The 57,671-nt window shown below is 34.3% G+C and carries 42 protein-coding genes (1 of these 42 running past the window's edge); 13 read left to right on the forward strand and 29 right to left on the reverse strand.

What is annotated here, in order from left to right; all coding sequences use genetic code 11:
* Positions 1–46 precede the first annotated feature (46 nt).
* From BUC11_RS10650 to BUC11_RS10710, 13 genes are all read right to left on the reverse strand, one after another.
* Positions 47–640, reverse strand: coding sequence for a toxin-antitoxin system YwqK family antitoxin (locus tag BUC11_RS10650; protein ID WP_139259464.1), 594 nt, complete (start codon positions 638–640; stop codon positions 47–49).
* Between the two features lie 413 nt (positions 641–1,053).
* On the reverse strand, positions 1,054–3,213 hold the full coding sequence (locus BUC11_RS10655; RefSeq protein WP_073353962.1) for a S9 family peptidase: 2,160 nt from the start codon (positions 3,211–3,213) through the stop codon (positions 1,054–1,056).
* A gap of 489 nt (positions 3,214–3,702) precedes the next feature.
* On the reverse strand, positions 3,703–4,464 hold the full coding sequence (trpA, locus tag BUC11_RS10660) for a tryptophan synthase subunit alpha (protein WP_073353964.1): 762 nt from the start codon (positions 4,462–4,464) through the stop codon (positions 3,703–3,705).
* A 237-nt stretch (positions 4,465–4,701) separates the two neighbouring features.
* On the reverse strand, positions 4,702–5,022 hold the full coding sequence (locus BUC11_RS10665) for a gamma-glutamylcyclotransferase family protein (RefSeq protein WP_073353965.1): 321 nt from the start codon (positions 5,020–5,022) through the stop codon (positions 4,702–4,704).
* 232 nt (positions 5,023–5,254) lie between these two features.
* Positions 5,255–6,436 (reverse strand): tryptophan synthase subunit beta, encoded by a 1,182-nt coding sequence (gene trpB / locus BUC11_RS10670; RefSeq protein ID WP_073353967.1) that lies wholly within the window; start codon positions 6,434–6,436, stop codon positions 5,255–5,257.
* A gap of 20 nt (positions 6,437–6,456) precedes the next feature.
* Positions 6,457–7,059: a phosphoribosylanthranilate isomerase gene (locus tag BUC11_RS10675; protein WP_073354022.1), complete on the reverse strand. Its 603-nt coding sequence runs from the start codon at positions 7,057–7,059 to the stop codon at positions 6,457–6,459.
* 148 nt (positions 7,060–7,207) lie between these two features.
* The gene (trpC, locus tag BUC11_RS10680; protein ID WP_073353969.1) at positions 7,208–7,993 is read right to left on the reverse strand and encodes an indole-3-glycerol phosphate synthase TrpC; all 786 of its coding nucleotides are present in this window, start codon (positions 7,991–7,993) and stop codon (positions 7,208–7,210) included.
* 86 nt (positions 7,994–8,079) lie between these two features.
* Positions 8,080–9,072 (reverse strand): anthranilate phosphoribosyltransferase, encoded by a 993-nt coding sequence (trpD, locus tag BUC11_RS10685; protein WP_073353971.1) that lies wholly within the window; start codon positions 9,070–9,072, stop codon positions 8,080–8,082.
* A 101-nt stretch (positions 9,073–9,173) separates the two neighbouring features.
* A complete protein-coding gene (locus tag BUC11_RS10690) occupies positions 9,174–9,740 on the reverse strand; it encodes an anthranilate synthase component II (RefSeq protein ID WP_073353973.1) in 567 nt (188 codons plus the stop codon).
* 92 nt (positions 9,741–9,832) lie between these two features.
* Positions 9,833–11,233 (reverse strand): anthranilate synthase component I family protein, encoded by a 1,401-nt coding sequence (locus tag BUC11_RS10695; RefSeq protein WP_073353974.1) that lies wholly within the window; start codon positions 11,231–11,233, stop codon positions 9,833–9,835.
* 346 nt (positions 11,234–11,579) lie between these two features.
* Positions 11,580–12,149, reverse strand: coding sequence for a YceI family protein (locus BUC11_RS10700; RefSeq protein ID WP_073353976.1), 570 nt, complete (start codon positions 12,147–12,149; stop codon positions 11,580–11,582).
* 46 nt (positions 12,150–12,195) lie between these two features.
* Positions 12,196–12,828 carry an NAD(P)H-dependent oxidoreductase gene (locus BUC11_RS10705; protein WP_073353977.1) on the reverse strand — a complete coding sequence of 211 codons (633 nt, stop codon included), beginning with the start codon at positions 12,826–12,828 and terminating at the stop codon, positions 12,196–12,198.
* A 26-nt stretch (positions 12,829–12,854) separates the two neighbouring features.
* Positions 12,855–13,310, reverse strand: coding sequence for a MarR family winged helix-turn-helix transcriptional regulator (locus BUC11_RS10710; RefSeq protein ID WP_073353979.1), 456 nt, complete (start codon positions 13,308–13,310; stop codon positions 12,855–12,857).
* A gap of 554 nt (positions 13,311–13,864) precedes the next feature.
* Here BUC11_RS10710 and BUC11_RS10715 point away from each other — a divergent pair.
* Positions 13,865–16,021 carry a catalase gene (locus BUC11_RS10715; protein ID WP_073353980.1) on the forward strand — a complete coding sequence of 719 codons (2,157 nt, stop codon included), beginning with the start codon at positions 13,865–13,867 and terminating at the stop codon, positions 16,019–16,021.
* A gap of 320 nt (positions 16,022–16,341) precedes the next feature.
* A complete protein-coding gene (locus tag BUC11_RS16615; protein WP_084129614.1) occupies positions 16,342–22,359 on the forward strand; it encodes a PAS domain S-box protein in 6,018 nt (2,005 codons plus the stop codon).
* Positions 22,360–22,743: 384 nt separating this feature from the next.
* On the opposite strand, the gene BUC11_RS10770 is transcribed toward BUC11_RS16615, so the two are convergent.
* A complete protein-coding gene (locus BUC11_RS10770) occupies positions 22,744–23,952 on the reverse strand; it encodes an aminotransferase class I/II-fold pyridoxal phosphate-dependent enzyme (RefSeq protein ID WP_073353982.1) in 1,209 nt (402 codons plus the stop codon).
* A gap of 273 nt (positions 23,953–24,225) precedes the next feature.
* Here BUC11_RS10770 and BUC11_RS10775 point away from each other — a divergent pair, with 273 nt between their 5' ends.
* Positions 24,226–24,684, forward strand: a complete 459-nt coding sequence (locus BUC11_RS10775; RefSeq protein WP_073353983.1) for an Lrp/AsnC family transcriptional regulator — start codon at positions 24,226–24,228, stop codon at positions 24,682–24,684.
* Positions 24,685–24,956: 272 nt separating this feature from the next.
* A complete protein-coding gene (gene lpdA / locus BUC11_RS10780) occupies positions 24,957–26,360 on the forward strand; it encodes a dihydrolipoyl dehydrogenase (protein ID WP_073018126.1) in 1,404 nt (467 codons plus the stop codon).
* A 98-nt stretch (positions 26,361–26,458) separates the two neighbouring features.
* Here lpdA and BUC11_RS10785 read toward each other — a convergent pair whose 3' ends face one another.
* The gene (locus BUC11_RS10785; protein WP_073353985.1) at positions 26,459–28,327 is read right to left on the reverse strand and encodes an RNA-binding domain-containing protein; all 1,869 of its coding nucleotides are present in this window, start codon (positions 28,325–28,327) and stop codon (positions 26,459–26,461) included.
* 194 nt (positions 28,328–28,521) lie between these two features.
* Positions 28,522–29,919: a class II fumarate hydratase gene (gene fumC, locus BUC11_RS10790; protein WP_073353987.1), complete on the reverse strand. Its 1,398-nt coding sequence runs from the start codon at positions 29,917–29,919 to the stop codon at positions 28,522–28,524.
* A gap of 246 nt (positions 29,920–30,165) precedes the next feature.
* Between fumC and BUC11_RS16770 the strand changes: the two genes are divergently transcribed.
* Positions 30,166–30,339, forward strand: coding sequence for a hypothetical protein (locus BUC11_RS16770; RefSeq protein ID WP_091256901.1), 174 nt, complete (start codon positions 30,166–30,168; stop codon positions 30,337–30,339).
* Positions 30,340–30,463: 124 nt separating this feature from the next.
* Here BUC11_RS16770 and BUC11_RS10795 read toward each other — a convergent pair whose 3' ends face one another.
* Both BUC11_RS10795 and BUC11_RS10800 read right to left on the reverse strand, forming a co-directional pair.
* Entirely contained in the window at positions 30,464–32,917 is a 2,454-nt protein-coding gene (locus tag BUC11_RS10795) for a TonB-dependent receptor (protein WP_073353988.1), read from the reverse strand.
* A 98-nt stretch (positions 32,918–33,015) separates the two neighbouring features.
* The gene (locus BUC11_RS10800) at positions 33,016–33,360 is read right to left on the reverse strand and encodes an ArsC/Spx/MgsR family protein (protein WP_073353990.1); all 345 of its coding nucleotides are present in this window, start codon (positions 33,358–33,360) and stop codon (positions 33,016–33,018) included.
* A 105-nt stretch (positions 33,361–33,465) separates the two neighbouring features.
* Between BUC11_RS10800 and BUC11_RS10805 the strand changes: the two genes are divergently transcribed.
* Together BUC11_RS10805 and BUC11_RS10810 are read left to right on the forward strand one after the other, a co-directional pair.
* On the forward strand, positions 33,466–34,377 hold the full coding sequence (locus tag BUC11_RS10805) for a CPBP family intramembrane glutamic endopeptidase (RefSeq protein WP_073353991.1): 912 nt from the start codon (positions 33,466–33,468) through the stop codon (positions 34,375–34,377).
* A gap of 39 nt (positions 34,378–34,416) precedes the next feature.
* On the forward strand, positions 34,417–35,466 hold the full coding sequence (locus BUC11_RS10810; RefSeq protein ID WP_073353993.1) for an AMP-binding protein: 1,050 nt from the start codon (positions 34,417–34,419) through the stop codon (positions 35,464–35,466).
* 90 nt (positions 35,467–35,556) lie between these two features.
* Here BUC11_RS10810 and BUC11_RS10815 read toward each other — a convergent pair whose 3' ends face one another.
* From BUC11_RS10815 to lpxD, 3 genes are all read right to left on the reverse strand, one after another.
* Positions 35,557–36,189: a hypothetical protein gene (locus BUC11_RS10815; protein WP_073353994.1), complete on the reverse strand. Its 633-nt coding sequence runs from the start codon at positions 36,187–36,189 to the stop codon at positions 35,557–35,559.
* A gap of 149 nt (positions 36,190–36,338) precedes the next feature.
* Positions 36,339–37,967, reverse strand: coding sequence for an acyl-CoA carboxylase subunit beta (locus tag BUC11_RS10820; protein ID WP_073353996.1), 1,629 nt, complete (start codon positions 37,965–37,967; stop codon positions 36,339–36,341).
* A gap of 160 nt (positions 37,968–38,127) precedes the next feature.
* Complete coding sequence (gene lpxD, locus BUC11_RS10825; RefSeq protein ID WP_073353997.1) at positions 38,128–39,129, reverse strand: UDP-3-O-(3-hydroxymyristoyl)glucosamine N-acyltransferase; 1,002 nt, start codon at positions 39,127–39,129, stop codon at positions 38,128–38,130.
* Positions 39,130–39,314: 185 nt separating this feature from the next.
* Between lpxD and BUC11_RS10835 the strand changes: the two genes are divergently transcribed.
* Positions 39,315–40,226 (forward strand): phospholipase A, encoded by a 912-nt coding sequence (locus BUC11_RS10835; RefSeq protein ID WP_073354000.1) that lies wholly within the window; start codon positions 39,315–39,317, stop codon positions 40,224–40,226.
* Positions 40,227–40,371: 145 nt separating this feature from the next.
* On the opposite strand, the gene prfB is transcribed toward BUC11_RS10835, so the two are convergent.
* A protein-coding gene (gene prfB, locus BUC11_RS10840) for a peptide chain release factor 2 (protein ID WP_139259466.1) occupies positions 40,372–41,467 on the reverse strand; the annotation gives its coding sequence in 2 pieces (ribosomal slippage) (positions 40,372–41,403 and positions 41,405–41,467; 1,095 coding nt in all).
* Between the two features lie 191 nt (positions 41,468–41,658).
* On the opposite strand from prfB, the gene BUC11_RS10845 reads away from it, so the two are divergent.
* Positions 41,659–42,681, forward strand: coding sequence for a threonine aldolase family protein (locus BUC11_RS10845; protein WP_073354002.1), 1,023 nt, complete (start codon positions 41,659–41,661; stop codon positions 42,679–42,681).
* 85 nt (positions 42,682–42,766) lie between these two features.
* On the opposite strand, the gene BUC11_RS10850 is transcribed toward BUC11_RS10845, so the two are convergent.
* Entirely contained in the window at positions 42,767–43,087 is a 321-nt protein-coding gene (locus BUC11_RS10850; protein ID WP_073354003.1) for a YbaB/EbfC family nucleoid-associated protein, read from the reverse strand.
* A gap of 71 nt (positions 43,088–43,158) precedes the next feature.
* On the opposite strand from BUC11_RS10850, the gene BUC11_RS10855 reads away from it, so the two are divergent.
* Positions 43,159–45,294: a S9 family peptidase gene (locus BUC11_RS10855; protein WP_073354005.1), complete on the forward strand. Its 2,136-nt coding sequence runs from the start codon at positions 43,159–43,161 to the stop codon at positions 45,292–45,294.
* Between the two features lie 69 nt (positions 45,295–45,363).
* Entirely contained in the window at positions 45,364–46,404 is a 1,041-nt protein-coding gene (locus tag BUC11_RS10860) for a cysteate synthase (RefSeq protein WP_073354007.1), read from the forward strand.
* A gap of 80 nt (positions 46,405–46,484) precedes the next feature.
* Here the strand turns inward: BUC11_RS10860 and BUC11_RS10865 are convergent, their stop codons facing one another.
* From BUC11_RS10865 to BUC11_RS10890, 6 genes are all read right to left on the reverse strand, one after another.
* On the reverse strand, positions 46,485–48,557 hold the full coding sequence (locus BUC11_RS10865) for a hypothetical protein (RefSeq protein WP_073354008.1): 2,073 nt from the start codon (positions 48,555–48,557) through the stop codon (positions 46,485–46,487).
* A gap of 547 nt (positions 48,558–49,104) precedes the next feature.
* The gene (locus tag BUC11_RS10870) at positions 49,105–49,818 is read right to left on the reverse strand and encodes a YebC/PmpR family DNA-binding transcriptional regulator (protein WP_073354010.1); all 714 of its coding nucleotides are present in this window, start codon (positions 49,816–49,818) and stop codon (positions 49,105–49,107) included.
* 62 nt (positions 49,819–49,880) lie between these two features.
* Positions 49,881–50,915: an LIC11966 family surface protein gene (locus BUC11_RS10875; protein ID WP_073354011.1), complete on the reverse strand. Its 1,035-nt coding sequence runs from the start codon at positions 50,913–50,915 to the stop codon at positions 49,881–49,883.
* A gap of 15 nt (positions 50,916–50,930) precedes the next feature.
* The gene (locus BUC11_RS10880; protein WP_073354013.1) at positions 50,931–52,973 is read right to left on the reverse strand and encodes a S41 family peptidase; all 2,043 of its coding nucleotides are present in this window, start codon (positions 52,971–52,973) and stop codon (positions 50,931–50,933) included.
* A gap of 6 nt (positions 52,974–52,979) precedes the next feature.
* Positions 52,980–54,062 (reverse strand): glycine cleavage system aminomethyltransferase GcvT, encoded by a 1,083-nt coding sequence (gcvT, locus tag BUC11_RS10885; protein WP_073354014.1) that lies wholly within the window; start codon positions 54,060–54,062, stop codon positions 52,980–52,982.
* Between the two features lie 322 nt (positions 54,063–54,384).
* Positions 54,385–55,923 carry a S10 family peptidase gene (locus BUC11_RS10890; RefSeq protein ID WP_073354016.1) on the reverse strand — a complete coding sequence of 513 codons (1,539 nt, stop codon included), beginning with the start codon at positions 55,921–55,923 and terminating at the stop codon, positions 54,385–54,387.
* A gap of 230 nt (positions 55,924–56,153) precedes the next feature.
* Here BUC11_RS10890 and BUC11_RS10895 point away from each other — a divergent pair, with 230 nt between their 5' ends.
* Together BUC11_RS10895 and BUC11_RS10900 are read left to right on the forward strand one after the other, a co-directional pair.
* Complete coding sequence (locus BUC11_RS10895) at positions 56,154–57,008, forward strand: NAD(P)H-hydrate dehydratase (RefSeq protein ID WP_073354025.1); 855 nt, start codon at positions 56,154–56,156, stop codon at positions 57,006–57,008.
* A gap of 75 nt (positions 57,009–57,083) precedes the next feature.
* A protein-coding gene (locus BUC11_RS10900) for a HipA family kinase (protein WP_073354017.1) crosses the window boundary here: on the forward strand, positions 57,084–57,671 show its 5' portion. It continues 207 nt past the right edge of the window; the window shows 588 of its 795 coding nt (coding positions 1–588); its start codon is at positions 57,084–57,086; its stop codon lies beyond the right edge, outside the window.

Consider the following 57,671-nt stretch of genomic DNA (forward strand, 5'->3'; position numbering starts at 1 on the left):
CTCTTCTTGTTCTTGACATAATTCTGCTAATTTAAGGTTTTTAATCCTATCTTAAATTCACACAAAAAGTTGTACGTTTTTTGGGGAGCAGCATATATTTGCCATCTTTAAAGTTTTGAACTTCTAATAAATTCCCTTCTAAATCATATACATTTAGTGTTCCATTTCCATCTTTTAGAGTTCCTTTATCTAATTTCTTTCCATTACCATCAAAACAATTAATTATATTCATTAGTTTTCCATCGGTGTATAATCTTTCAGTATAAATTCTTCCATTAGTGTGGTACCAATTCCATTGCCCAATCAATTTTCCATTATCTAATTTTCCAATTCCTTCTTTATTTCCGTTTTCGTAGAAAAATTTCCACTCTCCGTCTTGTTTTCCATTATTAAATTTACCGATCTGATGCAATTTGCCATTTTCGTGAAAAATTTCCCAAACACCTATTTCTGCTCCATTAAGATATTTCCCTTTTTGAAATATCGTTCCGTTTTTATGGTAAAATTTCCATTTCCCATTTTTTAAATCACTTGATGTTCTCCCTATTTTTTTTAATTCGCCACTGTCATAAGTTTCTTTTGTCATTTTACAAGAAACTAGTAATAAAGGCATAAGAATTACTATAATAATTTTTTTCACTAATTAATTTTTAATTTTTCCACGTTTAATTTTATAATATTTGCCAACTTGTATTTAGGTCTTACAAAACCAGACTTATCTATCTTAATTTGGGTGTATAAGTTTGACAAACGTCAGAGTTATTTGTTAAGCTAAAATATAAAAAAATCATTACAAAACACTATTCATTTTAAAACATAAAAAAAGCTTTTAATCTATTTTAAATAGAGATTAAACGCCGGTTTACTTTTATGATAAAAATAATTTTATCGAATAGCTTTTACTAACTCTGTAATATTTGTTATTGATTTGGCTATATTATTAGTTATCTTTATTCAACGAAAAATCCCTATCAAATTTATTTTGATAGGGACTTTTTTTAGGAATAAATGGTATGAATTTTAAACTGAGTTATAGGTAGTTGATTTTATAGTTTATTTCTTGTCGATTGTTCTTTCAAAAAACTCATACGTTCGTAGCATTTGATCCATACGTTGACGATTATCACCAGCACGAGTAATTTCATGAGTGGCGCCGGGATGCACAACAAATTCTACAGGACGACCCAATACTTTTAGACTTCGAAAAAGCATTTCAGCTTGAACAAACCCAGTTCTTCGATCGTTACCTCCATGAAAAATAATAAACGGTGTTGTAATATTTTGTACATAATTTATTGGTGATTCACCGGCTAGAATCTCCTTAACTTTTGGTTCCCACGGATAGCCACCAAAATAATTGGGCACCAATCGCCACGCGTTTCCTTCTCCAAAAAAGGTATTCAGATCATAAACACCTCGTTGCGCACATGCTGCTTTAAAGCGATTGTCATGACTTATAATCCATGCGGTCAAATAGCCCGCATAAGAACCACCCGTAATGAGTAACTTAGACTGGTCTGCCCATCCTTCTTGAACCGTTTTATCTAATGCTGTTAGTACGTCACTAGCCGGTCCGGTGCCCCAATCATTGATATTTCCTCTCAAAAAATCCAATCCATATCCACCAGAACCTCTCGGATTACTGTAGACTACTCCATATCCTTTGCTACAAAAATATTGGTATTCGTGCCACATACTTTCCTCACCAGGACCCCACATGGCGGATGGTCCTCCGTGAATTTCTAGCAATAATGGGTATTTTTCTCCTTGTTTATAGTTAGATGGTTTCATAATCCAATATTCCACGGTCATTCCTAATTCGTTTTGGAATGTTTTCTTTTCCGGGTAAGATAATTTTTTAGTAGCAACCCAATCATTAAAAGTGCTGATTTTTTTCTCGTTTTTGAAATTGGCATCAGCCAAATACAATTCAGATGGATTTGACACCTGAGTTTTTGAGTAAATAATCGTATTGTTTGCTATATCAAAACTAGATATTCCTGCATCAGTGCTAGAAAGTGTTTCTATTTTTTGCGTTAATGGGTTGACTCTGTGCAATACGTTGCCACCATTCATTTGAGCGGTAAAATACAAATATTTATCATTCTTGCTCCAGGTAAGATTTGACTTGTTACGATCAAAAGGAATAGTAACAATATCTTTTTCAGTTCCATTTAGTGGCATTATCGATAGTGAAGGTACTGATACAAATGAGGTGGTGCTGGAAAGAAAAGCCAACCATTTCCCAGAGGGCGATAGTGACGCGCTATTGTATCTTTTTCCGTCTTCTCCTAATAGCATTTTGAAATTTTCTCCATTGGCATCCATTATAAAAAGCTCACTTTCTAAGGATCGGTCTTGGTTTTCTGTAGAATCTACATCTCCTGATAGAATTATTTGTTTTCCGTTTGGCGTATAATCAGCGTTGTTAAAATTATAAAAACCATTTGTTAGTAGTCGGGGAGTTGCATCTTTAGATACATTTATTTCAAAAAAGTGATTGAAATTCATATCCGATGATACGTTTGATTCACTTTGAAAATTCAATTTATTAAGAACAATTGCTTTTTTATCGGTTGCATTTTTATCAAGATAGGCTCTAATTTGAGATAAACTTCCGTTTGGGTCTGGCTTTTCTTTATTGGTTACTAAATGCTCGTTTTTATCAAAACCAGGCTTTTCCATTTTCCATGTAGGAATCGATTTTGCTGGGTTTAAAATAGAATCTTGCAGTAAATCGCGCAACGGGACACTAGATGAATATAGTATCTTTTTGCCATCTGGTGACCATTTTGGATTGCTTGCGCCATATTTATCTTTTGTTAATTGCATGGGTTCACCGCCTTCCATAGAAATGATAAATATTTGATTTTTGTCTTCTACAGAACGAGTAAAAGCCATTTGCTTGCCGTCAGGGCTCCAGGTAGGTTTTGTAGCTCCATCTTTATGTGTGGTCAGTTGAACAGGCGTGGTTTTTCCTGAGATAGCCACTGTGAAAATCTGAGAGCGGTACTTATAATCCAGCTTGTTATTTTCATCATTTTCAATTGTATTTACCGTAAAAGCAGCTCGTTTTCCGTCCTTAGTTAAGCTGATGTTTCCAACAGTTTTAATTTTTAACATATCAGTAAGGATAACATCCTCAGTTTTATTTTGAGCGATTGCAGCATGCAACTGTAATAAAAACAATAATGTAATTGACAATTTTCTCATAGTATTGATGTTTTATTTTGTTGTTATTCGGTAAAGTCAAAAACAAAACATTTCAATGAATTGGTTTGTTTTTTAATGGAATTTAGTAATCGTTAAATATAAAGTAAATTCTGTTAGCTCTAAGATTTTAAAATAATCAATATGCATTGCTAAAAGGAAAGATTAAGTAGTGCTGATTCACTAGTAGTAATTATTTATTTTGACCAGATATTTATTTATGAAATAACTTACTTAGTTTTTTGATGCTTTTTTAAAATGTCGCACCATTTATATGTAAGCGAAATAAACCTTCGCCTACACCTAATTCTAGTTAGATTGTGGAAGGCTTGTTTCGCTTTATATTCCTTAAATATTTCACAACTTTCTTATAAATAAGCAGATAGCTTTTTTTGAAATAAGTAGGCAGATATAAAAAATATAAATTTAAAACAAAAAACCGGCGTTTAAAGGTACTTTAAACGCCGGTTTACTTTTATAATAAAAAAAATTTTATCGAATCGCTTTTACGAACTCTTCAATTTTCCCTGTTCCGTTTTTGGTTAAATCCTGAATAAAAGCACTGCCTATAATCGCTCCTTTGGCAAATTGCGTGGCTTGCTCGAAGGTTTCTTTGTTGTTGATTCCAAAACCAATTACTTGAGGATTTTTCAGATTCATATCGGCAATGCGCTTGAAATAGTCTTCCTGTGCGCTGCCAAAACCCGTTTGTGATCCTGTCACACTCGCTGAACTCACCATATAAATGAATCCATCAGAAACACTGTCAATAAAGTGGATGCGTTCTACAGAAGTTTGTGGCGTAATTAAGAATATATTTTTCAAGCCGTATTTTTCAAAAGTAGCTCTGTATTCGTCCGCATACACATTAACGGGAAGGTCGGGTATGATTAATCCGTCAATGCCAATAGCAGCGCATTCTTTGCAAAAATTATCAATTCCGTATTGTAACATTGGGTTGAAATAGCCCATAATAATTAGCGGAATAGCCACCGTTTTCCGAATGTCTTTTAGTTGGTCAAACAATACTTGAGTGGTCATTCCATTATGCAATGCTTGCGTAGAACTTTCCTGAATTGTTGGTCCATCGGCCAATGGATCGCTGAACGGCAATCCAATTTCTATCATGTCAACACCATTTTTTTCTAGGTCTTGAATGATTTGTACGGTGTCATTTAAGTTGGGATATCCTGCCGAAAAGTAGATGGAAAGTATTTTTTTGTCTTCTTGTAATTTCTGATTTATTCTGTTCATTTTATATTCTGTATAATTTTTTTATCTTTTTAGATCCGCAAAGCGTTTGGCTTTGAGGATGCTTTTTGCAGTTTTCAGACTTTTTTTATTAATGCGGTCGGAGACCGTTAAAAACTTCCTCAAAGTCAGAGACTTTGCGGAGCAGAGGTTTCAAACTTTTTTTATTAATGCGGTCGGAGACCGTTTAAAACCTTCTCAAAGTCGGAGACTTTGCGGAGCGGTATCGTAAATCTTAAATCAAATTGCCGCACTGTATGCCCAAGCTTTTTGGTTGGATTGCAATTGTACTTCAACACGCTTGTAATGCAATCCTTCATAAAGATCCGATTGATGCAGTTCCTTTGTGGTTATGGCATAAACCATTCCGTTGATTGTATCTTCAGGCTTGTGAGTTTCCGTAATAATGGGATAGTAGACTAACCCAAATTCTTCTTCAATTTGAATGTTTTTTACAATATAACCAATTAGTGTTTCAGGAGTTCCCTCAAGAATCCGTCCAAATAGATCTGTTTGTATGTCCTCATTTTGAAGGCTGCCATAAGCGAATAATTTTTCCATAGTTTCTATTTTCAAAATCTGAATTGAACTGCTTCGTATACTTTTTTTGCGTTAAGGAGTGTAGTGAAAATCCTTTTTTAGCTTGCTTTTTAGCAAGGTGAAAAAGATTGTAACGGAAAGCCTGACCTTGCAGTAACGCTAGTGAAAGCAAGGGAACGCCCTGAAATAAATTCAGGATAAACCCTGAAATAAATTCAGGATAAACCCCGAAATAAATTCAGGATAAATACAATTATAATTTAAAATAATCAATATAGGTATTTAAATCTTTGTCGCCACGACCGGAAAGGTTGATGACCACAATATCTTCTGGTTTGAACTTCATTTCATCCAGAACTGCAAAAGCATGGGCACTTTCGATGGCAGGAATCAATCCTTCCATTTGAGATAATTTGATACCCCAATCCATAGCTTGCGCATCGGTGATCGAGATAAATTTTGCTCTACCAGTAGCGAATAAATTAGCATGCATAGGTCCTACTCCTGGGTAATCGAGCCCTGCAGAAATGGAATATGGCTCTGTGATTTGGCCATCCGTAGTTTGCATCAATAAGGTTTTACTTCCATGAATAACTCCCACTTTTCCTAAAGCGGAGGTAGCGGCACTTTCTCCAGAATCAACTCCTAAACCAGCTGCTTCCACAGCAATAATGGTCACGTCTTCATTGTCTAGAAAATGATAATACGTTCCTGCGGCATTGCTTCCACCACCAACACAGGCGATTACGTAATCGGGATTTTCACGTCCTTCTTTTTCTAATAATTGTTCTTTAATTTCTTTCGAGATAACACTTTGAAAACGCGCTACCATATCTGGATAGGGATGTGGTCCTACGACAGATCCTATAATATAATAGGTGTCAACAGGATTATTGATCCAATCTCTGATGGCTTCATTTGTAGCATCTTTCAAGGTTTTTGAACCTGATTTGGCAGGACGAACTTCGGCACCTAACATTTTCATACGAGCCACATTTGGTGCCTGACGCTTAATGTCGACTTCGCCCATGTACACGATGCATTCCAAGCCCATCAAGGCACAAACGGTTGCGGTAGCCACTCCATGCTGGCCTGCACCAGTTTCGGCAATGATTCTGGTCTTGCCCAATCGTTTTGCAAGAATAATTTGTCCAATCGTGTTATTGATTTTATGTGCGCCCGTATGGCATAGATCTTCTCTTTTCAGATAGATTTTGGTGTTGTATTGTTCGGATAAACGCTTTGCAAAATACAGTGGCGTAGGGCGACCTACATACTCCTTAAGTAGGTCATCAAATTCAGCTTGAAATGCTGGTTCAGCTGTGATTTTTAAATAATTTTGGCGTAATTCTTCTACATTTGGATATAACATTTCAGGAATGAAAGCACCTCCAAATTCTCCATAATAGCCTTTTTCGTTGACGTTGTAACTCATTTTGTTTTAAGTTTAAAAGTTTAAAGTTTCAAATTATGCTGAAACTTGCTCAATAAATTTTTGTCTTTTAATCCAGGCTCTGTTTCAAATTTACTATTTAAATCTAAAGCATGAATGGGTAATTGTGTTGCTAAAATTGCTGTTGTCAAATCGATTTCTTCTAAACCGATGCCACCGCTTAGAAAAAAAGGTTTGGTCGATGGGTATTTTTTTAATACTGTCCAATCGAATGTCGAGCCGTTGCCACCAGGTAATTTTCCTTTAGTATCAAAAAGGAAATAATCACAAACCGCTTCAAAGGGTTGCAGTACTTCAAAATCAAAATCAGCAGCAACCGAAAATACTTTTATAATTTCAATATCATTTCCTATTGCGCTCCTTAATTCAGTACAAAATGCCACTGATTCATGGCCGTGCAACTGAATGGCTTGTAAATCGTGGGTTTGCGCTTTCGCCAAAATAACTGCGATACTTTCATTAACAAAAACACCTACTTTTTTAATCGATTTAGGTAAAGTTGGAATCACTCCGTCAAAATACCTAGCAGATTTATCCCAGAATATAAATCCCATATATTCCGGTAGGAGTGAGGCTACTTCGAGAATATTGTTAGGGTATTTCATTCCGCAGATTTTAGTCCCAAAGCCCCCTGACCCCTGGAGGGGGAACATTGGAGTGGAATTTGTTTGAAGATTACCACTATTTTTATTTTCTAAAAATGAATCCATTATTGACTAAAGTATTTATTTGTTGCTAATTCCCTTTTGGGGGTTAATGTGCTATTTGCTTAATAAATTCAGTTGCTGCTTGACCCGCATTATCCGTTTTCATGAAGTTTTCACCAATTAGAAATCCCTTAAATCCAAAAGGTTTCAATTCATTAATGGCTTCAATGGATGAAATTCCACTTTCTGAAATTTTCACAAAATCATCTGGAATTTGGTTGGCTAATTGCTTGCTGAAATCTAAACTTACTTCGAATGTTTTCAGGTTTCTATTGTTTACCCCAATCATATCTAATGAGGGCATAATCGATTTTTCTAATTCTTCCTGATTGTGTACTTCAAGCAACACTTCAAGTCCTAATTTTTTTGCAAATTCGGATAAGGCTTTAATTTCCTCTCTTGTTAAAACTGCTGCGATTAGCAGAATTAAATCAGCTCCATACGCTTTGGCTTCTAGGATTTGGTATTCATCTACAATAAATTCTTTTCGCAATAACGGAATATTTACTGTGGCTCGTGCCAAAAGTAAATCATCTAACGAACCTCCAAAATATTTTCCATCCGTCAATACCGATATGCCACACGCACCAGCATTTTCGTATCCTTTTGTTACTTCTTCAACCGTAAAACTATAATTGATTTCTGCTTTAGAAGGCGAACGACGTTTGTGTTCTGCAATAATTCCGGATGTGCTGTGTCGCAAATTAGTACTCAAAGAAATAGTCTTTTTTTCAAAGAAAACAGACGCTTCTAGTTGTGAAACTGGAATGATTGATTTCTTGAGAATTACTTCTCGTTTTTTGTCAACTATAATTTTATCTAGGATGTTCATTTAATTATTTGTTTAAAGTTTTCTTTGTTTAAGGTTTAAAGTTTTTCCAAATCAACAACTTTAAACCTTAAACTTTAAACTATTTTTTATTTGCTTAAATCTTTCAATTTGTTCAAAGATAAAAGTCCTTTTCCGGATAATAAACTTTCTTTCGCTATTTGAAATCCTTCTAAAGGAGAACATTTTGTCACCGTGGCAATGGCCATAGCTGCATTTGCACAGACTACGTTGTTTTGCGCTTCGGTTCCTTTTCCAGAAATAATATTCATAAATATTTGTGCTGAATCTTCGATGGTTGTTCCTCCTTCAATCTCGCTTTGCAACAAAAGGCGAACACCAAAATCTTCGGGATGCAGCATTCCTTCCATCGTGCTTGTGATTGTTTTTGTTGCTCCAGTTAAAGAAACTTCATCATAACCGTCAAGCGAATGTAAAATCGTAAAATTCACATCCGTATTCTGATACAAGTATGCATACATTCTGGCTAATTCTAAATTGAAAACACCAACCAATTGGTTTTTTGGAAATGACGGATTTACCATTGGTCCTAGCATATTAAAAAATGTTTTTACTGCTAATTCTTTTCGGATTGGACCTACATTTTTCATCGCGGGGTGAAATAATGGTGCATGTAAAATGGCAATTCCTGCTTTGTCGATACTTTTTTCTATATAACCAGCGTCATTGCTAAATTTGATTCCTAATTTTTCCATCACATTACTAGAACCTGAAATAGAGGAAACCCCGTAATTTCCATGTTTTGCGACTTTTACTCCTGCACCTGCTGCTACAAAGGAAGCCAAAGTGGAAATATTAAAAGTATCTTTTCCATCACCACCTGTTCCACACAAATCGATGGTGTTGTAGGCTGATAAATCCACTTTAATACATAAGTCCAACAACGCTTCTCGGAAACCTGAAAGCTCCTCAATACTAACGCTACGCATCATGTAAACGGTAAGAAATGCTGTAATTTGACTCGGATTATAACTTCCGTTAGAAATATTAACCAATACATCTTTTGCTTCTGCTGAAGAAAGTATTTCGTGATTAATCAGTCTATTTAATATATTTTTCATATTATTTTATTTTTTGCCGCTAAGGCTCAAAGACGCAAAGTTTAGTATTGAATATTGTTATTAAATTCAGTCAACTGATTACTGCGGCTGAACACTGAATACTATGATTTCACCCAATTTTCTAATATCTTTTTACCATTAGGCGTCAATACGCTTTCTGGATGAAACTGAACGCCGCGTACATCGTAGGTTTTATGTCTTAAGGACATTACTTGACCATTTTCGTCGAATGAAGTAGCTTCAAGAACATCGGGTAAAGTGGCATCTACAACCCAAGAATGGTAACGTCCTACTTCAAATTCATTTCCTAATCCTTCGAATAAAAGTTCATCATTTACTGCTGTTTTTACATTGGTGGCAACGCCATGATACACTTTGTCTAAGTTGGAGAGTGTTCCTCCAAAAACTTCTCCTATGGCCTGCTGTCCAAGACACACTCCAAAAATGCTTTTGGTAGGTGCATATTTCCTAATCACCTCTTTCAATAAACCGGCTTCATCCGGGATTCCAGGTCCTGGAGATAGCAAAATTTTATCGAAAACAGCAATTTCATCGATGTCAAATTCGTCGTTTCTGTAAACGGTTACTTCGCAATCTAAATCTTCCAGATAGTGTACTAAATTGTAGGTGAAACTATCGTAATTGTCTATGACTAGTATTTTTTTCATTTTGTTATTAAAAAATTGAAAGATTTAAAGATTGAAAAATTCTAACGTTTCATCAATCTTTAAATTCTTAAATTATTGAATCTTTAAATTATTTATATCGTTTCCGCTAAATCTAAAGCTTTATTCAGCGCTAATAATTTATTGTAAACCTCTTGCATTTCGCTTTCTTCATCAGATCCCGCTACAATTCCCGCTCCAGCTTGGGAGTGTAATTGATGGTTTTTACTCAAAAAAGTCCGAATCATAATCGCATGATTAAAATTACCTTCAAAATCCATAAATCCGATAGCGCCACCATAGAAATTTCTATTGGTTTTTTCATACTCTTCAATCAGCTGCATTGCCCGGTGTTTGGGAGCACCACTCAATGTTCCTGCCGGAAAAGTATCCGCTACAACCTGCATTGTCGTCGCATTTTCATGCAAGTGTCCCGTTACTTTTGAAACCAAGTGAATTACGTGCGAGAAGAATTGTACTTCTCTATATTTCTCAACGTTGACATTATGACCGTTTCGGCTTAAATCATTTCTGGCCAAATCCACTAACATTACATGCTCGCTATTTTCTTTTTTATCTATGGATAATTCTTTGGCTAGAACGGCATCTTTTTCATCATCTCCCGTTCGTTTGAAAGTACCTGCAATAGGGTGAATTTCAGCTTTGCGATCTTTTACAATGATTTGTGCTTCGGGTGAAGAACCAAATATTTTAAAGTCTCCGTAATCAAAAAAGAATAAATAAGGAGATGGATTGATGCTTCTCAACGCTCTGTACACATTGAATTCATCGCCTTTAAATCCTTGGGTAAACCTGCGAGATAAAACTAACTGGAACACATCTCCGCGGAAACAATGCTTTTTGGCCAAAGCCACATTATGCTTGAATTCTTCATCGGTTAAATTTGAAAAGCCTTCGCCTTCTTTATAAAATTTATAAGATGAAATGTTTCGGGATTGCAACAATTGTTCGATTTCGGATATATTATTTCTATCGTCTAAACTGTGACAGAAAATATAGGCTTCATTTTTAAAATGGTTGATAGCAATGATGTTTTGGTACACGGCATAATAAACATCGGGGATCGTGTTGCTATTTTCTTTTTTAGCAATAGATACTTTTTCGAAATACCGAACAGCATCGTATGAAATATATCCAAAAAGTCCATTATTGATGAATTTGAAATCATTCTTTTTTGATTTAAACTGACCTGAAAATTCTTGAATAAGTGCAGGAATGTCAGTTGTTTTGTCAATATTTATTTTCTCAGAACTGCCATCAGGGAAAGTCTTGTAAATAGTTTCGTTTTCTATTTTGATGGAAGCAATCGGATTACAACAGATGTAGGAGAAACTGTTGTCATTCCCATGATAATCACTACTTTCCAGTAACAGACTATTTGGGAATTTATCCCGAATTTTGAGATACACACTCACAGGAGTAATTGTATCAGCCAAGATTTGCTTGTAATTTGTATTTAAGTTAAATGATTTCAATTGTTATGTTTTTAATGTTGTGTTTAACTGGTAAAATTGGCACAAAAAAAAGGCCTGTCGTGATGACAAGCCTTTTTATATTTATAGTTTTAATAATACTATAGGAGCTTAGTTCACGACGACTGACGTAAATTGTTCCACCACCAAGTATTGCTTAAAATTGTTTTCATGTTTTGTTTATTGAGGCAAATGTAGAAATTAAATTCGATTATTCAAACATAAAATGCGTTAAAAATCAGTATAAATGAAGATTATTTGTTAAATAAAATTTCTAGCAGAAATTTATAAAAGAACAAAACCCCAACAATTGCTTGTTAGGGTTTAATGATATTGTTTTGAAATGAAATTAGAATTTCAAAGCTATAGCTAAATCGAAATCATCATTGATTGCTTTGTCTCCTAAGCTGTCAAAGAAACTTCCAGAACCGTATTTAATATCGTATTTTGTTCTGTCAATTTTTACATTTGCCGTAGCTGAAGTGGTAGTGGTAGCAAGATCAAAAGTTACAGGTTTAGTAATTCCTTTAATCGTTAAATCTCCAGTTACTGTGTATACATTTGGTGCTTTTGTAACTAATTTTTTGAAAACCAAAGTTGCTGTTGCAAATTTATCTGATCCAAAAAAGTCATCCGCTTTCAAGTGACCTTCTAATTTTTCTTTCCCTTGACCAGCTTTTAAGTCAGTAACAATCATAGACGTCATGTCTACTACAAATGTACCACCTACTAATTTTTTTCCTTTGAAAACTAATGTACCATCTTTAAGGTTGATTGTGCCTTCATGAGCTCCAGTTACTTTTTTTCCAACCCAGTTGATTGTACTTGCTGAAGTGTTCACTTTTTTAGTTTGTGCAGTTACTGATATAGTAGATAAAACTACTACTAATGCTAATGCGATTGATTTTAAATTTTTCATTTGTTAGAATTTGATTTGAATTAATATTTGATTTTGGATTAGTAATTTATAAAGTAATGAATAAGTCTTCGTTTGATTTTCTTACTTTTTTGTAATATTGGGTAGCATCATCTTCATGTCTGTATCCTAAAGTAGCCATTAATGAAGCATTAAGTCCAAGTTTTTCTAAACCTAAAATTTCATTTACATCGGCAGGAACAAAACCTTCCATTGGCGTTACGTCTATTTTAAGTTCAGCAGCAGCGTTAAGTAAATTTCCTAGTGCTAAATACGTTTGCTTTGCAGTCCAATGATTACGATCATCTTCTGGAAGTGATGTAAGATTGTTTTTCATTAAATCACCATAAGGTTTCAAGTTTTCTAAAGGAATTTCTCTAGTTTGACTCATGTTCTGAATTAAATTGTCTATCCCTTCTGCTCCAAAATTTAATTCATTTGCAAAAACAATTAAATGTGACGCTTCAACAATTTGTGATTGTCCCCAAGCCGAAGGTTGGATTTTAGCTCTTAATTCTGGATTTTCTACGATAATAACCTTGTAAGGTTGCAATCCATAAGACGAAGAAGTCAAACGAATGGCTTCTTTTAAAGTATTTAAATCTTCAGTAGTTATTTTTTTTGTAGCATCGAATTTTTTCGTTGCGTATCTCCAATTTTGATTTTCTAAGAAAGTATTCATATTGTTATTATTAATTATTTATTTATTTATTGGTTTCTGTATTTTTCTAATAAGTGATTTAATTGGTCTATTTCTTCTAAATTTAGATTTTTTGAAAAATACTGCTCGTGAGCAATCACTTTCGGATCTAATTCTTCTAAAACTCCTAATCCTTTTGGTGTTATTAGGACTTCTATTTTTCGTCTGTTTTCAGGACATACTTTACGAGTCACTAATTCTTTCAACAACAATTTATCTACTAAACGAGTAGTGTTACTGGTTTTAGCTAACATTCGCTCTTGAATGGTCCACATATTTGCCGGATTCCCTTTTTGTCCTCTTAGTATTCGAAGTACATTATATTGTTCTCCTGATATATCATGAGGTTTTAATATTTCATTAAAATTTTCTGTAATAATATTTTGTGTGTACAAAACATTCAGAATAATTTTTTTTGAATTATCCATGGGTACAGTAGATTTTAATATGTCTTCAATTTTCATAATTGTATATATGTAATTTGTTGGTACAAATATAACGTATTTTATAATTGTATATACAAATGTTGGTTATTTTTCTTAAAAATCATTTTTGCTTACCCAAAAGCGCTGTTTTGTAAGGTTTTTGCTTATCTATAGTCATTTGCATTGTACTCTTGTTGTATTATTTTTTGAATCCACATAAATGCATTTCGATTTCTATAATCCTACTGTATATAAAAAAATTATGATTACTACTCCAGTTTTAGATTCAAAACGCGTACCAGAATTATTCTAGGCTTAAAATGAAATATCTTGCAAGGAGATAAAAAGTAATTTTTGTTCCCATTTCAGTATAATTTTAACTCCTTCCATTTGCAATAAACTTTAATTTAACTAGTTTTATTTTGATGATGATTTATTTTATCAAAGTGTTTTTTTAATTATAAAAAATTGTAAGTCAATTATTTATAATTTTTGATAAAATAATATTGTAAAATTTTATTAGAATTATATAAACAGATAATTTTTTAAAAGTGTAAATTTATAAGAATTACAAACGCTAAAAAATTGGCAAAATGAAAAACACCAAAAAAGACCTAGACGATGCTGAAAACAGGAAGCAACAGGATTTAAATTTAAATAAATCCGATGGTACTGAACATTTTATGACTACGGATCAGGGTTTAAAAATCAATGATGACACGAATTCCTTAAAAGCTGGTGAACGGGGCCCTTCACTGTTGGAAGATTTTATTTTAAGAGAAAAAATCACCCATTTTGACCATGAAAGAATCCCTGAAAGAATTGTACACGCCCGAGGTTCAGCAGCACACGGTTATTTTCAGGTTTATGAATCTATGGAGAAATACACCAAGGCAGGATTTCTTCAAGATCCAAGCATTAAAACTCCTGTTTTTACTCGGTTTTCAACAGTAGCAGGATCTAGAGGTTCTACAGATTTAGCACGCGATATTAGAGGATTTTCGGTAAAATTTTACACGGAACAAGGCAACTATGATCTAGTTGGAAATAATGTCCCCGTGTTTTTTATTCAAGATGCTATAAAGTTTCCTGATTTAATTCATGCCGTCAAGCCGGAACCGAATAACGAAATGCCGCAAGCTGCCTCAGCACATGATACTTTTTGGGATTTTATTTCCTTAATGCCAGAGACGATGCATACCATTATGTGGGTGATGTCTGATAGAGCAATACCCAGAAGCTTAAGAATGATGGAGGGTTTTGGTGTTCACACCTTCCGCTTTGTAAATAAAGAAAACGAATCTCATTTTGTTAAGTTCCATTGGAAACCAAAATTGGGAACACATGCAGTCGCTTGGGATGAAGCCCAAAAAATATCAGGGAAAAATTCAGACTTTCATCGTCAGGATTTATGGGAGGCTATCGAGAACGGACAGTTTCCTGAATGGGAATTAGGAGTTCAAATTATACCAGATGCCGATGAACACAAATTTGATTTTGATTTATTAGATCCTACTAAGTTAGTACCCGAAGAGTTGGTTCCAGTTACCATAATTGGGAAAATGGTTCTCAACCGAAATCCAGATAATTTCTTTGCTGAGACAGAGCAAGTGGCTTTTCACCCTGGTCATATTGTTCCAGGAATCGATTTTACAAACGACCCTTTACTGCAAGGACGTTTATTTTCTTATACAGATACGCAATTATCGCGTTTAGGGAGTCCAAATTTTCATGAAATTCCAATTAATAGAACCATTGCCCCGATGCACAATAACCAGCGTGACGGACACATGCGTCAGGAAATCAATGTAGGCAGAGTGAGTTATCACCCGAATTCTTTAGGTGGTGGCTGTCCTTTTCAGGCAAAAATTGAAGAGGGAGGCTTTGCCAGTTTTAATGAAAGAATTGATGCCCAAAAAGTGCGTGACCGCAGCGAAAGTTTTTCGGATCATTTCAGTCAAGCAACATTATTCTATAACAGTCAGACTCAAATAGAAAAAAATCATATCATAAATGCATTGCGCTTTGAACTAGGTAAATTAGAGACTACGGCAATTCAAACCCGCATGCTTGGACTATTATCTCAAATAGATACCACTCTGACAGACAAAGTAGCCAAAGGTCTAGGGCTTAAGGTGCCAAAGAGTCCTGAAAAACCGATAAATCATGGTGTTGGCGCGAATGCAGACGAACAAAAATACGAACCTAAAAAAGTTCCTCAAAGCGTGAAATCCTCCGCTTCATTAAGTATGCTTAAAAGCAAAACCCTGTCCAAAACAATTGCGACCAGACAAGTTGCATTTTTATGCTCAGAGGGCGCTGATAGGGCTTCAATTAATGCTATGAAAACCGCATTAGAAAAAGAAGGAGCGAGTATTAAAATTATAGCACCACATTTAGGCAGCATAAAAACGGACGATGGAAGTGAAGTCAAAGTAGATCAAAGTTTTCTAATTGCTTCCTCAGTTTTATTTGATGCAGTATATATTCCAGGGGGGAAAAATGCTAAATTCATGAATTCCAATGACGCAGTAATCGAATTTATAAATGAGGCCTATAAACATTGTAAAGTTATTGGTGCTGACGAATCTGATATATTTAGCAACACAAAACGTACAGACAAATTGGATTCTACAGAGGGTGAAAATGGAATAATTATTAATTCAAAAAATCCAGATAAAACCTTTACAACTTCTTTTATAGATGCCATGGGCAAACATCGTTTTTGGGATCGTGAAGAAGAGCTATAGTGGAATTTTTTTAATTTACAACCGAAGCATACAGTCAAGAAAAAACCGAAATGAAAATTTCGGTTTTTGTATTTTATAAAGAATTAGAATACTCGTAACTAAATGGATTCTATAAAAAAGAAATTGTAAGTTATGCTTTATAACGTAATTAAGTAAGTAGAGAAGTCGTTGCATTTTTCATTGCTTATTGCTTGAGCAGAAGTGAAGCGTAAGTTTTAAATTTTTTTTATAAAAGCGAACCTAATTTTATATGTTGTTTTTATTTTATTACATTTAGCCTTTACAATAACTTTATTGCTAATTATTTCAATTTTGTGGGTATGAATGAGGCCAAACCAACGTACGATGAATTACTCAAAAAAATACAGGAACAAGAATTAGAGATAATTCGGTTAGTGAATGGAGAACATAAAAAATCAAATCTTGAATTCTTTACAAAAGAATCAGAAGATTTGCTCTTTTTATTAGGTTATGGTGGCTACTTTAAAGAAATAAATCCAGCTTTTGTACATAAATTTGGGTATTCAGAGCAGGAGTTTCTTAACAATCCATTTGCTACATTCGTTCATCCCGAAGATCAAAAAAATACAGCTGCGGAAGTCGAAAGATTATCCAAAGATTTAACTTCATTAAATTTCGAAAACAGGTGTATTAAAAAAAATGGAGAAACTGTTGTTATTCATTGGATTTTCAGCGTAAATCTGCCGATGCAAATTATTTATGGAATTGGAAGAGATATTACCGAAAAGAGAAAAGCTCAAGAAAATTTAATTTTCAGTGAAAATCTACTAAACATTGCCCAAAAAATTGCCAAGATAGGAACATGGGAATTAGATTTAATTGATAACAAAATGGTTTGGTCTAAGGAATTGTATTCTATTTACGAAATTGATGAAAAATTAGAGCAAAATTTATTCAAGGGATACTTAAGTCGTTTTGCGAAGGAGGATCTTGTTATTTTTCAGAATAAAATCGAACAATCTAGGCTTGATAAAAAATCGTTTGAATCAGAGCAGTGCGCGATTTTTTCGAAAAAAAGAATAAAATGGCTCACGATTATTGTAAAACCGGTACTAGATAACAAGGGAAATGTTGTTAAACTTAGAGGCAATACTCAGGACATCACAGAGGAAAAACTAATCGAGCAGTCAATTAAAGAGCGAGAAGTTGCAGTGATAGACTATAAACTTAAACTAATTGAGCAAGAAAGCGATGCTAAGTTTAAGTATTACATTGAAAATGCTCCTGATGGAATTTTTGTCATCGATCAAAATAGAAACTATATTGAAGTAAACCAAGCTGCATCTACATTAACGGGATATTCTGAGCAAGAACTTTTACTGATGAAATTTGGCGATCTATCTTCAGAGGACCAAGCTGATGCTACCTTGCAAAAATTTCAATTTTTACAAGAAACAGGAGCGATAAAAGGGGAGATTAAAATTATTTGTAAAAATGGAACTGAACTGTTTTGCTTCATTGATGCCGTAAAGCTTTCGGATGACCGATTTCTAGGTTTTGTTAAAGACGTTACTGAAAATAAAAAAGCCGAAGAAAAAATAAAAGAAAGCGAAAAACGCTTTCGAGCCTTGGTGGAAAATAATGACAGTATTATAACGGTGATTGATGAAAATTTCAATACTCTATTTCGCAGCCCGTCGTCATCTCGTGTTAACGGATACTCACACGAAGAATATGAAAATTTAACGGAACAAGAATATTTCCATCCTGATTATTTGGAATATGTTCATGAAATGGTGCAGAACACTTTTAACAATCCAGAAAAACCGCATCCCGTTTTATTTCAAGTAAAGCATAAGAATGGAAATTATATCTGGCTGCAGGGAGTTCTAAATAATATGATGGAGCACAATGGCGTGAAAGGTATTGTTGTCAATTTAAGAGATGTCACTGAAAGCATCATGGCCAATGAAACCTTATCAAAAGAAAAAGATAAATTTGCTAAAATTGCGGCTACCTCGCCTGGATTGATTTATTCCATGCGGCAAAACAAAGACGGTTCATTGAGTTATCCGTATGCCAGTCATGCCATTGAGGAAATATATGGGTTTACCTATGAAGAAATTGAGTTTGATGTAAATAAAATTTTCGGATTAATTCATCCGGATGATTTAGAGAGCTTGATGTGCAGCATACATGAAACTAAATCCAAGTTAGTTTCTCTCAAAGGAGAATACCGCTATTTTCATCCTACAAAAGGAATGGTTTGGCATAGTGTAAATTCTTTACCTGTAGTTGAGCCGGAAGGAACGGTGATTTGCCACGGAATTGTCACGGATGTTACTGAAAGAATTTTGGCGGAACAAAAAATTATTAAAGCCAATAGGCTGTATTTGTTTATCAGTCAAATTAACCAGATGATTGTAAGAACTACGGATCAAGAAACCTTATTCACGGAAGCATGTACTATTGCAGTTAATTTAGGAAAGTTTAAAATGGCTTGGATTGGCATTGTAGATGAAGTAACTAAAAAAGTGATACCGGCGAAAATTGTAGGGGATGACAATGGTTATTTCGCCAAAATTAAAACCATAACAATAGATGATGAACCATTAGAAAGAGGTCCAGCAGGTCGTGCCATTGGACAGGGCAAATCGATTGTTTGTAATGATATTGAAAACGATTTAATGATGCTGCCTTGGAAAGAAGAAGCATTGGAGAGAGGATATTTATCTGTAATGTCAGTTCCAATAAAAAAATTTGGAAAAGCAATTGGTGCTTTTTCTTTCTATGCAGAGGAGAAAAACTTTTTTGATAAAGAGGAAATCGCATTACTAGAGGAAGCGACAGGCGATGTGGCTTTTGCATTAGAAATTTTTGAAAAAGAAGCACTACGCAAAAAAGCGGAAGAAGATATATTTGAAAGTGAGCAAAGATATCACACCTTAACGGAAGTTTCTACAGTTGGAATTTTCCGCACAGATACAAAAGGAGATACTACTTATGTTAATCCCTACTGGTGTCAAATTTCTGGATTGTCTTTTGAAGAAGCTATGGGTAGCGGCTGGTTAACGGCTGTTCATCAGGAGGATAAAAAAATAGTAGCGCAAGGATGGGAGGAAGCAACAAATGATCTTGAAAAGTCATTGTCAGAGTATCGTTTTGTGCGTCCGGATGGATCAATAGCTTGGGTTATGGGCCAGGCGATTCCGGAAAAAAATGTCAGAAATGAGATCGTAGGATATATTGGTACTATTACTGATATTTCAGAGCGCAAGATTGCTGAGGATGCCATTTTGAAGGAAAAACAACTTTCGGAACTGATAATCAATAACCTTCCTGGCGTTTTTTATATGTATGATGAATCAGGAAAATTTGTCAGGTGGAATAAAAATTTTGAGACAGTTAGTGGTTATAGTGCAGCTGAAATTGGTCAAATGGAAGCGGTAGATTTTTATGATGAAGATTATAAGGAAATAATACGAACAAGATTAAAGACGGTCTTTGAAATTAAAGCACCTGGATTAGAAGTCAAATTATTTACAAAAAATAAAGATAAAATTCCATATTACATTAATTCTCATGCTTTTGAGTACAAAGGAAAGAGGTGTCTCTTAGGAATGGGATTGGATCTTTCTGATATTAAAAAAGCAGAGGAGAAAATAAAAATTGCTAACGAACGATTTGAAATGATTTCTGCAGCAACTAATGATGCAGTATTTGAATATAATGTACTAACAGGAGAAAGTTGGAACAATCAAACTTTCATTACTCTTTTCGGATTTGGCAGTAGTTTACCAAATGGCCAGAACAATAGTGTTATATGGCGTTCTAAGGTTCATCCAGAGGATCGAGAAAGAGTGATTAAAAAATTAGAAGATTCCTATGTAGGGTCAACCACTTTATGGTCAGACGAATTCCGTTTTCAAAAAGCAGATGGTAGTTATGGAATTTTTTATGATAGAGGAATTATTTCCAGAGATGAATCTGGAAAAGCCATTCGTTTAAATGGAGCCATGATCGAAATCACCGAATTAAAAAATATTAAGGAGCAGTTATTACGAAGTGAAGAGAAATATAGAAGTCTTATCGAACAAGCTTCAGACTCTATTTTTATTAATGATGCCGATGGACACCTACTAGAGGTAAATGAAAGTGCCTGTGTTATGTTAGGGTATAGTAAAGAGGAACTTTGTACAAAAAACATAGTAGATTTATACACTGATGCCGAACTTGTAAGAAGGCCAATTATGTTCAAAGAATTATTAAATGGGGAGCAAACCTTAATAGAACGAACTATGCTTCACAAAACAGGATCTTTTATTGCAGTAGAAATCACGGCAAAGATGATTCTTGATGGTCGAATTGTTGCCATTGTGAGGGATATAAGCGAGCGTAAAAAAAAGGACGACGAATTTAGGAAAATGCATAAAAAAATTGAAGCTATTCTTGGCGCCATTCCTGACCTGTTATTTGAAGTAGACATAAACGGTAAAATTTTTAATTATCATTCGCGCCGCGATGATTTATTAGCGCTGCCTCAAGAAGTTTTTTTAGGAAAAACATTTTCTGACGTTTTAAATAAAGATGTAGCTAATTTAATTTTGTCTGCTATAAAAGAAGCTTCGCTAGAAGGATATTCTACCGGAAAACAATATTCCTTAAAGCTAAATGAGGAATTGCATTGGTTTGAACTTTCAATTGCGCCTATGGTGGAAAGTGATGCACAAGAAATTCACTTTATTTGTCTGTCACGTGATATTACTGCGGCAAAAAATTCCGATTTTGCACTTTTAAAAAGCGAGGAGCGATACCGTGGTTTACTAAACAATCTTGATGCAGGGATTCTAGTTCATGCTGCTGATACTTCCATCATTGTCAATAATCAAAAAGCAGCTGAATTATTGGGATTGACTAATAATGAAATGAAAGGGATGAAAGCTTCTGATCTTCCTTGGAATTTTTTAGATGAGGAAAATGCACCGTTGTCTATTAACAACTATCCCGTAAACCAAATTATTGCTACAAAGAAATCTTTGAAAAATTTTGTGTTAGGTGTACACCGTTCTACAAAAAAAGATATTGTATGGTTGTTAGTAAACGGTTATCCAGATCGTAACGAGAAGGGTGAAATCTTTGAAATAGTAATCAGTTTTATTGATATTACGGAACAAAAAGTAATGGAAATGGAATTGCTAAAAGCTAAGGAATTAGCTGAATCTGCCAACAAAACAAAAACTGATTTTCTAGCTAATATGAGTCATGAAATTAGAACGCCATTAAACGGTATAATTGGATTTACTCATTTATTAATGAAGTCAAATTTGAAAAAAAATCAAGCAGAATACATGACGACTGTCAATGAATCTGCAACATCATTAATGGAAATTGTCAATGATGTGTTGGATTTCTCTAAAATTGAATCTGGAAAATTAGAACTTAATATTGAAGAGGTGAATCTTTTTAAATTGACAAATCAAGTCATAGATTTATTTAAATTCCAAGCAAATCAAAAGAAGATAGATTTAATACTTGACATTAATAATAACGTTCCGCAATACATTTTGGCTGATTCTGTGCGATTGAAACAAATACTTGTAAATCTCTTGAGTAACGCGATTAAATTTACCAATTTTGGTGAAATAAGATTGGATATAAATCAGATTGACTTCTCAAATGCAAAAGGATCAACGATTCAGTTTTCTGTAAAAGATACTGGAGTGGGAATTAAAACCCAAAACAATGAGAAAATATTCAATTCGTTTGTACAAGAGGATAATTCCACTAGTAGAAAATTTGGTGGAACAGGATTAGGGTTGGCCATTTCAAATCAATTACTGGCCTTGATGGATAGCAAGTTACAATTGATCAGTAAATATGGCGACGGAAGCGATTTCTTTTTTGTGATTACATTCAAGAAGGCGAAACATAAGAAAAATACAACGGCGTTATTTACCAAAAGCATAAAAGACGACCTTATTAAACCTTTGCATACGTTAAGTGACCTTACAGTTTTAATAGTGGAAGACAATAAAATTAATATGTTACTAGCTAAAACATTAGTCAAAAGAATCATCTCTAATTGCACTATTCTTGAAGCTAAGGATGGTAATGAGGCTGTTGATATTTATAAAAAAGAAAAACCTGACGTGATTTTAATGGACATTCAGATGCCAAATAAAAATGGATATGAAGCAACAGATGAAATTAGACAACTAAAGGAAGCTAAAGATATTCCTATAATTGCAATCACGGCGGGCATAATGGTAGGCGATAAAGAAAAATGCCTTCAAGCAGGCATGAACGATTACTTACCTAAACCTATTATTCAATTGGATTTAGAAAAAATGTTGCAAAAATGGTTGAATAAGAATTGATTCTCTATCAACAAAGTCTAAAAAGAGCTTTTAACTATTGATGCCAAGTAAAAAATTAGGTAAAAAACTGAAAAAGAATGAAAAAAAGGAATGAAAATAAAATTATTTTCGCTCCTTTTTTTTCATTCTTTTAGGCCAGGGAACTGCAATTTAAGCCGGTTGTAAGAAAAAAAATAATTAGGTACGATTTGATGAAGATAAGCGAAAGCTGCTCAACGATAAGCTCCACATCAAAATAAATGAGGTACTTCGATTTACTTTTACCTTCAATAAATGATTTAAAAGCAAGGTTAAAAAAACGTGTTCACTATTTTTTTGAGAGTGCAAAAGCCTGTATGATTGAGTATACAGGCTTTTAACTGGCTTACTACAAGCGGAATTGTTTTAAGATAGCAAAATATTCAAATCCATCATACACGCTTTCATCATTTGATAGGTTCTTTCAATGTCATTGTCTAAACCTATAGAAAATCGGATTAAACCATCAGTCAATCCCATTTCTATTTGCTCCTCTAGGGGAATTTCACTTGATGTCGAAGTTCCAGGGGCACTAAACAACGTTTTGTAAAATCCTAAACTCACGGCCAGATACCCTAGATTTTTTGATTGCATCAATTCCATTAATTCATTGGCTTTTGCCAAAGTTCCTACGTCCAAAGTTATCATTCCTCCAAAACCATATTCTGGATTAATCATCGTTTTATATATTTCGTGACTTGGATGACTTTCTAAACCGGGATATACTGTTTTTAGACCGTCTTTTTCGAAGCGTTGCGCCAGATACATCGCATTATGACTGTGCTGTTTCATTCGGATATGCAAAGTGCGCAAGTTTTTCATCACACTCGCTGAACGTAAACTATCCATTGTAGGTCCCAGTAACATGCTGGCTCCGCTATTGACGTTTTTTAAACTATCAATAAATTCTCTCGAGGCACACGTTACTCCGCCCACAGTATCACTGCTTCCGTTGATATATTTAGTCAAACTGTGAATCACAATATCAGCACCCAATCGTGCAGGAGAAACGGACAATGGTGAAAATGTATTATCAACCACAAGCGTTAAATTATGGCGTTTTGCAATTTTAGATAAACCTTCAATATCAGCTACTTCCAGCAATGGATTACTAACTGTTTCACAGTATAAAACTTTGGTTTCAGCCGTTATTGCAGCTTCTACAACAGCAAGTTTTGTAATATCTACAAAGGTAGTTTTGATGCCTAATCGCGGGGTAAAATTCTTTAAGAAAGCATACGTTCCTCCATAAATTGTTCTGCTCGAAACAATGTGATCGCCCGTGCCGCACAACTGCAAAAGAGTAGGGGTAATCGCGCCCATTCCGGAGGCCGAAACATTAGCGGTTTCTGTTCCTTCCATCGCTGCCAAAGCTTTGTCTAAATACAAATTACTTGGAGAAGAATGGCGAGAATACAAATAACAGCCTTCCATATTTCCTTCAAAAGTATCGAACATGGTTTTTGCCGATAAAAACGTATACGTGGAAGAATCAGAAATGGATGGATTTACACCACCAAATTCGCCAAAGCACTGTAAATCCTGAATGTTGTCTGCGGGATTGAAATTTTTCATAGTTGTATCTATTATTATTTGAAGCTAATCCTGCTATTCGTTTCAATCTTTTCTTTTAAAAAAAAGAAAAGGATTTACACTGCTATCAGGGCTAGGGTATTTCGTTAGTAACAAAATCTATTCAAAATAACGTAGTTCTAGATTAATAATCAATCATGTTGTTTAATATTAGATTTTAAAACTATAAAATAAAAATAATGTAATTTAATTTTCTAAATTAGCTCCTTAAACAAGATTTATATAGATTTTATTTCAATTTAAATTTCAATAAAAATGACATTAGACGCCATCGATAAAAAATTACTTTTCTTATTGCAATCCGACAGTAAAAAAACAACGAAAGAACTTTCCTTAAAACTTAATCTCTCCGTTACTGCGGTATATGAGCGCATTAAAAAGCTCGAAAGAGAAGGAATCATCGATAAATACGTAGTGCTAGTCAATCGTTCTAAAGTCGAAAAGGGATTTGTCGTTTTTTGTCACCTTAAATTGATACAGCATACCAAAGAGTTTCTTACCAAATTTGAAAGTGAAGTCGTGAAGCTAAAAGAGGTTTTAGAATGCCATCACGTGAGTGGCGAATACGATTATATTCTGAAAATAGTGGTAAAAGATATGGAAGCGTATCGGGAGTTTTTGGTTACAAAGCTGACTACTTTGCAACATATTGGAAGCACACACAGCACTTTTATGATTAGTGAAGTAAAAAATACTACAGTGGTCGACGTTTGATAATTATAAAAGGTAGTTTTTTGTGACTCCTCCTTCCTACCATTGACAAAGCGCATCCAAAATACTTAATTTATATGTAGATTCTTTTTGTTTTTTATTGGAATATGGAATTCGCATACCTTCATTTGTGTTTGCATAGCATTCACTCGATGTTCATTCCTTAATGAAAGCCCATTTTCATAACAAAAAACCTTCTGAATTAAACTTTAAACAAAACTTAATTCCTTAATTTTGTACAACATTTTATAAAAACACAATAAAAAAAATATACTATGAGTTCATTTGACGTAGTCATTATAGGTTCTGGCCCTGGAGGATATGTTGCAGCAATTCGCTGTGCGCAATTAGGTTTTAAAACAGCAATTATAGAAAAATATGCCGCTCTTGGCGGAACTTGCCTAAATGTAGGTTGTATTCCTTCTAAAGCATTACTTGCTTCTTCGCATCATTACAGTGACGTAGCGCATTTTGCTGAGCACGGAATTGAAGTTTCTGGAGAAATAAAAGTGAATCTAGAAAAAATGATTGCACGAAAACAAGCTGTAGTTGACCAAACTGTAGGTGGGGTGAAATTTTTGATGGATAAAAATAAAATTACTGTTTTTGAAGGTTTAGGTTCATTTGTTGATGCCACACACGTCGCGATTGCAAAAGCAGATGGAACTTCGGAAACTGTAGAAGCTAAAAACATAATTATCGCTACAGGTTCTAAACCATCGAACTTACCTTTTATTAAATTAGATAAAGAAAGAATAATCACTTCTACTGAAGCGTTGAAACTTCCCGAAGTTCCTAAACATTTGGTGATTATTGGTGGTGGAGTTATAGGAATTGAACTTGGACAAGTGTATTTGCGTTTAGGAGCGCAAGTATCTGTAGTAGAATATTTAGACAGAATCATTCCTGGAATGGATGCCTCTTTATCTAAAGAATTGACTAAAGTATTTAAAAAACAAGGCATGAAATTTTACGTTTCACACAAAGTGAAATCAGTAGAAAGAAATGGAAAAGGAGTTGTAGTGCAAGCCGAAAATAGTAAGGGAGAAACCATAACGCTGGAAGGCGATTATGCATTAGTTTCTGTTGGTCGCCGTCCTTATACTGATGGATTGAATGCTGACAAAGCAGGCGTGAAAATTTCAGATCGAGGAATGGTTGAGGTAAACGATCATTTGCAAACGAATGTTCCAAATATTTATGCAATTGGTGATGTCGTTCGTGGAGCGATGCTTGCTCACAAAGCAGAAGAGGAGGGAACCATGGTTGCGGAACTTTTAGCAGGTCAAAAACCACATATAAATTATAATTTAATTCCAGGAGTGGTGTACACTTGGCCAGAAGTAGCTGCTGTAGGACAAACAGAAGAGCAATTAAAAGCGTCTGGAATTGAATACAAAGCAGGAAGTTTTCCATTTAAAGCATTAGGTCGTGCGAGAGCAGGAGGAGATTTAGACGGATTTGTAAAAATTCTTGCTGATGCAAAAACGGATGAAGTTTTAGGTGTTCACATGATTGGAGCGCGTTGTGCTGATTTAATTGCCGAAGCAGTAACTGCCATGGAATTTAAAGCATCCGCCGAAGATATTTCTAGAATCTCTCATGCGCATCCTACTTTTGCGGAAGCGATTAAAGAAGCTGCACTTGCAGCTACAGATAATAGAGCCTTGCACGTGTAATTAAAATTCCAATATTTTAAATACGAAATTCCAAAAATTATAAATCCCAAATTCCACAATTTACGTTGGAATTTGGGATTTTTTTATTTTGGGATTGACTAAGTTTTATTTTCAAATAAATCACTTAAGTGTTGATAGGATCTGTTAATTTTAAAATCTGATTTTTTATTGTTTTTACGAACAATAAACTTTTTTTCTTCTAATTTATTAAAAATAGTTCTAATAGTTCTTTTAAAATTTTCAAACTTTTTTGAATCTTCGATTGATTTGTTTTCGGAGAAATAAATAAAGTTTCCGATGCTATTAGCGCCTAATATCTCATTTTGATTCCCAAATGTAGAATGTTGATAAATAGCATTTAAAACATTTTTATATTTATCTGGGAGTAGTTCAAAATCAGATTTAAAAATAGTGTTAAGTTTAGCTGAATAATCAGTTTCCGTTAAAACTCTATCAACAATATAAACTGGATAAATTTCCGTGCTATTATTATTTTTAATTAATAAACCTTTTTCTTCCAGATTTGAAATTATGTTTTTGTGATTATTATCGGAAGTTAAAAGTATTGTATAGCGATCTAAGCGATTTAAAGTTTCAGATTTATAAAAATAACTCAGTATTACGTTTTCCTCTTCACTTAATTCTTTTCCATATTTTTCAGATAAATATCCAGCATAACATTTTAACCAAATTTCCATTTTATCGTCATAAACTTTTCCTTTAGGAACAAAAAGTTTAATTTCATCTTCCGATAAAATATAATAAGGCATATCAATCAAATTTTCTAGACACGCATCTGTTAAAGAAGCTAAACCTTTTCCTTTTCCTTCCCATCTATTGAAACTTTTTAACAAGTCAGTAAGTTTAGGGTTTCTGGCATATTGTATTGGAATAATTCTTCTGATTTTTCCTTGATTTGTATCTACATGTAATCTTTGCTTTTCTTGAAAAGAACCTGGATTTTGAATCATCAAATTCTTATTAGGTCTGATCTCAATAATTATAAATCTATTACTTTTATAATCTCGATGAGCTAAGGCGTTATTAACAATTTCTCGAACTAAATCTTCTGGATATTCAGGTTGCGCCGTTCCTCCTTTTTCAGATGTTATGCCAACTTTAGTGTTTCTAAAAACAAAATTTACACTTTTTTGGATTAAATCAATAATATTTTCCCTGTATATTTGCTTATCTTCAGCTATTTTGTTTTTAACTTCAACGTAACAATCTACCTCGCATTTTCCTTGAATATAATCTTCAACATAATCTCCGCAAACAAGCATTCCTAACAAGGTTGGACTACCTTCTCGAACAAAGCCTTTTCTATTTAAAAAAGGAATAGCAGTAGTTAAATCAGCTTTTAAAGTCTCAACTTTTTTACCAATATTTAACTGTACTATATACTCATTTAGTTTTTCAATATTTATTAATTCAATAGAGGTATTTGGTACAATAGATAATTCTTGGGCATTTATTAATTCTATTTTTAGCTCCTCTTGTGCTTTAATTTCTTTCTCAGTTAATTTATGATCTCCAGTAAATTTTCTTTTGTAAGCAATTTTATTATGATAAACAAATTTCTCGTCTTCTGGTAACTTTTCAACATATATTATGGCTACTTTTCCATCTAAAAAATCTCTAATTTCATAATTTGGAAAATAATTTAATAGATGCTTTGAATTTCCAAGTTTATCAGTAAATTTTGCGCTTAATTCTTTTAATTTATTTTCATCGTGATAATTAAAACCAGTAAATTTATATTTCTTATCTCTAACATTTTCATTAATTCCAATGATTATATTTCCACCATTTGTGTTAAGAAAAGCGCACACAGTTGAATAAAGTTCTGTCCATTTACCGTTGTTTGATAAGTCCTTTAATTCTATTCTTTCTGTTTCAACTTCTTTATAAGAATTGTTTTTTAAACAATGCTCGATTATCTCTAAAGTTTTATCTATTAATGGCATATTGCAAAATATTATATTATATAGCCAAAGATATACATTTTAATAAAATTATAAATATTTAAAAAAGGTCAAAATGTAATACGTGTAGTTAAAATTCAAATATTTTAAATACCGATTTACAAAATAATAAATCCCAAATTCCACAATGTATTAGTTGGAATTTGGGATTTTTTTATTTTGAGATTGACTAGATTTTATTTCAAACTTCCCACCATATCTTCGGGTTTAACCCAAGCATCAAAATCTTCTGGTGTTACATAACCCAAACGCACCGCCTCTTCTTTTAATGTTGTTCCGTTTTTATGTGCCGTCTGAGCAATTTCAGCCGATTTGTAATATCCAATTTTAGTGTTCAAAGCAGTAACCAACATCAACGAGTTATCGACTAATTCTTTGATTCGTTTGTAGTTTGGTTCAATACCTTGAGCACAATGTTCGTCAAAAGAAAGACACGCATCACCTAATAAACGGGCAGATTGTAAAAAGTTTGCTGCCATCAGAGGTTTAAAAACATTCAATTCATAATGACCTTGCATTCCGCCCACAGAAATAGCGACATCATTCCCCATAACTTGTGCGCAAACCATAGTCAAGGCCTCGCACTGCGTTGGATTTACTTTTCCTGGCATGATAGAAGAACCTGGTTCGTTTTCTGGAATAAGGATTTCTCCAATTCCGGAGCGTGGTCCTGAAGCTAACATACGTACATCATTAGCAATTTTATTCAATGAAACGGCTAATTGTTTTAAAGCACCGTGTGTTTCTACAATTGCATCATGTGCAGCCAAAGCTTCAAACTTATTTTCGGCTGTTACAAAGGGATGTCCTGTAAACTCCGCTATGTATTCCGCTACTTTTACGTCATATCCTTCTGGAGTATTCAATCCAGTTCCTACTGCTGTACCTCCTAAAGCTACTTCTGATAAGTGAGCTAACGTATTTTTAACTGCTTTTAAACCATAGTTTAATTGTGCTACATATCCTGAAATTTCTTGCCCCAATGTAAGCGGAGTAGCATCCATTAAATGCGTACGGCCAATTTTTACCACTGTTTTAAAATCAGTAGCCTTGGCGTGCAAAGTGTCTCTTAATTTTTCAACAGCAGGAATTGTAATCTCCACCACTGCTTTGTATGCGGCAATATGCATTCCAGTTGGGAACGTATCATTTGAAGATTGTGATTTGTTCACATCATCGTTTGCTTTAATGAATTGTTCGCCTTCGCCAATGTTCAATCCTTTTAATACCTGAGCGCGATTTGCAACTACTTCATTTACGTTCATGTTACTCTGTGTTCCAGAACCTGTTTGCCAGATAACCAATGGAAATTCATTGTCTAGTTTACCAGCAAGGATTTCATCACAAACGGCAGCGATAGCATCTCGTTTTTCGATTGGTAAAACTCCTAAATCACAATTAGCGTAAGCAGCTGCTTTTTTTAGATAAGCGAAACCTTCTACGATTTCTTTTGGCATCGAAGCGGACGGGCCAATCTTAAAATTATTACGAGAACGTTCTGTTTGTGCGCCCCAATACTTGTCAGCAGGAACCTGCACTTCACCCATGGTGTCTTTTTCTATTCTGAATTTCATGTTGATGTTATTTATAAATATGTAGTTTATTCGATTTTTAGCCGCGATGGAAATGGAAATCCTTTTCTTTTTTTCTTTAAAAAAGAAAAGATTGGAGTGTACAGCGGGAACAGCTCCAAATTCTGAGTTCAAAAATACGGAAAATTCCTTTTTTATAAAAATTCATGGGTAGTTTTTATCCTTTTTTATTGGTATGAAAAGGAATTAAACTTACATTTGTGGCTACATTCAAAAATTCCGGAAAACATGTTTGAATTTTCACAGTATTTAGGCTTTTTACTTTTCTTAACCATTCTTACTATAGGATTTTGGTTGATGTTCTTTTTAGTTGGTTTCGTATCCTATTGGGTAGGTGGAGCAACTTGGGAAGCATACAAAGAGAAAAGAGATAAAAAGAAGCAAGAGCAACAAGCAGTATAATCTGTTTTGTTACAAAAAAAGGACCCGTTTTTACGAGTCCTTTTTTTATACATCTTAGTTTTTGAAATCGCATTTTTAATGGATACAAAAAAACAAGGACTCCTTTTCGGGAGTCCTTATTTTTTTATCCTTGATAGTCACCTTCACCTTCATTTTGATTTTGTCTAGGTCGTTCTCTTTCGTTTTTTGGTTTGTTAAAACGATACGTAAACGATAAACTAAACTGTCTTTCTCTCCATTGCATTTCACTATATGAATTTACGATACCTGGAAGATTGTTTTCCATGATTCTTTTTCTCGAATTGAATACATCACTAATATTGAATGCAAGTGTTCCTTTTTCCTTCATGACATCTTTACTAAAAGCCAAGTTTGCTGCAAAAATGCCTAAACTTCTTCCTTGAGCATTATTTTGTGGACCGTTATAACTAGCATTTGTTTGCCAATCGATTTTGTATGGCAACGTGATTTTAGAGGTTAGTCTTGTAGACCAAGAAGTAGCTGTATTGTCAAAATTTTGTGAGATTTCATTATTGTTAAAGTCGGTATAAGTGAAATCACCTTTTGTTTCGTTTCTAAAGAAATTGAAATTCCCATTTAATTTCCACCATTTGTAAGGAGAATAGTTTAAAGTAAATTCAAATCCTGTTCTGAATTCAGTAGCTAAATTGATAGGCGAGCTAATAAGTATAGGCGTACCATTGACAAAGTCACCAGATTCTCTTCGGGCAAATTGAAACGAATCATTTGTTTTGTTTAAATATAAGGAAGTGTTGAATGTTAATTTATCCCATCTTTTGATATAACCAAAATCAATAGCATCAGTAAATGCTGGATCTAAATCAGGATTTCCAACAAAAATATTGATATTACTGGATAAGTTACTGAAAGGATTTAAGAATCGGCCTCTAGGTCTTTGGATTCTGCGACTGTAACTTACTGAAGTGCTACTTTTATCTGAAATTTCATAAGTGAAGAAAGCACTAGGGAAGAAATTATTGTATTTTTTAGTATTGAAATCATTCGTAGCTAATTGGTTAATTTCAATATTTGAATCTTCAAAACGTAACCCAAAAAGGGCTGAGAATTTATTGATTTTCACACCATATTGAGTATAAAGAGCATTTACTTTTTCTTTATATTCTAATGTATTAGTAAAGTTGTTGTTAATTACTCCGTCATTATCCACTTGATAATCCGTTAGTAATTTTGAAAAATCACCGCGATATCCTGCTTCAAACTGACTTCCTTTTCCAAAAGGTAAAACATAATCCATTTGAAGTAAATTTCTACTTTGAGTTTGATCATTTCGAGTATTATCAAATGTAACCAAATTTGTTCTAGAGTCTTTATCTGTAATTATAGCATTATTGATATCATCATTAGTAGAAAAGGATCCGTCAATTGACAATTTGTGTCCGTCTTTTTTGAATTTTTTTATGAAGTTGGTAGCAAATTCTACATTTTCACTGTCGCTATTTTCATCATTTACTCGATTGCGTGTGTAATCAAAATTAAAACCTGAATCATAATAATCTTGAAAAACGTCATCTCTATTCTTTCCATTACTTTTACGGTAATTAATAGAATTTGTCCATGATGTTGATTTGTTCAAATACCATTCTACACCAAAATTCCCATTGTAGCCTTTATTGTTTCTTTCGTTTTCTCTGGTTTCGTAGATGTAATCTCGAGTTGTATTGTCAGCATTTAAATATCTAGAGTTTGTAAAAGCATTTCCAGGATTATTACGATCATTGTAAGCTTGAGTGGTAAAAATATTAAAATTGTCTGATTTATAATTTAAAGTACCGCTTAAACCGTAATTTTCAGGATACCCCGTTGAGGCAATAAAGGTTCCATTTAAACCTAAATTTTTACCTTTTTTTAAGATAATATTTAAAAGACCCCCACCACCTTCAGCATCATATCGAGCGGATGGGTTGGTAATTACTTCTACTTTTTCAATGGCATCAGCCGGTATTAAACGTAATGCTTCAGCTATGTTTATCGCATTTGATGGTTTTCCATCTATCAATACTCTAACATTTTCATTTCCACGCAGGCTTATGTTCCCCTCAACATCAACTGCAACCGAAGGAATATTATCCAAAACATCACTTACCGTTCCGCCTTTTACCATAAGGTCACTACCTACATTATATACTTTTTTATCTAATTTGATTTCAACGGTAGTTTTTTCAGAACGAATAATAACCTCGTTCAATTGATTTACATCTTCCTCTAAACTAATTAAGCCTAAACTTGTATTGGATTTTAGGTTTTTTTGTTTGATTTCTTTTACCTTGAAAGAGATGAACTCAATTTTTATGTCATAAACACCTGGTGTAACCTCGATATCAAATTCTCCTTTTGGATTTGTGATACCTCCTGCAACTGGTTTGGGATTGTTAGGAACCAAAAATGTAATGGTTGCATATTCTAAAGGTTGATTGCTTATTTTTTCTACCACTCTTCCCGAAATTTTGATTTTTGGGACTGTAGGTGCTTGTTGGGCAAAACTAAAAAAGGTGTTAAATGAGAGAACAAGAAGTAAAATAGATTTTATTTTTTTCATTACTATAAACATTGGTTAAACAACGTTAGACGTTAAAAGTTGGTTTTTGTTTAATGCCTACTGTCATAAAAAAATGTTAAATTTAAATAATTGAAATGTTATGAGATGAACGTACTAACTTTTACTAAATCTCGTCCTATAATTGCCTTACTTCCCTTGACTACAATAGGTATTTCAATTAGAATCGGATTCGATATCATAGCTAGAATAATTTGTTTGTCATCTAATTTTTGATCTTTATAATTTTCGATCCAAATTTTTTCTTTTTGCCTTACTAACGCAATTGGTTTTATATTTAGTTTTTCAATAATAGTAGCCAGCTCATCAAATGAAGGTGGATGGGTCAGATAGTGGATGACTTCAAACTCTAGGTTCGAATTTTGCATAAGTGCTAAACATTGTCTGGATTTTCCGCAGCGGGAATTATGGTATATTTGTAGCATGTAAACTTATATTTTGTTTGTTACGGTTTTTAAAACAAGGAACTTTATCCTGTAACAAAAATAAGGTTTGTTAAACTAATCAGGTATATAATTAAAGTAAAATTCATGTTTATAGAACAAGGTGTAAAGTCAGAAAATAGATTTTGGAAGTATATTTGGGGTTCGGTATTACTCGTTTTAGCTTCACTAATAGGTCAGATGCTATTTGTTGCGGCTTTGTTTTATGAAACATTCACCAATGGCACATCATACCCAACAAATAATGAGGCATTAATGAGGTTTTTTGAGCCTAATGTAACCTTATTTTTAATATTGATTTCATTTGTTTTTATTATGCTTGGTGTTGTTTTAGTAGTACGCTATTTACACAATCAAACCCTACTATCTGTAACTACTGCTAGAAGTAAAGTGGACTGGAATCGAATCTTTTTTTCTTTTTCACTTTGGTCCGCAATTACAATAGTCTCTACGTTGTCTTTTTATTTTTATGAACCCAACGACTTTGTAATCAATTTTAAACCAATTCCTTTTGTAATTCTTGTTATTATTGGAACGCTACTTATTCCAGTACAAACCAGTTCTGAAGAATATATTTTTAGAGGATATTTGATGCAGGGTTTTGCTAATTTGTCTAAAAACAAATGGTTTCCTCTTCTAATGACCTCCCTTATTTTTGGTGGGATGCATATCTTTAATCCTGAAGTGGATAAAATTGGCTACATTATTTTGGTTTATTATATCGGAACAGGCTTGTTTCTAGGGATTATTACGCTTATGGATGAGGGATTGGAGCTCGCCTTAGGGTTTCACGCTGCTAATAATTTGGTTGGCGCTTTACTCGTCACTTCGGATTGGTCTGCCTTCCAGACACATTCTATTTTCAAAGATGTTTCAGACCCTTCAGCAGGTTTTGATGTTATTCTTCCGGTAATTATTATTTACCCGATACTTTTATTTATCTTTAGTAAAAAATACAACTGGACCAACTGGAAAGAAAAATTAACAGAAAAAATTTAATATGTTTATTTTTTCAATATCTTAATAAATCACATAACCATGATCAATACTATAACCTATAATAATGTCCATAATTTATTTAAATTGAATGGATTTCATTTGAACCGCAATGATTTGTGCAGAGTAGCTTATAGCTTTATCAAAGAAGGGGAGGAGTTCGAAAAAGCAGTTGGTGATTTTATTCTTGATTGGTTTGATGCTAAGTCCTATCTGGAAATGAATACCTCTGGAACTACAGGAACTCCTAAACTAATCCGAATTGAAAAGCAGGCAATGGTCAATTCAGCGATAGCAACAGGAGATTTTTTCGGTTTAAAACCAGGAGATAAAGCATTGCACTGTTTACCTACTAAATACATCGCTGGAAAAATGATGTTTGTAAGAAGCTTTATTTTAGGTCTCGATATTGATTTTGTAGCACCAAGTGCACATCCTTTGCTAGATAATAATTGTAAATATGATTTTGTTGCTATGGTGCCTTTGCAAGCTCAAAATTCTTTATCGGAATTAGAAAACGTAAAAAAAGTAATCATTGGTGGTGCAAAAGTGAATAATGTACTTGAAAAAGCACTAGCAAAACTGAAAACAAAAGTGTATGAAACCTATGGTATGACTGAAACAATCACTCATATCGCTGCAAAGCAAATAGGAGCCGAAGCTTTTTCAGTTTTACCAAATGTAAAAATTGCCAAGGATGAGCGAAATTGTCTCGTAATTGATGCTCCTGAAATTTCAAAAGGGTCAATTGTAACCAATGATCTTGTGGCATTAGTTGGCGAGAACCAATTTATGTTTTTGGGAAGAATGGATAATATAATCAACAGCGGCGGAATCAAATTGATACCAGAGAAAATTGAAGCAAAATTATCTCATAAGATTCATGCTAGATTTTTTGTCACGGGAATTCAAGATACTGATTTAGGCGAGAAATTAGCTTTAATAATAGAGGGTGAAGAGCAAGTTCTAGAAGATACTATTTTTGAAGGCTTAGATAAATATGAAAAACCGAAAGAAATTTTTTATGTGGCAAAATTTAAAGAGACTGAAAACGGAAAAATTAAACGTAAAGAAATTGTAGAAGGTATTTAAAGAAACTACTTATTTCATTATCCTAATAAAAAAAGCATCTGTTTCACACAAGATGCTTTTTTTATTAGGACCGTTTTTAGCTTTAAAAGACTAGTTTAAAAAGCGGTAATTTAGTTTGAATCCAAGACTATTTTCAGCATGGCCAAGAGCTAAGAATTGAGTTAAATTCATGGATATACCTATTTTATTTATTTTAGGATTGATAACAAAATACCTTCCTACGTACAAACCGGAACACAGTCCGAATTGCTGATCACTAGCATATTCTGACACAAAACCTAGTCCAATCTTTGGATCTTCATCTGAAAGTGCATAACCAATACCCGTTTCTATACCCCAAAACCAATGCGAATTCATATTAAATTGAATGTTGGGTTTAAGGCAAAACAGACTGAAATTATTGTGACTGGCTCTTTCTGCGAGCGTACTTTCGGCGGTTAGTATTCGCGTGTTTTTTTTAATGAATCGATAATCATAGTCAAAACGAATGCCTAGTTCTACTTTTCGGGAAACTATTTTTCCAACTCTAGCGTTTATGCCAATTCCCAACCTGTGGGTTCTATACATTTCTATATGTACTGGTAAGGAAGCGTTGATTCCAGATTCAAAATAAACGGATTTCCTTTCATTTGTAGCATTGGATGACTCTCCATTAGTTTGGGCAACAATAAACTGACCAAGGAATAGTGCAGTAGCAAGTAGTAAAACCGAAATCTTTTTCATTTGTCTCTAATTTTAAATTATTAAAATGAATTAGGTTAAGATTTTTTGGGCTTAATATAATAAGAAAAGCTGTTCTGCAAGTACTATAGGTAAATTGCAGAACAGCCATAAATGTACAAAATAATCACATAAGTACTTGAAAATCAGTGTTAAACTTGAATAACGCCCAAATTAAATTTCTTTTCGATAGGAGCGTGGTTTGCCGCTTCAATACCCATTGAAATCCATGTGCGAGTATCTGTAGGATCGATTATGGCGTCCGTCCACAATCTGGAAGCGGCATAATAAGGGGAAACTTGTTCGTCATATCTGGCCTTGATTTTGTCAAAAAGTGCTTTTTCTTTGGCTTCATCTACTAATTCTCCTTTTGCTTTAAGTGAAGAAGCTTCAATTTGTGCCAATACTTTTGCCGCTTGAGTTCCACCCATAACCGCGAGTTCTGCACTTGGCCAAGCAAAAATTAATCTTGGGTCATACGCTTTGCCGCACATCGCATAATTTCCAGCACCATAAGAATTTCCAACAATTACAGTAAATTTTGGAACAACTGAATTACTAACAGCGTTGACCATCTTTGCGCCATCTTTTATAATTCCGCCATGTTCGGATTTAGATCCTACCATGAAACCGGTAACATCTTGAACAAAGACCAAAGGAATTTTCTTTTGGTTGCAATTGGCAATAAAACGTGTGGCTTTATCCGCTGAATCGGAATAAATTACACCACCAAACTGCATTTCTCCATTTTTGGTTTTTACCACTTTTCGTTGATTAGCCACAATTCCTACTGCCCAACCATCAATCCTGGCATAACCAGTGATGATTGTTTGTCCGTAGCCGTCTTTATAAGCTTCAAATTCAGAATTATCAACCAGACGATTGATTATTTCCATCATATCGTACTGTTCATTTCTGGCTTTTGGCAATACGCCGTAGATTTCTTTTTCGTCTAATGCGGGCTTTTCTGCTTTGATTCGGCTGTAACCAGCTTTGTCAAAATCTCCTATTTTGTCTACAATATTCTTTATTTTATCTAAGGCATCTTTATCATCTTTGGCTTTATAGTCCGTTACGCCCGAAATTTCACAGTGTGTAGTTGCGCCTCCTAATGTTTCATTGTCGATGCTTTCACCAATGGCAGCTTTTACTAAATAGCTTCCTGCTAGAAAAATACTTCCTGTTTTTTCTACAATCAAAGCTTCGTCACTCATGATGGGTAAATAGGCACCACCGGCAACGCAGCTTCCCATCACGGCAGCAATTTGGGTGATTCCCATGCTACTCATTTGAGCATTGTTTCTGAAGATGCGACCAAAATGTTCTTTATCTGGAAAAATTTCATCTTGCAAAGGCAAATAAACGCCTGCACTATCTACTAGATAGATAATTGGTAGTCGATTTTCCATTGCAATTTCTTGCGCACGTAGATTTTTTTTGGCGGTGATTGGAAACCATGCACCTGCTTTTACAGTAGCATCATTGGCCACCACAATACATTGTTTTCCTCTAATGTATCCTATTTTGACTACAACTCCGCCTGAAGGACATCCTCCGTGTTCAGCATACATTCCTTCTCCAACAAAGGCTCCGATTTCAATACATTTTGCTTTGGGATCTAATAAGTAATCGATGCGTTCTCGTGCGGTCATCTTGCCTTCGCTATGTAATTTTTGAATGCGTTTTTCACCTCCACCCAATTTCACCACACTTAGTTTTTGTCGCAAGGCCGAAAGTAAAAGTTTATTGTGGTCTTCGTTTTTGTTGAAGTTCAAATCCATGATGCAATAATGTTAAAATAGTTTGGGCTAAAATACAAAATCCAATGAAATAAATTTTACTATTTTGCGGTTTTAGAAATGAAATCGATTATTTGTGTACTATTAAAACAAAAAAACAGAAGTTACCTCCTGTTTTTTTATGAATTTAATAAAAAACGAACTATTTGCCCTTGGATTCATTTACAAGTCTTTTGAGAATCGCCCATTGTTTTAATGCATCACGAGCCTCTACCGCTGGATAACCTAACATTGTTTTTCCAGCAGGAATATCTCCTGTAACGCCAGAACCAGCACCTACAATGGCTCCATCGCCAATAGTAGTGTGGTCTTTTATGGAAGCGCTTCCACCTATAATTACACCGTTTCCTAGTGTTACTGAACCAGCAAGTCCGCTATTTCCAGCCATAATACAAAATTTACCTAATTTACTGTTATGGCCTATTTGGACTAAATTATCAATTTTGCAACCATCTCCTAAAATGGTAGAACTAAATTTTCCTCTATCAACGCAAGTATTGGCTCCAATTTCTACATTGTTGCCAATAATAACATTACCAATTTGTGGAATTTTTACCAAGCCTCGTTGCGGATCCGGTCGAAATCCAAAACCATCGGCACCGATAGTAGCATTAGGATGTATGATACAATCATTCCCAATATGACATCGTTCCCGAATGACAGTTCCGGACCAAATTACAGTGTTTTTTCCCACTGTAGAATCATCAAGAATGGTCACATTGGGATAAATCGTTGTATTATCGCCCAAAACCACATTAGGTCCTATGTAACAGCCCGCTCCAATTCTTGCTCCATTGCAAATAGTTGCAGTGAGATCTATCACTGCGGTTGGATGGATGTCAACAGTAAATAAAGGTGCAGGAGGTGCAAAAAGCGCTAAGACTTGCGACATTGCTAAATCAGCATTTTTAACTTTTATAAAAGCCCTATTTTCTCCTGGTTCGATTGCAATATCCTCATTGACAACTGCAACACAAGCTTTAGAAGTTGCCCAAAATTTTTCGTATTTTTTATTTCCTATAAATGAAATTTCAGTTGCGCTGGCCATTTCTAATTGTTCTGGAGCAGTAATATTTTCAGAGGTATTCCCGACAATAATTCCCTGTAGAATCTCATTTATTTCTTGTACTGTGAAGGATTTCATTAGATGTAAATTTGGTTTTGGTATTTAATAATTTTCAAATAAAAGAATTTAGGGTTAATATTCCTAATTCTAACCTTTTCTTTAAGAAAAGACACCGTTTTAGCAGAAGCAATTATCAGCGCAATTCTCTGATGAAAATTAAAAATCAAAGAGTATATTTGCAAATTATAAATTCTGTCATCCTTATGAAATTCTTTCAATTTAAAATAGCATTGTTTTTGGTGTTATGTTTTTCCACTAGTGCAAATGCACAAATTCAAGCGCTTTTCAATAGCAAGACACAATTGAGGGACTTGACGGAACGTTGGGAATTGGATACTACTTCAACGAGAGGAACTTTTTTAGTTACTCCTTATAAACCAATGTATGTACTTCCCGTTCGATGGACAAGTAATCCTAATGAAAAACCAATTTCTGGGAACTTAGATCCAGATTATGTAGCTCCTCCAGGCGTTAACTATAATAATATTGAATCTAAATTTCAATTGAGTTTTAAGACTAAAGTAATGCAGGGTATCTTTTGGGGACATGGTGACTTATGGGTTGCTTACACGCAAATATCGCACTGGCAAATTTACAATAATGCGCTTTCTAGACCCTTTAGAGAAGTTAATTATGAGCCAGAACTAATTTTGAACGTGCCTGTTAAATTTAATTTCTTGGGTTTTAAAACCCGAATGGTAGGAGTCGCTTTCAATCATCAGTCTAATGGTAAAAGCGAGCCCTTTTCAAGAAGTTGGAATAGAGTAATTTTTCACGCTGGACTAGAACGTAAGAACTGGACCATTTATGTCAGACCGTGGCTGCGAGTGCCAGGTGGGAAAGATGATAATCCAGATATTGCCGAGTTTGTAGGACGAGGTGATGTGAATGTAATGTATACTAAAAACGGAAATATACTTTCTTTCGTTGGTAGTCACAATCTTAATTTTAATTCCAAAGCTAGGGGTAATTCGACATTTTCTTGGTCTTATCCTATTAAAAATAATTTAAAAGGGTATTTATTAATCTCTCACGGATACGGGGAAACATTGATTGATTATAATCATTTGCAAACTACCGTCGGTCTTGGTGTTTCATTAATTGAATGGCTTTAGATCTTTAACTGCAGCTACAATTTATGTATAGATTATCCTATAATTAAAAAAGGCTTCACTATTTTGATAAAAGATAGTGGAGCCTTTTTAAATAATTTAGGTCTTATTAAAGCGTAATGATTGTATTTTGAGTTATTCCAGCTGATTACTCTTCTTTTTGTCCCATCATCATTAGATAGGCTTTCAAGAATTCATCAATTTCACCATTCATGACACCATCAACATTACTGGTTTCATGACCAGTTCTAACGTCTTTGACTAATTTGTAAGGTTGCATCACATAATTTCTGATTTGTGATCCCCATTCTATTTTCATTTTTCCCGCTTCGATATCCGCTCGTTGAGCCTGTTTCTTTTTTAGCTCAATTTCGTATAATTGCGACCGTAACATTTGCATAGCACGCTGTCTGTTATCTTGTTGCGAGCGCGTTTCGGAACATTGTATTTGGATTCCAGTTGGTTTATGAAACAATTGTACTTTGGTTTCCACCTTATTTACATTTTGTCCTCCTGCGCCACTAGATCGCGAAGTTGTAATTTCGATATCAGCAGGGTTTATCTCAATTTCGATACTATCATCCACAAGCGGATACACATAAACAGAAGCAAACGACGTATGACGCTTGGCATTACTGTCAAAAGGGGAGATTCGAACTAATCGATGCACTCCGTTTTCTCCTTTTAAATAGCCAAAAGAATAATCGCCTTCAAATTCGAGTGTTACGGTTTTTATTCCCGCAGCTTCTCCTTTCTGGAAATTCAGTTCTTTTATTTTATAACCGTACTTTTCGCCCCACATCATGTACATGCGCATGAGCATTTCGGCCCAATCACAACTTTCAGTTCCACCGGCACCTGCGGTTATTTGAACCACTGCACTCAAAGTATCACCTTCGTCAGAAAGCATGTTCTTGAATTCGATGGCTTCAATATGCGCCTGTGTAGCGCTGTAATGTTCGTCTAATTCCTCACTTGTAAGTTCTCCTTCTTTGTAAAAATCATAGGCGAGTTGCAATTCGTCCGTCATTTCGATGGCTTTATTGTAATCTTCAATCCACTTTTTTTTATTTCGAAGATTCTTTACAATGATTTCGGCATCTTTTGCGTTATTCCAAAAGTCGGGTGCAAAAGTCTTCTCTTCTTCGTTTGAAATTTCTATTAATTTGGCATCAACGTCAAAGATACCTCCTCAACGCACCAAGGCGCTCTACAATACCTTTAATCTGTTCGGTAGTTGTCATAAAATTGTATTAATTTAATAGGTCTATTTTCAATATTCATCAAAAATCCCTTTGTGTACTACAATTAGTTTAGTTTTAACGGAACTAGTTGGAATTAACAAACGGTATTGTGTAAATTTGTGGCACAAAAATAGAAAAATTTTACGCAGGGACAAGTCGTGGCTTCTCCTTATCAAAAATAAAAAAATAATATGGAAATAAATTTAGTTAGCGATACAATTACAAAGCCTTCGCGCGAAATGCTGGTATACATGTTAAACGCTGTAGTAGGTGATGATGTTTACAAACAAGATCCCACCGTGATTGAACTTGAAGCCAAAGTTGCTGAAATGTTTGGTATGGAAGCGGGGCTTTTTTTCCCGTCAGGAACTATGGCGAATCAAACGGCAATAAAATTACATACACAGCCGGGTGAGCAATTAATAGCGGATAAATATGCACATGTATACCATTATGAAGGCGGTGGTGCTTCATTTAACAGCGGGGTTTCCTGTTGTTTATTGGATGGGAATCGCGGAATGATTACTGCGGAGCAAGTAGCAGGAGCGATTAATGATCCGGAATTTTACCACAGTCCATTAACGAGTTTGGTTTGCGTAGAAAATACCACTAATAAAGGTGGAGGTGCTTGTTATGAACTGGAAGATTTGCAAAAAATAAAGATGGTTTGTGATGCCAATAATTTGAAATTTCACATGGATGGTGCCCGAATTTGGAATGCTTTGGTTGCTAAAAATCAAGATCCGAAAGCGTTTGGAAAACTCTTTGATACCATTTCAGTTTGTTTGTCTAAGGGTTTGGGAGCTCCTATTGGCTCTGTGCTATTGGCTGATAAAGCTACGATTCATAGAGCTTTGCGAATTCGTAAAATATTAGGAGGCGGAATGCGTCAAGTAGGCTATTTGGCGGCAGCCGGAATTTATGCTTTGGATAATAATATAGAACGCCTTGCTGAAGATCACCGTAGAGCTAAAGAAATTGCCGAAGTATTAAAAAAGTTGAGTTGGGTAGCCTCAGTAGAACCGGTTGAAACTAATATTTTGATTTTTTCACTGGTTCCAAATTGTATCGAGAAGAACTTAATCGAATTGTTGAAACAAAAAAATATTTTAATCAGTTCAATGGGCCACGGAAAACTGCGAATTGTCACACATCTAGATTACAAAGAAGTAATGCACACGTATGTATTAGAAACGTTGCAAAAGTTAGTGTAATTCTTTTTGGGGAATTTGTTTAACGTTTAAGGTTTAAAGTTTTTATCACGATCAAAAAACGTTAAACCTTAAACGTTAAACTTTTTTATTTAAACAAATCTTCCATTCCAGGAATCATTGGCATATCCATTTTAGTAACGGCATCCAGTTCACTTTGATTTACATTTGTCGCTTTTTCAATCGCTTTATTCAATACTAAAATCAAATAATCTTCCAGTTGATCTTTGTCTTCTAACAAAGTGTCGTCAATGGTAATTGATTTGATAGTTCTGTTAGCTGTCAACGTAACTTTTAATAAACTATCGGTACTTTGCTCGTCAATTAGAACAGTATCTAAACGTTTTTTTGTATCTTCTATCTTTTGTTGGGTCTCTTTAAGTTTGCCCATCATTCCCATTAAATCCATGTTTTAATTTTTTTAAATTAATTTGATTTACAAAATTACTATATTGCATAGTCATAATCAATAAAATATTCATGAAAAATAAACTCATCCTCAGTTGTCTTTGTGTTATTTTTGCAGCATCAAATACTAAAATTAAAGCACAAATAATGTCAAAAAGCAATACAACTCCAATAGCTAAAATAATTCCCAAAACATTAGAAAAACATGGTGAAAAAAGGCTAGATAATTACTTTTGGTTAAACGATAGAGAGGACCCGGAAGTCATTGATTATTTGAATCAAGAGAACACGTATTATGACGCCATGACTTCGGATACTAAAGGTTTTCAGAAAGAATTATACGAAGAAATGAAAGCCCGCATCAAGGAAGACGATCAATCGGTTCCTTATTTGTACAATGGATATTATTACATCACGCGTTTTGAAACTGGAAAAGACTACCCTATTTATTCCCGAAAAAAAGGGAATCTTGCTGCTACAGAGGAAATTTTGTTCAATTGTAATGAGCTGGCTGAAGGGCATTCGTATTTTCAATTGGGAGGTTTAAGCATAAGTCCAGACAATAAATTTGTAAGTTTTGGCACGGACATAATGGGAAGACGGATTTATACCATACAAATAAAAAATCTCGAAACAGGTGAACTACTTACTGAAAAGATTGAAAATGCTACCGGAAGTTCTGTATGGGCCAATGACAATAAAACTATTTTTTACACTAGGCAAGATGAAGTTACCTTGCGATCCGATAAAGTTTTCAAACATAAACTAGCAACCGACTCCGCTGCCGATATATTGGTTTTTAATGAAAAAGATGATACGTTCAACGTTTCTGTTGGAAAAGAAAAATCAAAAAAATACATTGTAATTGCATCAGGAAGTACCTTAACGACGGAGTATAGAACATTAAATTCAGATCTGCCAGATGGAGAGTTTAAAGTTTTTCAGCCTAGAGTACGTGGATTAGAATATAGTATATCTCATTTTGGAGATTCTTTTTACATCATTACAAATAAGGACAAAGCGACTAATTTTAAGTTGATGAAAACTCCTGAAAATGCTACTGCAAAAGAAAATTGGAAAGATGTTATCTCACATCGTAAAGATGTTTTGCTAGAAGATATTGAAATTTTTAGAAATTATTTGGTGGTTGAAGAACGTTCTAATGGTTTGAATCATATTCGCATCATGCCTTGGAATGGTGAAGGGGAGTACTACTTGCCTTTTGGCAGCGAAACGTACAGCGCAAATACGACAACCAATGTAGATTTTGATACTGATATTTTGCGTTACAGTTATCAATCTTTGGCGACACCTTCTTCGGTTATTGATTTTAACATGAAAACTAAGGAGAAAGAAATCAAGAAAGAACAACAGGTTCTTGGCGGTACATTTGATAAAAATAATTACGTAGAAGAACGGGTTTGGGTTACTGCAACGGATGGAACCAAAGTGCCTGTTTCTATGGTTTACAGAAAAGGATTAAAAAAAGACGGCAATAATCCAACATTACTCTATGCTTATGGCTCCTATGGTGTGACAATGGATCCTTACTTTTCATCTACCAGATTGTCCATATTAGACCGCGGTTTTGTATTTGCAATAGCGCACATTCGTGGTGGTGAGGATTTAGGAAGAGAGTGGTATGAAGATGGTAAATTATTGAAAAAGAAAAATACATTTACTGATTTTGTCGACTGTTCTAAGTTTTTAATCAAGGAGAAATATACTTCACCTAAACACTTATATGCCGAAGGCGGTTCAGCTGGAGGTTTATTGATGGGAGCAGTAGTGAATATGGCGCCTGAATTATACAATGGAGTAATTGCTCAGGTTCCTTTTGTAGATGTAATCACGACGATGCTTGATGATACGATTCCGCTTACAACTGGAGAATATGACGAGTGGGGAAATCCAAACGAGAAAAAATCGTATGATTATATGTTATCCTATTCGCCTTATGATAATGTAAAAGCTCAAAACTACCCTAATATGTTTGTTTCAACCGGACTTCACGATTCTCAGGTGCAGTATTGGGAGCCTGCAAAGTGGGTTGCAAAGCTACGAACTCAAAAAACAAATGATACCGTTTTATACTTGAATACGAACATGGATGCTGGCCATGGTGGTGCTTCTGGACGATTTGAAGCGCTCAAAGAATTAGCAAAAGAATTTAGCTTTTTGTTAGATTTAGAGGGAATTAAAAACTAATTAGATTTTTTTTGTTAAATTTGCAACATTCGTGTTTAATGAAAAATTGTCACGATTAACTATTTTTTTATGAAAAAAGAAATAACTGCTTATAATAATGTCTTAGAACTGATAGGAAACACGCCACTTATTAAGCTAAATAAAGTTACCGAAAAATTAGTAGGAAATTTTTACGCTAAAGTAGAGGCTTTTAATCCAGGACATTCCTCAAAGGATAGAATAGCATTATACATCATTGAAGAAGCTGAAAAGAAAGGTATTTTATCTCCGGGCGATACGATAATTGAAACGACCTCAGGAAATACGGGTTTTAGTTTAGCAATGGTCAGTATCATAAAAGGCTACAACTGCATTCTTGCTGTTAGTTCTAAATCATCTAAAGATAAAATAGACATGCTTCGCAGCTTAGGTGCTAAAGTATATGTTTGTCCGGCACATGTTTCTGCTGATGATGAACGTTCGTATTATAACGTAGCCAAACGTCTGCACGAAGAAACGAAAGGCTCGGTTTATATCAATCAGTATTTCAATGAGTTAAATGTTGATGCGCATTATAAGTCTACCGGACCGGAAATTTGGAAACAAACTAATGGTGCGATTACACACTTGATTGCTTGTAGTGGTACAGGCGGAACTATTTCAGGTACGGCAAAATACCTAAAAGAACAAAATCCAAATATTAGAATTCTTGGCGTGGATGCTTTTGGTTCTGTATTGAAAAAATACCATGAAACCAGAGAATTCGATAATGATGAAATTTATCCATACAGAATAGAAGGTCTGGGGAAAAATTTAATTCCATCCGCAACGGATTTTGATATTATTGATAAGTTCATGAAAGTAACGGATGAGGAAAGCGCTCATGCAGCCCGGGAAATCACCAGAAAAGAAGGTTTATTTGTTGGATATACTTCAGGAGCAGTGATGCAAGCGATAAGACAATATGCAGAAGAAGGTGAATTTGACGAAAACAGTAATGTAATCGCAATTTTCCCGGATCACGGTTCTCGGTATATGAGTAAAGTATTTAGCGATGATTGGATGAATGAACAAGGTTTCTTTGACAGCATCAACGAAGAAGAAGTTCAAAAAATTGAAATGATAAAATAAGTTGAAAATTATAAATGAAAAAGTCCCATTTTTTGCAAATGGGACTTTTTTTTGAACTTTAAGTAAGAACTCTTTTTTATTTAATCTAAAAGTTCAGGATTATTCAGTATCAATTCAATTTTTTTAATAGTAATTGTGATCTGACTCATTTGTGATTCTATATTTCTAAAAAAGAGACTAATATCTCTATTGACCCAGCTTTCAGAAATTACTCTGGCGCCCAAACTAATTCTTAAAATAGCACTTTCAATTTCAGTAGTATATTTTACATTAACTGCTTGACCAATATGACATTTTTGAGCCGCAAGACGAATGATTTCTAAAGAAGAACCTTCAAACTGATCCGATAAATCAGAATTTAATAAAGTATATAATTTTTTTACTTTATCAACAGATAAGACTTCATTGTCTTTAAAAATAAAGAAAGGAAAAATAGTACGGATATTTCTTATTCCAAATTCTTTACTGCTGTAACTCTTGGTTTTTGTTTCATCACCATAAATAGGCTGCACAAAAGTAGCCTCTTTTATGGAGTCATCCACAAAATTGCAAAACATCTCAATACCCATATTTCGATATAGAATAGGTGTTTTGTAGTATCTGTCCATTTCAACTACAGCAGCATTCCACCTCATGTAAGAACCGTAGTTATAGCCGTCAGATAGCGCATTGGAACAAAACCAGGAAGTCGGCCAATCAGAACGATTATAATATTGGGTTAAGCCTTTGGGTAATGTATTTTTTGCAGAATGAATTAATTTATTGACACTTTTAGGTAAAATTAATGCACCACAGTAAGGTGGACCAGTGAAGAATTTACTTCCCGTAATGGTGACAATATATCCTTTATTTAAATAATTTTGTATGTCTTTTGGATCTAATCTTAGCTGTGAACCATCGACAATTATTTGAATTGATAAATTTTCAAGAGAGTTTAGTTTTTTAATAAATTCGTCGCTTGGAGATTGGTACCCTAATTTTGATTGGTCCATAGTATGTAATACGATGTGCCTGCCTTGATTTTTGGTACTAATAACGGCATCTAATACCTCCTGATCTAATTGAGCAGAAGTTTTTAATGCACCATTTTGATCTCTAAAAGGAATTTGTATTAAATCAACATCTCTAAAACCTTCAATTTTAGTGTCTTTTTTAATTGGATAATTTAAAGCAGTAGTATTTTCAAAATGACATCCCTTTAAGGCCGCTGCTACACCGCTGCCAGTTTCATCAGAGGCAACCAGGATATGTGTGATCTCTTTATCGGAAATAATTTGCGTGATGGCTGCTATTTGAAGTGAAGAATCAGTGCCTGATGGAGAAAAAATTATTTCACATTCCTCATTTAATTTAAAGATATGTCGCAGGTTATTTTTTAGCAATTCTGAAAATTCGATCGTAGTATCTTGAAAACCTTTTTTCAAGCTATTTCTAATCAATATACTTCTCACTTTATCTGTTTTATCAAAAGCAAAATTAGAAACGCTCGAAGCCGTAGAAGAAGCAAAAGTAAAAGCATCAGGTCTTGGAAATGGGCGACATCCGTATTTGTTAAGTAAATGAATCTCGTCGATATTCAATCTAAGATCTCCACCAGACATCAACATGTATTCTGTGGGTTTTGCTAGATTTTCGATAATTGGTTTCCAAGATTCTTTGAGTGCAGTGTTAGCATTTTTTAAACCATGAAAAGATTGAATTTCTTCGTTTATTAAGGAGGATTCAGTATTTAGATCGATATCATTTTTAATTAAATTAATGAGAAGATAATCAAGATTTTCTAATTTTTCTTTATCATCTTTCGGTAGTAAATTATAAAATATTCTGATTACTTCAAGAGCTGCAATATCACATAAAACAACATCTTTTTTCTCGGCGTTCAATGCTTTATACCAGAGCTGCCATTCGATTCCATATCTTAAATAGACTAAAGCTAAAATGGGTTTGTCCAAAAAGGAGGAACCAATTATAATTGATTTGTTGGGTACAATTTTGAAAATAGTTGGCTCACTATTAGACGTAATAATATTGATGTTATTTATCTTTGGAACGGTGTTAAATCTTTTTAAAATGCGAACTAAATAGTTTACATTTTCTTTTTCAAATAAGCTGCTTCTTTTATATTGATTTTCAATTAGAATATTGTTTGTCATATTTTGTTTTAATTTTAAGCGTTCCTTAGAACGATATTCTGTATTTGGAAATTTAGCTTGCTAAATAAAGTCATTCAATCAGGGACTGTCTTTTGTAAAACATCCTTACAAAAAATGATTCTGCTCCCAATAGTTTTATGTTTCGCTTTTATTAGGGCGTTACATTTCGCAAAAGTCAGCAAATATAAGAAACTTGGTAGCAGTAAAAAGCAGTAACAAATACTCATTTGCTAAATTTTCTGTTTTTAATTAAAGTCTTTTATTTAAAAGGTAATGGCACCATAATTTTAAAGTAAATACTTATTAAAAATAATATGACGCATTACTAATTAGTATTAAAAAATTTCATAAAAGCAAAAAGAAAAAGGGCGATCAAATAATTCCTAGCAATTATCTGATTTGTGTTCAAATTATGTTTTCGGCCGCTTTAAAATCAGCTCACAGAATACTTTAAAAAACGATTTACAGAGGCTATCTTCTTAGTACGTAAACGATGAAAAAAAAACTCCAGCCAAAGCTAGAGTTTTAAGTATAATTGTAATGATGTCTAGGCCTCTTCCATAGTATGATACACGTTCATAACGTCATCATCTTCCTCCAGTTTTTCAATAAGTTTCTCCACATCGGCCATTTCAGCTTCCGATAATTTCTTTGTGATCTGCGGAATTCTTTCAAAACCAGAGGAAAGAATTTCTAAGCCTCTATTCTCTAATTCTTTCTGGATGGTTCCAAAACTTCCAAAAGGAGCATAAATCAAGATACCGTCTTCATCTTCAAAAACTTCCTCAGCTCCAAAATCGATTAATTCTAACTCTAGTTCTTCAGGATCCATTCCATTGGCTGGAATTCTGAAGTTGCAGGTATGATCAAACATAAATTCTACAGAACCTTGCGTTCCCATAGTTCCGTTGCATTTGTTGAAATAACTTCTAACATTAGCTACCGTTCTGTTGTTATTATCCGTTGCAGTTTCCACTAGGATTGCAATTCCATGCGGTGCATATCCTTCAAATAAAACTTCTTTATAATTGGCTGTGTCTTTATCAGTTGCTTTTTTTATGGCGCGTTCCACATTTTCTTTCGGCATATTTACTGCCTTAGAGTTCTGGATAACGGCTCTTAATCTAGAGTTGGCATCAGGATTTGGTCCGCCTTCCTTTACAGCCATTACAATATCTTTTCCAATTCTGGTAAATGCTTTGGCCATTGCTGACCAACGTTTCATTTTTCTTCCTTTTCTAAATTCAAATGCTCTTCCCATTACTAATTTATTATTTTGAACTGCAAAAATACAGCTATTAGTTATTTTTTCAAATGTTTTTATTAATCAATTGGTACGTGTTTTGAAATAAAAGTAGTTCCCGCTGTATTCCAAGAATTGATTGCGTTTGACCGCTCTGTATTGAACTTCGTGTTGAGTTTGTTATAAGTCCCTACTTCTTTATTCAACTCATTTACTAGCAAATTGAAATTATCTACCTCTGCTTTTGTTCGGCTCTTCGTAGCTTTATCATCCATTGTTTTCTTACTTTCCTGAAATTTTTGGTTCAACATCATAAAACCAATAACTCCTGGAGCGAATTCTACAGCTTCTTTTTTACTGAATTCCAATACTTTTTTCGTTGCATTAACTAAAAGTAAATCGTTTTTATACGGTTTGAATGTTTTCAGTTTATCTAACCCTTCGTTTGAATATTGTTCTAGCGCATTGCTGTTTTGTTGTATGGCGTTCAAATTGTTTTCGGCTATTGCTTTCATTAAGACAGATTCTGTAAAATTCACTTTAAAAAAGATTAAGTACAATTGCGTATGATTTTCAAAAACTTCGTTAGAGATTTTCATCTTTTTGCCCAGTTCACTGTTATCCTCGCCAATTTGGATACCATATTTGGTTGCAAATATTTTTTGGTTGGCATTCAATTTATCAACTTCTTCATTAATTTTTGCATTAACTAAATCTCTCGCTAAAATAAAAGCTTCCATAAAATCATACGACTGTTCCGCCACTTCTTGCATGTCTATGATTTTTTCATATTCCTGATTAATTTGTTTTTCGGAAATGGATAAAAAGGCTAACAATTGGTTTTTATATTCCACATCTCCTTTGTAACCCTCTTTTAGTGCTTCAATTTTTTTGGCGGCAGTTTGTATACTTCTAACTAACGTTTTTCTAGTAACATCAATTTTTCTTGCATTTTTACTGTGCGCCACTGCGGATGTATATTTCCAAGTAGTTCTTGCAATAACATCCGTTTCTTTACCAATATAATTTAGATAGTCCACAGGTGTTTTAAACTCTTGAGCAGTAGCTAAAGTTACTGTAAACAAAAATAGAAGTGAGGTAAAGGTTGATTTCATAGTGTATGGTTTAGTTTATTTGGTTATTGTAATGTAATCGTTCAGTATAGCGACAGCTTCCTCTAAATAGGGACTGTTTTTAAGATTTTGAATTTTGTACGTATTAATATCTTGCTGAAAAGCATCGAATTTTAATTTTTCTAAATCATAAGAAGTGTTTGAAATAGTGAAGTTACACTGACTATCGACTATTTTTTTAACCTTTTTCCAGAGCGAATCAATCTGATGAACATCATTAAATACATCTTTAAAAACCAATCGTGTTGGTTTTTTAGGATTGTTGTAAAGTGCATTTATTTGGTCATTTGCAACACTTATTTCATTAAAAAGAGTTGCAGATTTTATTCTGGAATTACTTAGGTGAATTAATTCTGAAAAATGGGTTTTTGGCAATGGATTAAAGCGGGCTTTGGTTATAATTACATCATTTTTGAAAGCTGTTTTGTAATTGATTTCGCGAGGAATAATGCTATCAAATAATACTGGAAGCGAAATGTCAGGAATAATGCCTTTTATTTGATGGCTTTCACCTGTAATTCTATAGAATTTTTCAATGGTTATTTTAACGAAATCCTGCTGATTTTGCTCGTCTAAAGGTAAAATTGACTGCATCGAAGCTTTCCCTAATGACGTGCTTCCAATAATAATTCCTCTATTGTAATCTTGGATTGCTGCTGCAAAAAATTCACTCGCTGATGCAGAGTTTCCATTGATTAACAGCACTATTGGACCCGTGTAAACACTTCCACGATTGTAATCTTTAAGAATAGTTTGATTGGCTTTGCTGTCTACTAAAACAGACACAGGCCCTATATCTATGAACATTCCAGCTAATTTTATCGCTTCTTCTATCGAACCACCGCCGTTGTTTTGAAGATCAATTACGAGTCCCTTAATGTTGTCTTTTTGAAGTTTCACAATTTCTTTGGCAACATCATCGGCACAACCTTGAACGGTATTGCCTTCAAAATTGGAGTAAAAACTTGGGATGTTTATATAGCCAATTTTAGTTTCCTTTTCGGCAATAAAGCTATAAACGGCATTATCATCCGCTTTCATTAATTGTTTTTGGAGAAAAACCTTCAGGACTGCCCCGTTTTTTTTCTGTATCGTCAATTCAATTTCAGTTTGGGAATCAGAAAAGATCAATTCTCCAATCCTTTCAATCGAAGAACAGGAAACAGTATATTCGATTCCTTTAGTATTTGAAACTTTCAGAATGACATCTTCTTTGTCAAACTTATTGGTCTTTGCGGCGGGTCCGCCAGGTACAATTTCAGCTATGATGATTTCTTCCTTCTCATTAAAGCTAACATTCAAACCTAAAGAAAGGGTACTTGTTGATAATCCCGACATGAAACTGGATTTAGCAGCTAGTGAAAAATAATTGGAGTGAGGGTCAAAATAAGTGCAAAAAAGATTTAAAAAAGTATTTTGAAGATCATCATCAATTCGGTTTTTAGTTTCTAAAATGCTATTGACTTGGCATAAATTAGCATCGAATAATCTTGCTTTAGTTGTTTTTTCAAGTGTAACAAAGTTTTGAGTCAGCGAATCTAAATTGGTGCTCAATTTCGAAATATCTTCCAGAATATCATATTTAATTCTCTTTTTCCAAATACGTTCTAGGTCAGTCGCAACTAGGTCAAACGGAAAGTTTTTCTTGGAGAATCTAACAGAGTCTTTAGTCGTATAATCAAAAGGGTCTTTTTGTATTTTTTCAAGTACTTTCTTTTTTCGGATTAAAGCCAATTTATAAACAGAAACAAATTCATTCATAAAAGAACAATTATTCTGTAAAATATAATTGTCTAATTGTAGCCTATGTTGACGTAGTTTTTGATATTCAATTTGGGTAAATAAATTTCTATTGGAGTCCAAAGCATCCATAAAACTATCAAAAACAAAAACCGATAAACTGTCGTCTACCGGTTTTGGTTGGTAATGTTCCCGCTGAAGTAGCGTGTTTATTTTAGAAACTATTTCACAGGTTTTTGCATCATTTTGACCAAATAATGAAAATGTAGTCAATAAAAATGCGAGTGAAATCTTTTTCATTTACTTTTATTTCTTGTAAAAAGGCAATTTCACCACTTTGGCAGGAACATCATTTTTACGAATTCTGATAAAGATATCACTATCTAAAGCGCTATTTTCAACTGTCACGTAACCTAAACCAATTCCTTTATTCATTGAAGGAGACATCGTTCCTGATGTTACAATTCCAATTACATTTCCGGCAGCATTCACAATTTCATAGTCATGTCTTGGTACAGCGCGTTCTTGCATTTCAAAAGCAACCAGTTTTTTAGTGACACCTGCTTCTTTTTGTTTTTTCAAATTTTCTGAATTCGTGAATTCTTTGTTGAATTTCGTAATCCAACCCAATCCAGCTTCAAGAGGAGATGTAGTATCATTAATATCATTTCCGTACAAACAGAAACCCATTTCTAAACGCAGCGTATCACGTGCGGCTAGTCCAATTGGTTTAATTCCAAATGCAGCACCCGCTTCAAAAACTTTATTCCATACTTGTTCCACTTCCGAATTCTTGCAATAAATCTCAAATCCTCCAGAACCAGTGTAACCCGTAGCCGAAATGATTACGTTTTCAATTCCAGCAAAATCACCCACTTCAAAATGATAATAAGGAATCGCTGCTAAATCTTTGGATGTCAAGGATTGCATTGCTTCAACGGCTTTGGGTCCTTGAATTGCCAACAAAGAATAATCATCCGATAGATTTTTCATCTCCACATCCAAATCGTTATGACTTGAAATCCAGTTCCAATCTTTTTCAATATTCGACGCATTTACCACCAATAAATACTGTTCCTCTTTCATTTTATAGACAATCAAATCATCTACAATTCCGCCGTCATTGTTTGGTAAACAAGAATATTGCGCTCTTCCAATCGTCAAAGTGGAAGCATCATTCGAAGTCACTTTTTGAATCAAAGCCAATGCATTTGGACCCGTAAGTAGAAATTCTCCCATGTGTGACACGTCAAAAACACCCACAGCATTTCTAACCGTTTCGTGTTCTGCATTGACTCCTTCATATAAAATTGGCATATTGTATCCCGCAAACGGAAGCATTTTCGCTCCCAAACTCTCATGTATGTGCGTAAGCGCAGTATTTTTCATTGTGTTTTTGTATAAAATTTGATGGTGCTAATTTATTGATTTTTTATGGAGTGGCAAAGTCAAAGAGAAATTGATTCAAACGATTTCGAAAATCACAAATCACTTTATTAGATAATTGGTTTTAGGAGCTTTTTCCAGCTATCCATTGCAAGTCCTCGTCTCGCCAAAAAAGGCTCGACTGTGGGCTTTCCATTTCTATCTGGGCTAGGGTATTTGTCTATTTAATTCCATTCTTCTTTAAAAACTTATTCCCGTTGACTAAACCAAAAAAGACAAATCAAAATGGGTTTGAAGTGTCTTTTTTTTCTAAAACCAAACCATCTTAGTACTTAGCCGATACTCCAGTTTTGGGTAATGATTGTTTAATAAATTCTCTAATGTCTTCATTTGCCGTTTCCAAATCTTTTTTTCTTAAATACATCATGTGTCCGCTTCGGTAGCCTTTCCAACTCATTCTGTCTTTTAGTCTTCCGCTTGGATCCATTTGCCATAAATTGTATTTCGAGTTGAAATAATCGCAGGCGCCGTCATAATATCCGGACTGAACCATTACATGCAAATACGGATTTTGTGCCATGGCTTGACGCAGATTTTCTCCGGTTTTATCATTGGAATCATCCCAAGGTCTCACAGATCCAAACATATTGTATTTGAAATCCGTTTTGTAATTCAAATTATTGCGCAAATACATGTTAATGGCAGGTGTAAAAGAGTGGAGCCAAGAAGTAAGTTCTGCATTAAAATCTGGACTGTCTCCAGAATCTTTGCGATCAATTCCTTTATATCGAGAATCCAGTCTTCCCACAGTAAATCCTTTATCACGTAACAATTCTTTCCAAAAGTAATCATAAGGAACATCCAGATTATTTTGCATAACCACTTTTTCCGAAATACCGGAATAACGCGCTATTTTAGCGGCAATTTCTTTTCTTTTTTGCTCGTCAAGTGAGCCACCTTTGCTTAAAGAAGGAAGCAGTTCATTAATGGTAAAATCTTCTACTTCTGGAAGCATATCAGTCAAATCTTTATTCTGTAAATCGGGTGGCAGCATTTTGTGATACCAAGCTGTCGCTGCAAAATAGGGTAGTTTCAGTGCCGCTTCAGAAGCGACTCCGCGCGCAATTCCTAATTCTGTTGGCGAAACCAATATCACACCGTTTAAATACATCCATTCGCTGTTTTGTAATTCTAGCGCCAATCCTGAAACGCGTGTAGTACCATAGCTTTCGCCAATTAGGTATTTTGGCGAAGCCCAGCGATTGGTTCGGGATACAAATCCATTAATCCAGTCGGCAAGGTATTTAATGTCGGCATTTACACCAAAGAATTTTGTAGTTGGTATTTCTTTACTCGTTGCTCTTGAATACGCGGTATTGACCGGATTTACAAAAACAATATCGGCAACATCCAAAATAGAATAGGGATTTTCTTTGATTCCATAAGGCTGCAAAGGATAACCTTCCTCATCAATATTTAATAAACTAGGGCCGGTGTAAGCGATTTGCATCCAAACGGAAGCTGAACCTGGACCACCGTTAAAGGAAATCACTAGTGGGCGGGAAGCACGATCTTTAAAATCGGAGCGTTCATAATAGGTGTAAAACAATCCTGCAATTGCTTTTCCTTCTTCGTCCCAAACGGGCATGGTTCCTGTGGTTGCTTTGTAAGAAATTTTTTGTCCTTTGATTGTTGTAGTGTGTTCTGTAACCACATTTTCATCGGGATTGAACACAAGATTTGCGGGAGAAGATTTTTCATCTTTGGCAAGCCCTTTTGTTTTTTTTGATTCAGAACCAGTTTGTTGTGCGTAAGAATGATTTATAAATGCAGAGAATACTAATAAAAACAGTGTTTTTTTCATGAGATGGTTAATAGGATTTAGTTTTAGGAACAAAGTTTAAAAATACTAATGTATTGTTTTTTAAAACAATGGCAAATACCGTCAGAACATATTTACGATAAATAAAGACAATTTAAAATCTATCTTTGAAAGTATGCAAGTGAATTTTTGAATATCTAAATTCCGAAATTTTATTGTAGGATAAAGAATTTTCATTTAAAATGTGTAATTTTAGACAAACAAATCCTACCATGAATACCATTTATATCGACCAAAAAGAAATTCTAAAACGTTATAAATACATTGATAAACAGACGCATAAAGGCATTCAAGGTCATGCTCTATTAATTGGTGGAAGCTATGGAAAAATAGGTTCCGTTTGTCTTTCTTCCAAAGCTGCACTAAAAACAGGTTGTGGTTTGGTGACTGCTTTTGTTCCCAAATGTGGGTATGAAATTGTTCAAATCAGTATTCCTGAAGTGACGGTTTTGACAGATGTTCAAGAAAAATTCATCTCAAATATTACGTTTGAAATTGAACCGCAAGCCATCGCAATAGGACCTGGAATCGGACAGGAACTTGCTACTCAAAATGCCTTACATGAATTCCTAAAAACCAATACAATCCCTTTGGTCATTGATGCCGATGCGTTGAATATTTTATCCCAAAACAAATCATGGCTTTCATTATTGGCTCCAAAAACTATTATCACGCCACACCCGAAAGAATTGGAACGATTGATAGGAAAGTGGAATTCGGAGGAAGAAAAATTTGAAAAAACAAAACTCTTTTCGAAGCAATATAATTTGATTGTAGTCATGAAAGGAGCACCAACGCATACTATTGATGGCGAAACAATTTATGAAAATTCCACTGGAAATGCTGCGCTAGCAACGGCAGGAAGTGGGGATGTTTTAACTGGGATGATTACCAGTTTATTGGCGCAATCCTATGAACCGGTGAATGCGGCAATTCTAGGTATTTACCTTCACGGATTAACCGCTGATATTGCTTTGCCGGAAACAGGTTATCAGTCTTTTATAGCTTCAAATGTCATCGAGAATATTGGAAAAGCCTATTTGACTTTAGAAAATGCTCAGAAATAGCAATAGTAGCTATAAAATCCATCCCACTTATTTGTAAGTTTGTAGCAACGCAAAAAGCGTAATTAAAATTAGATTATGGAAAATAGCCCCCATCTAAGAACCGTAAATGTTACCCGATATATCACTCCTTTGCGAGAAGGTGGTTCTTTGCCTGCATTGGCTGAAGCCGATGATGATTTTAAATACGTTTTAAAATTTAAAGGTGCCGGTCATGGCGTAAAAGCCTTAATCGCCGAATTGATTGGCGGAGAAATTGCTCGTGTTTTGAAATTAAAAATTCCAGAATTGGTGTATGCTAATCTGGATGAAGCATTTGGACGCACTGAAGCGGATGAAGAAATTCAAGATTTATTACAAGGCAGTCAAGGACTTAATTTAGCATTACATTTTTTATCAGGAGCCATAAATTATGATCCCGTTGTCACTGTTGTCGATTCAAAATTAGCCTCCCAGGTGGTGTGGTTGGATGCGTATATTACTAATGTGGATCGTACGTTTAGAAATACTAATATGCTGATGTGGCATAAGGAATTGTGGCTAATTGATCATGGTGCATGTTTGTATTTTCATCATTCGTGGACCAATTGGGAAAAACAGGCTCAAAGTCCTTTCGCATTGATCAAAGATCATGTACTGCTGCCACAAGCTTCTTTGTTGAAGGAA

Origin of the sequence: Flavobacterium xanthum (genome assembly GCF_900142695.1) — a bacterium.
Classification (GTDB): Bacteria; Bacteroidota; Bacteroidia; order Flavobacteriales; family Flavobacteriaceae; genus Flavobacterium; species Flavobacterium xanthum.

Coding starts and splice junctions, on each gene's coding strand:
- BUC11_RS10655 (WP_073353962.1), bottom strand. CDS start 3,213: ATGAGAAAATTGTCAATTACATTATTGTTTTTATTACAGTTGCATGCT.
- trpA (WP_073353964.1), bottom strand. CDS start 4,464: ATGAACAGAATAAATCAGAAATTACAAGAAGACAAAAAAATACTTTCC.
- BUC11_RS10665 (WP_073353965.1), bottom strand. CDS start 5,022: ATGGAAAAATTATTCGCTTATGGCAGCCTTCAAAATGAGGACATACAA.
- trpB (WP_073353967.1), bottom strand. CDS start 6,436: ATGAGTTACAACGTCAACGAAAAAGGCTATTATGGAGAATTTGGAGGT.
- BUC11_RS10675 (WP_073354022.1), bottom strand. CDS start 7,059: ATGAAATACCCTAACAATATTCTCGAAGTAGCCTCACTCCTACCGGAA.
- trpC (WP_073353969.1), bottom strand. CDS start 7,993: ATGAACATCCTAGATAAAATTATAGTTGACAAAAAACGAGAAGTAATT.
- trpD (WP_073353971.1), bottom strand. CDS start 9,072: ATGAAAAATATATTAAATAGACTGATTAATCACGAAATACTTTCTTCA.
- BUC11_RS10690 (WP_073353973.1), bottom strand. CDS start 9,740: ATGAAAAAAATACTAGTCATAGACAATTACGATAGTTTCACCTACAAT.
- BUC11_RS10700 (WP_073353976.1), bottom strand. CDS start 12,149: ATGAAAAATTTAAAATCAATCGCATTAGCATTAGTAGTAGTTTTATCT.
- BUC11_RS10705 (WP_073353977.1), bottom strand. CDS start 12,828: ATGAATACTTTCTTAGAAAATCAAAATTGGAGATACGCAACGAAAAAA.
- BUC11_RS10710 (WP_073353979.1), bottom strand. CDS start 13,310: ATGAAAATTGAAGACATATTAAAATCTACTGTACCCATGGATAATTCA.
- BUC11_RS10715 (WP_073353980.1), top strand. CDS start 13,865: ATGAAAAACACCAAAAAAGACCTAGACGATGCTGAAAACAGGAAGCAA.
- BUC11_RS16615 (WP_084129614.1), top strand. CDS start 16,342: ATGAATGAGGCCAAACCAACGTACGATGAATTACTCAAAAAAATACAG.
- BUC11_RS10770 (WP_073353982.1), bottom strand. CDS start 23,952: ATGAAAAATTTCAATCCCGCAGACAACATTCAGGATTTACAGTGCTTT.
- BUC11_RS10775 (WP_073353983.1), top strand. CDS start 24,226: ATGACATTAGACGCCATCGATAAAAAATTACTTTTCTTATTGCAATCC.
- lpdA (WP_073018126.1), top strand. CDS start 24,957: ATGAGTTCATTTGACGTAGTCATTATAGGTTCTGGCCCTGGAGGATAT.
- BUC11_RS10785 (WP_073353985.1), bottom strand. CDS start 28,327: ATGCCATTAATAGATAAAACTTTAGAGATAATCGAGCATTGTTTAAAA.
- fumC (WP_073353987.1), bottom strand. CDS start 29,919: ATGAAATTCAGAATAGAAAAAGACACCATGGGTGAAGTGCAGGTTCCT.
- BUC11_RS16770 (WP_091256901.1), top strand. CDS start 30,166: ATGTTTGAATTTTCACAGTATTTAGGCTTTTTACTTTTCTTAACCATT.
- BUC11_RS10795 (WP_073353988.1), bottom strand. CDS start 32,917: ATGAAAAAAATAAAATCTATTTTACTTCTTGTTCTCTCATTTAACACC.
- BUC11_RS10800 (WP_073353990.1), bottom strand. CDS start 33,360: ATGCTACAAATATACCATAATTCCCGCTGCGGAAAATCCAGACAATGT.
- BUC11_RS10805 (WP_073353991.1), top strand. CDS start 33,466: ATGTTTATAGAACAAGGTGTAAAGTCAGAAAATAGATTTTGGAAGTAT.
- BUC11_RS10810 (WP_073353993.1), top strand. CDS start 34,417: ATGATCAATACTATAACCTATAATAATGTCCATAATTTATTTAAATTG.
- BUC11_RS10815 (WP_073353994.1), bottom strand. CDS start 36,189: ATGAAAAAGATTTCGGTTTTACTACTTGCTACTGCACTATTCCTTGGT.
- BUC11_RS10820 (WP_073353996.1), bottom strand. CDS start 37,967: ATGGATTTGAACTTCAACAAAAACGAAGACCACAATAAACTTTTACTT.
- lpxD (WP_073353997.1), bottom strand. CDS start 39,129: ATGAAATCCTTCACAGTACAAGAAATAAATGAGATTCTACAGGGAATT.
- BUC11_RS10835 (WP_073354000.1), top strand. CDS start 39,315: ATGAAATTCTTTCAATTTAAAATAGCATTGTTTTTGGTGTTATGTTTT.
- BUC11_RS10845 (WP_073354002.1), top strand. CDS start 41,659: ATGGAAATAAATTTAGTTAGCGATACAATTACAAAGCCTTCGCGCGAA.
- BUC11_RS10850 (WP_073354003.1), bottom strand. CDS start 43,087: ATGGATTTAATGGGAATGATGGGCAAACTTAAAGAGACCCAACAAAAG.
- BUC11_RS10855 (WP_073354005.1), top strand. CDS start 43,159: ATGAAAAATAAACTCATCCTCAGTTGTCTTTGTGTTATTTTTGCAGCA.
- BUC11_RS10860 (WP_073354007.1), top strand. CDS start 45,364: ATGAAAAAAGAAATAACTGCTTATAATAATGTCTTAGAACTGATAGGA.
- BUC11_RS10865 (WP_073354008.1), bottom strand. CDS start 48,557: ATGACAAACAATATTCTAATTGAAAATCAATATAAAAGAAGCAGCTTA.
- BUC11_RS10870 (WP_073354010.1), bottom strand. CDS start 49,818: ATGGGAAGAGCATTTGAATTTAGAAAAGGAAGAAAAATGAAACGTTGG.
- BUC11_RS10875 (WP_073354011.1), bottom strand. CDS start 50,915: ATGAAATCAACCTTTACCTCACTTCTATTTTTGTTTACAGTAACTTTA.
- BUC11_RS10880 (WP_073354013.1), bottom strand. CDS start 52,973: ATGAAAAAGATTTCACTCGCATTTTTATTGACTACATTTTCATTATTT.
- gcvT (WP_073354014.1), bottom strand. CDS start 54,062: ATGAAAAATACTGCGCTTACGCACATACATGAGAGTTTGGGAGCGAAA.
- BUC11_RS10890 (WP_073354016.1), bottom strand. CDS start 55,923: ATGAAAAAAACACTGTTTTTATTAGTATTCTCTGCATTTATAAATCAT.
- BUC11_RS10895 (WP_073354025.1), top strand. CDS start 56,154: ATGAATACCATTTATATCGACCAAAAAGAAATTCTAAAACGTTATAAA.